Source organism: Nocardia lijiangensis NBRC 108240, from assembly GCF_001613045.1.
GTDB lineage: Bacteria > Actinomycetota > Actinomycetes > Mycobacteriales > Mycobacteriaceae > Nocardia > Nocardia lijiangensis.
Genome location: NZ_BDBP01000091.1, coordinates 1 through 42,176, shown reverse-complemented (window position 1 = coordinate 42,176; position 42,176 = coordinate 1). Strand labels below are relative to the sequence as shown.

The window sequence follows — 42,176 nt, the reverse complement described above, 5'->3', positions numbered from 1 at the left end:
CCCCACGGTCCGCGCGGCTCGCGGCGGCCGGTGAGCACCGCGCCGACGTGCACCGGCTGGGCGGGCAGCGAGTCGATCAGCTCGGCGATCTGCTCGTCGGTCGGGCGGCGATCCACCGCAAGCGCCTCGACGGCCCTGGTGTTCGTGCCCGGGAGCACCACCTGGGCGATGCCGTAGACGGTCAGGTCGCGTGCACCGCGGGAGATGTTGCGCGCGGCCACCTCGAACAGGCCGGGCAGCAGCGTGGTGGCCAGCTCGGCGCGCTCCACGTCGAGCGGGTTCAGCACCCGGGTGGTGGTGCGGCGCGGGTCGTCGGCGTCCAGGCCCCAGGTGTCGAAGACGCCCGAGGGCAGGAACATCGGCGGCGGCACCTCGATGCCACCGGCGAAGGCCAGCGCCCGGCTGACCGCGCGGCGGCGGCGCTGTGCGGCGGTGAGCCCACGCCCGGCGGGCGCGGTCGGCAGCACCGACGGGATCTGCTCCAAGCCCTCGAGCCGGAGCACCTCCTCCACCAGGTCGGCGGGCTGAGTCAGGTCGGGCCGCCAGCTCGGCGGGGTGACCACCAGCTGACCGTGCCCGGTCTCCTCGTTCACCGCCACCTCGACGGTGCAGCCGATCTGGGCGAGGCGACGAGCGGACGTGCCGGTCGGGTAGGTGACGCCCGCGACGCGGTCGGCCAGGTCGATGTCGATGCGGATCGGCTCGGCGGGCGCCGTCGGCACCCGCACGTCGGTGAGGGCGGGCTCGATGGCGCCGCCCGCGATCTCGGCGAGCAGGGTGGCGGCCCGGTCCAGCGCGATGACGTTGATCTCGGGATCGACCACGCGCTCGTAGCGCTTGCCCGCCTCGGACACCAGCTTGTGCCTGCGCGCGGTGCGGTAGACCAGCAGCGGGTTCCAGGTGGCCGCTTCGAGCACCACATCGGTGGTCTGCGGGCCGACCTCGGTGCTCCCGCCGCCCATCACGCCCGCCAGCGAGACCACGCCGGAATCGTCGGCGATCACCACGTCCTCGGCGTCGAGCACGCGCTCCACCTCGTCGAGGGTGCGCAGCGTCTCGCCCTTGTGCGCGGTGCGGACCACCAGACCGCCGCTGAGCTTGTCGGCGTCGAACGCGTGCAGCGGCTGGCCCAGCTCGAGCATCACGTAGTTGGTGACGTCGACCGCCGGGGAGATCGGGCGCACGCCCGACAGCAGCAGCCGACGCTGCAGCCACCACGGGCTGACCGCGTTCGGGTCGATGCCGGTGACCCGGCGCACCGCGAACCGCGTGCACTGCGACGACGGCTCGAGCTGCACCGGCCAGGAGTCGGCCTCGTCGTCGAGCAGCGTGCGCACCGCCGGGTCGGCGTATTCCAGATCGAAACCGCAGGCCAGCTCGCGGGCCAGGCCGCGCGCCGAGAAGCAGTAACCGCGGTCGGGGGTGATGTTCAGCTCGATGACCGTGTCGTTCAGCCCGAGCAGCTCGTTGGCGTCCGTGCCGGGCTCGGCGGTGCCCGGCTCCAGCACCAGGATGCCGGAGTGGTCCTTGCCGATGCCGAGTTCGGCGACCGAGCAGATCATGCCGTGGGAGACGTGACCGTAGGTCTTGCGCGAGGAGATCTTGAAACCGCCCGGTAGCTCGCCACCGGGCAACACCACGACGACCAGGTCGCCGACGGCGAAATTCCTTGCGCCGCAGACGATCTCCTGCAATTCGGGGTTACCGACGTCGACCTTGCAGAAACGGATCGGCTTCTTGAATTCGGTCAGCTCGGTGATCTCGGCGACGCGGCCGACGACCAGCGGCTTGTCGATGTCACCGGCCACCCGGTGGAGCTTGTCGACCTCTTCGACTTCCAGCCCCACACGGACGAATCCTGCATCCAGTTCCTCCGGCGTCACCGACCACTCGGGCGTGGTGCGCTGGATGATCTCGGTCAGCCAGGACTGCGCTACTCGCACTTGAGGTTTCGCTCTCTCGATCGAAGGGAGTTCGGGAATCGGGCCGGTTCAGGACCGGATGCCGAAGGGCAGGGTGAACCGCGCGTCGCCCTCGACGATGTCGCGCATGTCCGGGATGCCGTTGCGGAACTGCAGGGTGCGCTCCAGGCCCATACCGAACGCGAACCCGCTGTACACCTCGGGGTCGATGCCGCTGGCGATCAACACCTTGGGGTTCACCATGCCGCAGCCGCCCCACTCGACCCAGCCCGCGCCGCCCTTCTTGTCCGGGAACCAGACGTCCACCTCGGCGGAGGGTTCGGTGAACGGGAAGTAGTTCGGGCGCATGCGGGTGCGCGTCTCCGGGCCGAACAGGGCGCGCGCGAACGCGTCCAAGGTACCGCGCAGATGCGCCATGGTCAGGCCCTTGTCCACCGCGAGGCCCTCCACCTGGGAGAACACGGGCGTGTGGGTGGCGTCCAGCTCGTCGGTGCGGAAGGTGCGGCCCGGGCACACCACGTAGATCGGCAGGTCGCGCTCGAGCATGGAGCGCACCTGCACCGGCGAGGTGTGTGTGCGCAGCACCTGGCGCGAGCCCTCCGGCGCGATGTGGAAGGTGTCCTGCATGGTGCGGGCCGGGTGGTCGGGCAGGAAGTTGAGCGCGTCGAAGTTGAAGTGCTCGGTCTCCACCTCGGGACCCTCGGCCACCTCCCAGCCCATCGCGACGAACACGTCGGCGATCTGCTCGGAGATGACCGTGATCGGATGCCTGGCGCCGATCGGCTCGCGGCGGGCGGGCAGCGTGACGTCGATGGCCTCTGCCACCAGCACGGCCGCGTCGCGCTCGGCGAGCAGCACCGCACGGCGGGACTCGAACGCCTCGGAGACCCGCCCCCGCGCCACGTTCACGCGCTTGCCCGCGTCGGCCTTCTCCGACTTGGGCAGCCCGCCCAGCGCCCGCTGCGCGAGAGCCAGCGGGGCCTTGCCGCCGAGATGCTCGGTCTTGGCCACCGCGAGAGCATCGAGATCGGCGGCCGCCGCAAACGCCTTCTCGGCCTCGGCCGCGGCCGCGGCCAGCGCCTCCTCGGACAGCGCGGCGGCCCGCTCCTCGGCGTTCTGCTCGACTCCGGTGTTGTCGTCGGCCACGATGGTTCGTCTCTCCCCTGGGGATCGGTTCGCGAGTCCGGCTTATTGCCTACCCACATTGCTGCTGGTGGAATCCTATTGGATCGGCCACGGCAGATTCACGCGGATTACCCGCCGGCGGGCCGCACGGCCGTGTCCGCGACGCGCGCGGGCCGCCGCTCGGCGCACGGAAACAGGCATCCGTGCAGGTATCCCCCCTCGCTCGGGCGATCACCAGAGCGGTACGTACACCGCCTCGCCCTCCAGGTCGGGCGCGACCGGCAGGAAATCCGGGACCGTCCGCGCGGCGCTGGCCCGCATCTTCGCCACCGCCTCGCCCACGCCGGGCGCGGCGATGCCGAGCCGGTCGAGCAGCTCGGCGCGCACCTCGAGGAATTCCGGCCGGTCGACGGCGAACTCCTCCTCCAGCTCGGCGACGGGACGGCCGGTGCCGAGATCGCGCCAGTACGGGTAGGTCGCGATCAGAGTGACGGCCTCGACCAGATCGGCGGCCAGCAGGACCGCACCGCCGTCGGAATCGGCGTACAACACCGGCCGCTCGGTCCCGGCCGCCCCGCACAGGAAGAACGTGCCGCCCGCTCTGTCACCCGCGATCGGCGTGAGCGGCGTGCCGTTCGGCAGCCGCAGGTCCTCGACGGGCTCCCGTCGGGTGATGTCGAAATCCCCCGGCCAGGCAAGCAGCCCGGCCAGTTCGGGATCGCCCTCGATCCGGCGCAGCAGTTCGTCCCCGGCGCTCATGATCGAACCCTAGAACGCCCCCGCGTGTCGCACACGAGAACTGGCATACAGACAGATGGCCGCGGCGGCGGCGAGGTTGAGGCTTTCGGCGCGGCCGTGGATGGGGATGCGGACGCGGTGGTCGGCGCGGGCGGCGACGGCGGGGTCGAGGCCGTGCGCCTCGTTGCCGAACAGCCAGGCGATCGGGCGCTGGAAGAGCTCGTCGGCCTCGTCCAAGCCGACCTCGCCCGCGGCGGTGGTGGCCAGCAGCGTGACGCCCGCGGCGGACAAGGAATCCAGCGTTTCGGCGACGTCGTGGTGGCGGGCCACGGGCACGTGGAAGAGGCTGCCCGCGGTGGCGCGCACGCACTTGCCGTTGTGCGGGTCCACGGTGTCGCCTGCCAGCACCACGCCGTCGGCGCCCACCGCGTCGGCGACCCGGATGAGGGTGCCCGCGTTGCCGGGCTCGGCGATCTCGACGGGGACCGCGAGCATCCGCGGCCCGGCGCCGAGAATGTCGCTCAGCGGCACGTCGATCAGCTCGCAGACCGCGACAAGGCCCGGCGCGGTGACGGTCTCGCCGAGATGCTGGGCGGCCCGGTCGCTCACCAGCGTGGTGCGCACCCCGGCGGCGTCCGCACCGGCGATCAGCTCGTGCTCACGGGTGGCCGCGCCGGCGGAGTAGAACAGCTCCCGCACCCGCCCGGTCTCCAGAGCCGCGGTGACCGAATTCGCGCCCTCGGCGAGGAAGAGCCCGGCCTTGCGGCGCTGCGGCGCGCGATGCAGCTTGACAGCGGAAACGACCCGCGGATTGCGCTCGGAGAGCGCGTCCGCGGGTCGTTCCGAAAGGTTTCCCTCGGTCAACAGGGTCGGCCGAATCAGGCGGCCGGCGCGTTGACGTCCTGCGGGAGGGCGGCCTTGGCGACGGCGACCAGACCGGCGAAGGCCTCGGCGTCGGAGACGGCGAGCTCGGCCAGGATCTTGCGGTCCACCTCGACACCCGCGGCCTTCAGGCCCTGGATGAAGCGGTTGTAGGTGATGTCGTTGAGGCGCGCCGCGGCGTTGATGCGGGCGATCCACAGCTTGCGGAAGTCGCCCTTGCGCGCCCGGCGGTCCCGGTAGGCGTAGGTGAGCGAGTGCAGCTGCTGTTCCTTGGCCTTGCGGTACAGCCGCGAGCGCTGGCCCCGGTAGCCCTTGGAGGCCTCGAGGATGGAACGGCGCTTCTTCTGAGCGTTGACGGCCCTCTTGACGCGTGCCACTTGGTCAGTCCTTGATCGAATAGGGGGCGCGTGCGGCGCCCGGGAGGTTGGTCGGGGGTGGCGTCCGGAAATTCCGGTCGCGGTGCTGCCCGAGGGGGATCAGATACCCAGCAGCTTCTTCACGCGACGGACGTCGGCAGCCGCGACGACCTCCGTGCCGTCCAGACGACGAGTCCGGCGGGTGGGCTTGTGCTCGAACAGGTGGCGACGGTTCGCCTGCTGGCGCAGCAGCTTGCCTTTACCGGACACCTTGAATCGCTTCGAGGCGCCGCTGTGGCTCTTCATCTTCGGCATGGATTCCTCTATCTGGTCGTCCCGGCGGCCGTCACCGACCGCCGGTGTCTGTTCGTATAACTGCGGGCGTGGCCTACTCGGCCTGCTCCGCGGCCGGGGTCTCACCGGCGGGTGCGGCGCTCGCGGCAGGCCGTCCGGCCGAATCCTGCTGCGCCTTCACGCGGGTCTTCGCGCCCTTGTGGGGTGCGAGGACCATGGTCATGTTCCGGCCGTCCTGCTTGGCCGAGGTCTCCACGAAACCCAGGTCCGCGACGTCGGAGGCCAAACGCTGCAGCAACCGGAACCCGAGCTCGGGCCGGGACTGCTCGCGACCCCGGAACATGATCGTCACCTTGACCTTCGACCCGGCTTCGAGGAAGCGGACGACATTCCGCTTCTTGGTCTCGTAGTCGTGGTCGTCGATCTTGGGCCGGAGCTTCTGCTCCTTGATCACGGTCTGCTGCTGGTTCTTCCGAGACTCACGCGCCTTCTGCGCCGTCTCGTACTTGAACTTGCCGTAGTCCATGATCTTGCAAACCGGCGGACGGGCATCCGGAGCCACCTCGACCAGGTCGAGATCGGCCTCGAGGGCGACGCGTAGCGCATCTTCAACACGCACGATCCCAACCTGTTCGCCGCCAGGTCCGATGAGTCGAACCTCGGGAACTCGGATGCGATCGTTGATGCGGGTCTCAGTGCTGATGGGGCCTCCTAGGTCAAGCGGTGTCGTCTGACGACCGCAGGCAATAACTGCAACCCCTTGTTCAACACAAAAGCCCCGGTGCGGTATTTCACCGCAACGGGGCCCGAGTCGACCGATCACCGATGCCAGGCATCGACTCTTGCGCGCGAGAAAACTCTCCGCGCAAAAACCCACCGCGAGGGCGGGCGACCGGACCGTTTGACCTTTACGATTGCTCGCAGGCAACGGTGGGAGTCGGGCTCCACTTATTCAGCCCCGGGTCGTGCTGCACTACGGCGACACATTTCGGGGCGGTCGTCAGCGGAAAGTCTAGCATTGCCGTCCGCTATCGCCGAATCGGTCCGAGAACGTGTTGCACGCCATACCGCACGGTGCCGCTCTCCCCGGTGCAGCCGAGGAAGAACGCCGCGGAGATCGGCCAGCTCCGACCGCTCCGGGCGGCCTCGCTAGCCTGATGGGCATGACTGACGAGCTCGACTCCACTGTGCGTGACCTGGCCGACATCCCCGCCATCGAGGTGATCAGCCGTGCCGCCGTGATGCTGATGAGTTCGGCCGCGGAAAAGCTCGGACTCGGCGACTCGGACCCGGACCTCAGCCCGAGCCGCGATCTGGACGAGGCCCGCCGCGTCATCACCGCGCTGGCGGGACTGGTCACGGCCTCGGTCGAATACCTGGGGCCGCACGCCGGGCCGATCCGCGAGGGTCTGCAGTCCCTGCAGCGAGCGTTCCGCGAGGCCTCCGCCCACCCGGACGAGCCGGGCAAGGGGCCGGGCGAGAAGTACACCGGACCCGTCTACTGAGCCGGGTCCGCCACCCGGTGCGGCGCGGCGTTCACCGATCATTCGCTCACCTGACCTGACATGCCGAGCGGCCGATCACGCTCTCGCATACGTGAATCGGCCGCGGCGGGCGCTCGATGCGGCATGCTGGCAAGCATGGCGACACCGATCTTGCTTGTTCCCGGATTCTGGCTCGGCGCGTGGGCGTGGGACGAGGTGGCCGACGAGCTGCGCGGACACGGCTTCGAGGTGCGGGCGCTGACGCTGCCCGGGCTGGACCCCGACGACGAGGAACGCCTCGCGGCCACCATCGAAGAGCAGGCGGGTGCGATCCTCGCGGCCATCGACCCCGCGGAATCCGCTGTGCTGGTGGCCCATTCGGGCGCCGCCGCGCCAGGCTACCTGGCCACCGACGTCGCGCCGGAGCGCTTCCGGCACGCGGTGTACGTCGACTGCGCTCCGGTGCCGGACGGATTCGTGCTCAACGATTCGCTCGGTGCGGCGCGCGAGTACCCGCTGCCGAGCTGGGAGCAGCTGGCGGAAGAGGGCGACAGCCTTGTCGGGCTGGATCCGGCGCAGCTGGCCCGGTTCCGGGAGCGCGCGGTGTCGGAGCCCGCGAGCGTCGCGGGTGCGCCGCTGCGGCTGAGTGATTCGCCCGCGCGCCTCGCGGTGCCGACCACGGTGGTGTGCACCAGCATCACCGCGGAGCTGGTGCGGCAGCTGAGCATGAGCGGCGAGGCGCCGGTGTTCAGCGAGATCGCCCGCTTCGACGCGACGCTGATCGACCTGCCGACCGGCCACTGGCCGATGTGGTCGAAACCCGCGGAGCTGGCGGGAATCATCGCGACCGCCGCGGCGGGCTGAGCGCGGCGGGGCCGAGACGGGGCGGGCCTACTGCGACCGGCCCCGCCCGGCGCGATCACTGCCCGGGGGTGACCGAGATCGACGAGCCGGTGGCGATCATGGTGGCAATGGCCTGGAAGAGGCTGGTCAGCCCGGCGCTTCCGCTGTCCATGGGGTTTCCTTTCGCTGTCGGGCCCGCTCAGGCGCCCGGGTTGTAGTTGATGGACGATCCACCGCTCAGAAACGTGAGGATCTGCGCGACCAGCGCCGCGATGTCCACGCCCTCCATGGGTGTGTTCCTTTCTCTCCCACCGGGTTTCGGGCGCATGTGCGCCACCGTCCGGTGCACTCACCGCTACTGTCCGGGACGCGTCCGGACACGGTGAGCCGATCTTACACACGCGTGTTTCACTTTTGTCCCCGTTTCCGGGACCCCAATGCGTGGGGCACTCCCCCGCGCCCACCGAAACGACGAGTGGCCGCGCCCTGGGGACGCGGCCACTCGATCGATCACTGGGTCGGCGCAGCTCAGCGCAGCGCGGCGGCCTTCCTGGCGAGACGCTTGGCCGCGGCCGTCTCCGACGGCGCCTTCTTCGCCGCGGGCTTCTCGGCCGGAGCCTTCGCCGCCTTGGTCGCCTTCTGAGCCGCAGGCTCCGACGGCGCCGGCTTGGCCGACGCCTTCTTGGCCGCGGCCTTCTTCGCAGGGGCCCGCTTCGCCGGAGCCGAGGCGGCAGGCTGGGCGAGCACCTCCGCGAGGAACTGGCCCGTGTAGCTGTTCGACACGGCCGCAACGTCTTCCGGTGCGCCCTCGGCCACGATGGTGCCGCCGCCGGAGCCGCCCTCGGGACCCATGTCGACGACCCAGTCGGAGGTCTTGATGACGTCCAGGTTGTGCTCGATGACGATGACGGTGTTGCCCTTGTCGACCAGACCGTTGATGACACCGAGCAGCTTGCGGATGTCCTCGAAGTGCAGGCCGGTGGTCGGCTCGTCCAGGATGTAGACGGTGCGGCCGGTGGAGCGCTTCTGCAATTCCGCCGCCAGCTTCACGCGCTGGGCCTCGCCGCCGGACAGCGTCGGCGCGCTCTGGCCGAGGCGCACGTAGCCGAGGCCGACGTCGACCAGGGTCTTGAGGTAGCGGTGGATCGAGGTGACCGGCTCGAAGAACTCCGCGGCCTCCTCGATGGACATGTCGAGCACCTCGGCGATGGTCTTGCCCTTGTAGTGCACCTCGAGGGTTTCCCGGTTGTAGCGCGCGCCATGGCAGACCTCGCACGGCACGTACACATCGGGCAGGAAGTTCATCTCGATCTTCAGCGTGCCGTCGCCGGAGCACGCCTCGCAGCGACCGCCCTTGACGTTGAACGAGAACCGGCCGGGCTGGTAGCCGCGCACCTTCGCCTCGGTGGTCGCCGCGAACAGCGTCCTGATCTTGTCGAACACGCCGGTGTAGGTGGCCGGGTTGGAACGCGGGGTCCGCCCGATCGGGGACTGGTCGACCTGCACCAGCTTGTCCAGGTGGTCGAGGCCGTTGACCCTGGTGTGCCTGCCCGGCACCTGGCGGGCGCCGTTGAGCTTGTTCGCCAGCACGGTGGCCAGGATGTCGTTGACCAGCGTCGACTTGCCCGAACCCGAGACGCCGGTCACCGAGGTGAGCACGCCGAGCGGGAAGGCGACATCGATGCCCTTGAGGTTGTGCTCGGTCGCGCCGACGACGGTGAGCTTGCGCTTCTTGTCCACCGGGCGGCGCACCATCGGCACCTCGATCCGCTCACGACCCGACAGGTACGCGCCGGTCAGCGAATCGGGATCGGTGAGCAGCTCCTGGTACGGGCCGCTGTGCACCACCCGGCCGCCGTGCTCGCCCGCCAGCGGGCCGATGTCGACCACCCAGTCCGAGGCACGGATGGTGTCCTCGTCGTGCTCGACGACGATCAGCGTGTTGCCGAGATTCTTCAGCCGCGTGAGGGTTTCGATGAGCCGCCGGTTGTCGCGCTGGTGCAGGCCGATGGACGGCTCGTCCAGCACGTACAGCACGCCGACCAGCCCGGAGCCGATCTGGGTGGCCAGCCGGATGCGCTGTGCCTCACCGCCGGACAGGGTCGCGGCCGCACGGGACAGCGACAGGTACTCCAACCCGACGTCGAGCAGGAACCCGAGCCGGGCCTGAACCTCTTTGAGCACCTGCCCGGCGATCGCGGCCTCGCGCTCCCCCAGCGTCAGCGAGTTCAGGAACTTCGAGCAGTCGCCGATCGACAGATCGCTGACGTCGGCGATGGACTTCTTCTCCTCGCCCGCCGAGATGGTGACGGCCAGGATCTCCGGCCGCAGCCGCGCACCGGAGCAGACCGGGCACGGAATGTCGCGCATGTACCCGTCGTAGTGCTCCTTCATCTGCTCGGACTCGGTGTTCTCCATGCGCCGCTGCAGGAAGGGCATCACGCCCTCGAAGTCGGCGTAGTAGGAGCGCTTGCGTCCGTAGCGGTTGGTGTAGGAGACGTGTACCTGGTCGGCGCTGCCCTCGAGCACGGCCTTGCGCGCCTTGAGCGGCAGGTCTTGCCACGGGGTGTCCATGGAGAAGCCCATGGTCTCGGCGAGGCCCGAGAGCAGCCTGGTGAAGTACTCCGCGGTCTGCCCGCGCGACCACGGCGCGATGGCGCCCTGGGCGAGGCTGAGCTCGGGATCGGGGACCACCAGGTCCGGGTCGACCTCCTTGCGGATGCCGAGGCCGGTGCAGTCCGGGCAGGCGCCGTACGGCGAGTTGAACGAGAACGACCTGGGCTCGAGGTCCTCGATGTCGAGCGGGTGCCCGTTGGGGCAGGCCAGGCGCTCGGAGAAGCGGCGCTCCCGGTCGTGGGCGTGCTCGTCGCGATCGACGAAGTCCAGCACCACGATGCCGTCGGCCAGGCGCAGCGCGGTCTCGATCGAATCGGTCAGGCGCTGCTTGGAGGTCGGCTTGACGGCGAGCCGGTCGACGACGACCTCGACGTCGTGCTTCTCCTGCTTCTTCAGCTTCGGCGGATCGGTCAGCGGATACACCACGCCGTCGACCCGCACCCGGGAGTAGCCCTGGGTGTTGAGCTGGTCGAACAGGTCGACGAACTCGCCCTTGCGGGTCCGCACCACCGGCGCGAGCACCTGGAACTTGGTGCCCTCCTCCATGGCAAGCACCTGGTCGACGATCTGCTGCGGGGTCTGCTTGGCGATCAGCTCGCCGCAGACGGGGCAGTGCGGTGTGCCCGCGCGCGCGTAGAGCAGACGCAGGTAGTCGTAGACCTCGGTGATGGTGCCCACGGTGGAGCGCGGGTTGCGGTTGGTGGACTTCTGGTCGATCGACACCGCGGGCGAGAGGCCTTCGATGAAATCGACGTCGGGCTTGTCCATCTGCCCGAGGAACTGCCTGGCGTAGGCCGACAGCGATTCCACGTACCGGCGCTGGCCCTCGGCGAAGATGGTGTCGAAGGCGAGGCTGGACTTGCCGGAGCCGGACAGTCCGGTGAACACGATCAGGCTGTCGCGGGGCAGATCGAGATCGATCCCCTTCAGGTTGTGCTCCCGCGCTCCGCGCACGGTGAGGCGTTCCGCCACCAGGTGTGTCCCTTCTCGATCATGTTGACATGCAGACAGACCCCCGCTCGCCATGCTAAGCGCGGGCACCGACAAGTTTCGTCCGAGCGGCGGCCCACCCGCGCGGACGAGGCGCGCGACAGCCGTCACCCGGCCCGGCGCGTGCCCTCCGATCGCCCGGTGACCTGCCATCCGTGCGCGTCCACCGTGACGGTCAGCACCTCCGGCCCGACCCGCAGCCCGCTGATCCGCAGCGGCAGGTAGCGCGCGGGCACGGCGGGCGCCACCTCCGCGACGCCCGCGCCCGGCTCCAGCCGGACCAGGCTGCGCAGGAACAGCAGCGGGGCCGCCGCGGCCCAGGCCTGCGGCGAGCAGGACGTCGGGTACGGCACCGGAGCGTCGAACTCGGCGCGATCGAAACCGCAGAACAGCTCCGGCAGCCGGTGGCCGAACCGCACCGAGGCGTCGAGCACCGCGTCGATGACCCGGGTGGCGTGCTCGGTCAGTCCGTAGCGCATCAGTCCGGCCGCGCAGATCGCGTTGTCGTGCGGCCACACCGAACCGTTGTGGTAGCTGACGGGGTTGTAGGCGCCCATGCCGCTGGCCAGGGTTCGGATGCCCCAGCCGGTGAACATGTCGGGAGCGAGCAACCGGTCCGCAACCAGCGCCGCCTTGTCCTCGTCCACGATACCGGTCCACAGGCAGTGGCCGATGTTCGACGTGAGCGCATCGATCGGCCGTTTGTCCCGGTCCAGGCCGACGGCGTACCAGCCGCGTTCGGGCAGCCAGAATTTCGCATTGAACTCGGCCTTCAGCCGGGCGGCGGCGGTGCGCAGCCGGTCCGCGGTGTCCCGGTCGCCGAGGTCGGCGGCCAGCTCGGCCCTGGCCAGGTAGGCCGCGTAAACGTAGCCCTGCACCTCGGCGAGCGCGATGGGCGGGGCAGGGAGGGTGCCGTCGGCGAAGTTCACCCCGTCCCAGGAGTCCTTCCAGCCCTGGTTGTCGAGGCCGTGGTCGGCGCGGCGCCGATACTCGACGAACCCGTCGCCGTCGGCGTCGCCGTAGCGCTGGATCCATTCGATGGCGCGGTCGGCGTGCGGCAGCAGTTCGTCGCGGGTGGCGTCGTCGAGGCCCCAGCGGTGCAGCTCGCCGAGCACCATGACGAACAACGGGGTGGCGTCGACCGTGCCGTAGTACACGCTGTCGCCGCCGAACAAACGCGTGGCGGCGCGGCCGAACCGGATCTCGTGCGGTATCCGGCCCGGCTGTTCCTCGGTCGGGGTGTGTTCGCGGACGCCTTGGAGGTCGGCCAGGCTCTGCAGCGTGCCGATGGCGAGCCTGCGGTCCACCGGCAGCACCATCCACGAGGTGAGCAGCGAGTCCCGGCCGAACAGCGCCATGAACCACGGCGCGCCCGCGGCGACCACCGCGCGGCCGGGACTGGCCGGGTCGAAGATGCGCAGCGCGCCGAGGTCGGCGACGGCACGCCGCAGCACCGCGGCCAGCGTCGGATCGCCGGTGCGCACCCTCGGCGAGTTCTCGTACCAGGCACGCAGCCTGCGGGCGGGGGCGCTGTGCGCGATCGAGCTGCCGCAGGCGTGCCGCGGTGTGACCTCGGCCGAGCCGAGCAGCGGAAGGTACTGAACGCAGGTCGACCAGGAGCCGCGGGCGGGCAGCCGGACGCGCCAGCGCAGGCAGCGGCCGTCGACGGTCGCCGCCGTGGCGCGCACCGCAAGCGCGACGCCGAGTGCGGGCGCGGCGATTTCGAGGCCGCCGTCCTCCGCCCGGTGCTCGGTGACCGGGCCTTCGCCGAGCCTGCCGTCCTTGACCTCGAACAGGTCCGCGAAATCGGCGTCGACCGCGAGCGCGATCGTGCACTCGATGGGCTCTCCCGAGAGATTGCGCACGGTCAGGTCCTCGCGCATGCCGTCGCCGACGTGCCGTCCGACGATCACCAGCGCGGTGCTGTCGGCGCGGCCGGGCGGCGGTGCGGTGCGCGCGAGCAGCGTGACGCTGTAGGGGTCGGCGTACTGCACGCTCAGCGGTTGCGGCGCTCGGTCGTCGACGGTCAGCCGCCAGCGGGAGAGCACCCGGGTGTCGCGGACGAACAGGCCCTGCGCCCGGCGCGGCTCGATCGCGCCACCCGAGTCGCTGAGGCAGAAGGTGGTTCCTTCGATTAGCGTCACCGCGCCCGTCGTCCCGTGTTGCGCAGGTCCGCTGCCCCACGGGTCCATTACGTCACACGCCCTTGCGCTGCGGATCGTGCTGGGATCTCCTTGGCCGCGTGCGCTGTTCGCGGACGGTACGCACCACGAGGTCCGCGGGCCGGATGCCGCGCGCCCGCCCCGACGCCCGCGGCTGCGCACCCGCGGTCCGCGCGGTGCGAAATCCCGAGGTCGCCGCGTGTATCCGGTGTCGCTGAATCGGTCATCGTTCGACAACTTCCACGCGTTCGGTTCAGAAATCCAGCATACTCGGAACATCAATACGCCCAGCGTTTTTCGGTCCGGCCTGTTCGCTGCACATTCGCTGCGGCGGGTTCGGGCGGCCGGATCGGCGATGGGATCGGTGCGCGAGGAGGGGCCGCGATGATCAAGGTGTTTCTGGTCGACGACCACGAGATCGTCCGGCGGGGCCTGACCGACCTGCTGGAGAGCGATCCCGAACTCACGGTGATCGGCGAAGCGGGCGATGTCACGCAGGCCATGACGGGCATTCGCGCGGCCCGGCCCGATGTCGCGGTGCTGGATGTGCGACTACCCGACGGCAACGGCATCGAGCTGTGCCGCGACCTGCTCGCCGAATTCGACGGGCTGCGTTGCCTGATCCTGACTTCCTACACCGATGAGCACGCCATGCTGGACGCGATCCTGGCGGGGGCCTCGGGATACGTGGTGAAGAACATCAAGGGCATGGAGCTGGCCGAGGCCATCAAGGCGGTCGGGGCGGGCCGCTCGCTGCTGGACAACCGGGCGGCGACCGCATTGAAGGCGCGCCTGCGCAACAGCGTCGAGGCCGACGGACCGCTGGCCGGGCTGACCGAACAGGAGCGCAAGCTGCTCGCACTGCTCGGTGAGGGCCTGACGAACCGCCAGATCGCGGCGCGGATGTTCCTCGCCGAGAAGACCGTCAAGAACTACGTGTCGCGGCTGCTGGCCAAACTGGGCATGGAGCGTCGCACCCAGGCCGCCGTGCTGGCCACCCGCCTGCGCGAGCCCTGAGCACGCGCACTGTCCGCGATGCCACGCTGCATCCGCGGACCACGCTGCGGTTCAGTCGGTTTCGCCGGGCGCGACGACCGTCAGATCCCCGTCGTAGCGGCGGTACAGCAGGTGACCGCGCAGCGTCTCGCGATCGGTGAAGAACAGGAACGGCAGGCCGTCCCGGCACAGCGTGGTCGCCGCCTCGGATTCGCGCAGCACCGGGCTCGGCTCCGGATGCACGGTCAGGGGTAGTGAATTCGCACTGAGCGGCCGCGACATCCGCTCGTCGAGCGCGCTCGTGGTCCGCTGGCGGACGAGTCGCACACCGAACGGGTCCGACCAGTGCACGATGGCGTCCTCACCGGTATCCGCGTCGGTGAACAGGTACGCGTCGTAGTCCATCGCATCCATCACCGCGGTGGCCTCGGCGGGCGTTCCGGTCATCAGCTCGCAGTACTTGCGGCGAATGATGGGCCGCTGCTCGGTGACCCTGGCCAGCGGCGGCCGCGCCGGATCCGGCCAAGCCCGAGACTGATTGGCGACCAGCCTGCTGAGCTGGCGGTCCAGCCGCTCGACGGCGAAGGTCACCGCGAACCCGCGCGGCCCGGTGACCTGCACCCGGGTCGGGGTGTCGTGCAGCCGCACATTGGCCTGCACCACCGTGGGTTCCTCCCTGTTCCGCGGGGCCGTGACGCGCACTCGCGCGGGCACGTCCAAGTGGTGGCGGCGCAGCACCCGGCCGATCGCGCGGACGGCCCGCGTCACGTCGGCGGGCGGAACGGCCCCCCGGGTGGTCACAGCGAGCTCCGGATCCGCGGCGCTCGACCAATGTTCCGAGGAGTACAACGATTGCGACGAATTCATAGGACACCTCTACTCTCAATTCACCCAATGTCGCTATCCCACCGTCGCAACGTCACCGCGAACAGGGCCGAAAGTCCCCGATCCGCGAATTAGACTGGCCGAGGCGCTGTTCACGCGCCCACCTGAACAGGAACCGACATGACCGAAGACAGCGGTAACGGCCTGTACTCGGTACGCGACACGCTCTCGCAACTACGCCTGCGCGAATTGCTCAGCGAAGTCAAGGAGCGCGTCGAGCTGATCATCGACTCGCGCGACCGGATGGACGGTCTGGTCGAGGCGATGCTCACCGTCACCTCGGGCCTCGATCTGGACGACACGCTGCGTGCGATCGTCCGCACCGCGACCAACCTGGTCGACGCCGGATACGGCGCGCTCGCGGTGCGCGGACACGACCAGCAGGTGGTCCAGTTCATCGACGAGGGCATGGACGAGGTGGTCCGGGAGCGCATCGGCCAGCTGCCCGCCGGGCACGGCGTGCTCGGCGTGGTGTTCAATCGCGCGAAACCGCTGCGGCTGGACGACCTCACCGAACATCCTGAGTCCGTGGGGTTTCCGGCGGGGCATCCGCCCATGCACACCTTCCTCGGCGTGCCGGTGCGCATTCGCAACGAGGTGTTCGGCAGCCTCTACCTCACCGAAAAGGCGGGCGGACATCCGTTCACCGAGGACGACGACGTGCTGGTGCAGGCGCTGGCCGCGGCGGCGGGCATCGCGGTCGACAACGCGCGCCTCTACGAGTCGGCCCGGACCAGGCAGGCCTGGATCGAGGCCACCCGCGACATCGCCACCGAATTCCTGGCGGGCACCGAATCCGAGAGCGTGCTCGCGCACGTGGTGGATCACGCCCGCACCCTGACCGGCTCGCACCGCTGCTTCCTCGCCGGACTCGACGAGCACGTATCGCCCGGCGAGATCGGCGAACTCGTGCTCACCCAGTGGTCGGGTCCCGGCGCCGGGCACGAGGGCTGGCTGGCCTCGACCGAGGGCACCGCGCTCGGCGAGGCGTTCACCCGGCGCACGCCGCTGCGTTTCGACGACGCGTCGCGCATCGATCTCGGTGTGCCGCTCGCCGATGTGGGGCCCGCCCTGATCCTGCCGTTGTGCACCCCCGACGCCACGCTCGGGGTGCTCGTCGCGGTGCGGCCGAGCGGATCCGCGCCCTATCCCGACGAACTCGTCGAACTCACCGCCGCGTTCACCGACCAGGCGGCGCTGGCCATGCAGCTGGCCGACACCCAAAGGCGGATGCGCGAGCTGGATATCCTCGCCGACCGCGACCGCATCGCCCGCGACCTGCACGATCATGTGATCCAGCGGCTGTTCGCCATCGGCCTCACCCTGCAGGGGTCGCTGCCGAAGGCGGTGGTTCCCGAAGTGCGCCAACGATTGTCGACCTCGATCAACGAGCTGCAGGAAGTCGTCCAGGAGATCCGCACCTCCATCTTCGACCTGCACGGCGGCGACGGGCACAGCGCGGGATTGCAGCAGCGCCTCGAGCGCGCGGTGCGCCAGCAGACCGCCGAGACCACGCTCAAGGCCACCGTCCAGGTGACCGGACCGCTCTCCGTGCTGGAAGCCGAACTCGCCGACCACGCCGAGGCGGTGGTGCGCGAGGCGGTGAGCAACGCGGTGCGGCACTCGGGCGCCGACACGATCGCGGTGGAGATCAGCGTGGCCGACGATCTGACGATCGTGGTCACCGACAACGGATGGGGCGTGCCGCATCACGTGATCCGCAGCGGGCTGCGGAATCTGGAGCAGCGGGCCGAGAAATCCGACGGCAGTTTCACGGTCGGTCCCGCGGGCAGGTCCGCCGACAGCGCGGGACTGCCCGGCACGCGGCTGCACTGGTCGGTGCCGCTGCCCGCAGACTGAACGCGTACCGAGCCGACACCCCGGTCCCGGCGACCTCACCTACTGGACGCCGGGCCCAGCACCACCATCGAGTTGTGCCCGCCCATGCCCAGCGAGGACTTCAGGGTCAGGCCGCCCCCGAATGGCGTCGGGCCGTCCAGCAGCCGCGGGTGCGCCGGTGCCACGATCGGCGGGACGGGCAGCACACCGCGTTGGTAGGCCATGGCCGCGACCGCCACCTCCACGCCCGCGGCCGCGCCCTGGCTGTGCCCGGTGAGCGGTTTGAGCCCGTACACGTGCGGGCGATCGTCGAGCACCTGTGACACCAGATCGCGCTCGGCCAGCTCGCACTGCCGGGTTCCGGTGCCGTGCGCGTTGAAGTAGGCGATCTCGTCCGCGGTCACCCCGGCCTGGGCCAGGGCGCGGCGCGCGCAATCGATGATCTGCGCGTGCTCCGGCTCCACCGACACCACGTGGTACCCGTCGTTGGTCATGCCGCCGCCGAGCACCGCCGCGTAGGGCCGATCGGCGTTGCGGCTCAGCACGAAGGCCACGGACGCCTCGCCGAAGCCGAAGCCGCGGCTGCCCTCCTGGAAGGGACGGCACGCGTCGAGCGGGTCGACGTCGGTGATCGCGGCGCCGAGGCGGACGAAGTGCTCCACCATGTCCGGCGTCGCGGACATATCGGTGGCCACACAGATCACGTCGTCGGCGATGCCGCTGTCGAGCCAGAGTTTTGCGGTGATCAGCGCGACGTTGGCCGAACTGCACGCCGCCGACACGTTCATCGACGGACCGTGGAAGCCGAACTCCTGCATCAGCACCGAGATCGGCGTGGACGGCAGCAGCCGCAGATAGTCGCGGGAGCGGCGATGTCCCTCGTCGATCTGGTAGAAATCGCGCCAGTTCACCACGTCGCCGAGCACGATCGCGTGCAGCAGGCCCACGGTGCGGCCCGGCCGCCAGCCGCGCGCGCAGGCGTCGGCGATCGCCTCGCGCGCCGATTCGTGCATGGCGCGGCCGTAGCGGCTGGTGCTGACGGCCTGGTCACCGCCGTCGGGCACCAGCGTCACCCAGGCCTGCTCGTTGCGGCCCGGCCCGTACCCGGGTTGCAGCTGCGCGGCGGACTTGCCGCTGAGCAGGCCCTGCCACAGGGACTCGCGCCCCCACCCGTATCCGGTCACCGCACCGATCCCGGCGATGGACATATGATCTTGGTACCGAACTCTGTGCTCCGGATTACCGCCCGGCATGGCATCGCCCCTTCACCGGATCCCCGGGCCGAACACTCTCGGTCCGGCCTGTTCCCGGAGGAACCGGAGTCTGTAATGATCACCGGAGAGAGCCCGATGAAGTGCCCGAACCGTGATCGAAGCAAGTGCGTCGACGCTGTCATCCCGCGCGCGTCGACACCAGAATAATCCCATGTTCCAATGGCCATAGGTCGGTCGACGATCGGGGGTTTGCGAGTGGGTGAGGAGACGACCGGCGGCGCCGTCGACGCCGAACAGCTGGCGCAGCGCTACCGGTCACTGGTCGAGCACACGCCGGACGGTATCTGCGTGCACGAAGACGGGGTCATCGTCTACGTCAACCACGCCACCGTCCGGCTGCTCGCCGCCGACAGCGCCGACGAGGTCGTCGGCCAGCCGCTCACCCGTTTCGTCCATCCCGACTCGATCCCGGCGATGCGCGAACGCATCGAACTGCTGACCAGCAAGGGCACCGCCTCGGTGCCGACCGAGATGCTGCTGCTGCGCGCGAACGGCGAGACGGTGCCGGTCGAGACGGTCTCGGTGCTCACCCCCTGGCACGACCACTTCGCGTATCAGGTGGTCATCCACGATCTCACCGCGCAGCGGGCCGCCGAGGACGCCCAGCGCCGCGCCGAACAGCACTTCACCACCGTGGTCTCCCAGCTGGAGGAGGGCGTGGTCGTCATCGATCGCACCGGGCGCATCGAGTCGGCGAACCCGGCCGCCCGGCGCATCTTCGGCACCGACGAGCGCCATGGCGACATCATCGGCCGGACCATCGACGAGCTGCCGATGGTGCTGCTCGACGCGAACGCCCAGCCGCTGCCGCCGAGCAGGCATCCGATGGCGCGCACCCTGGCCACCGGCGAGACGGTCACCGGCTACATCTTCGGCGTCGACCGCAGGGACGGCCAGCGCCGCTGGCTCTCCGGCAGCAGCAGGCTGCTCAATCCCGGCGACCCCGACTCCCCCGCGGTCTCCTCTTTCGCCGACATCACCGAATTCCGCGCCAGCCGACGCCAATTGGAGTACCAGGCGACGCACGACTCGCTGACCGGACTGGCCAACCGCTCGCTCATCCTGTCCCAGCTGGCGGGCGCGCTGGCCATCAGCGAGGACCTGCCCTACTCGACGGTGCTGTTCATCGACCTCGACGGCTTCAAGTCCATCAACGACAACCTCGGCCACGCCATCGGCGACACCGTCCTGCAGATCGTCGCGCAGCGGTTGCAGCGCGCGCTGCGCGCCGACGACCTGGTCGGGCGGCTGGGCGGCGACGAGTTCCTCGTCCTGCTCTCCGGCCACACCCGCCGCGTCGATCTGGACGGGCTGGTCCGCCGGCTGCGCTCGTCCATGTCCGAGCCGATCATCGCGCGCGGGCACCGGATCGCGGTGGACGCCTCCATCGGGGTCACCGAACTCAGCCCGGGCGATCGCCGCACACCCGAAGCCGTGCTGCACGACGCCGATGTCGCCATGTACCGGGCCAAGCCGACCGGTCGCGACAGCGGCGTCGGCAAGGGCCGCACCAACAACACGCACGCCTCCTGAAAGACACCGCATGATCGTCGAACACGCACTGCTGCCGGTCCGGCCGGAACTGGCCGCCGATTTCGAGGCCGCCTTCGCCGAGGCGAGGCTGCTCATCGCGAGCATGCCCGGTTTCCGCTCGCTGACGCTCTCGCGCTGCGTGGAGACGCCGGGCACCTATCTGCTGCTGGTGGAATGGGAGCGGATCGGCGATCACGTCGAGGGGTTCCGTGGTTCACCGGAGTACCTGCGCTGGAAGGCGCTGCTGCATCACTTCTACGAGCCGTTCCCCGTGGTCCAGCACTTCGAGCCGGTGCTCACCGGCTCGACTTCCGGGGTCCCACCTGCGGTTACGGCGGGTGTGCCGAACTCGCAGTAGACTCGACAACTCTGTTTTCCGACGTGCGCGGGGATCGACGCGCGCGTTCGCCCCCTCGCGGTGACAAGGAGTCCAGTTTGCCCGACCGCCTCGCCCACGACCGTGCCGCCACCGACGGCGCGGTCGCGCGGACCCGCGAAATCGACAAGGAGCAGGCCTACCTCGCGGTGCTCTACGACCGGCTCGACGGAATGCGCACGTACGCCAAGAACCGGCTGCGCACCGTGCTGCTGGAGACCGGCGGCACCCCGCAGGCGCGCAGCGAGCGCGAATCGTTCAGCCAGCTGTACTCCGAGGATCTGGCCAAGTACGACGCCGCCGAACACGGCCTGTGCTTCGGCCGCATCGACCTCGACGGCGACGAACCGCGCTACATCGGCCGCCTCGGCATCCTGGACGAGAAGGACGATTACGCCACCCTGCTGCTGGACTGGCGCGCCCCGCTGGCCCGCCCGTTCTACCTGGCCACCACCGCCACGCCGGACGGCGTGACCCGGCGCCGCCACATTCGCACCCGCAACCGGCGGGTCACCGCGGTCAACGACGAATACCTGAACCTGACGGCCGCCGAACAGGCGGGCACGGTCGAGTCCGACGGCGGCGTCGGTAGCGAGAGCGCCCTGCTCGCGGCGCTCAACGCGGCCCGCACCGGCCACATGAACGACATCGTCGAGACCATCCAGAGCGAGCAGGACGCGATCATCCGCTCCGAGCACAAGAGCGTGCTGGTGGTGCAGGGCGGGCCAGGCACCGGCAAGACCGCCGTCGCGCTGCACCGCGCCGCCTATCTGCTCTACACCTACCGCCAGCAGCTGGCCAAGAGTGGCGTGCTGATCATCGGCCCGAACGCGACCTTCCTCGACTACATCGGCCAGGTGCTGCCCTCGCTCGGCGAGACCGGCGTGCTGCTGTCCACCATCGGAAACCTGTATCCGGGCGTGAAGGCGACCCGCGAGGATTCGCTGCGCGCGGGTGAGATCAAGGGCGCGCTGGGCATTCTCGACGTGCTCAAGCAGGCGGTGCGCGACCGGCAGGAGGTCCCCGCCGAACCGGTCCGGCTGAGTTTCGACGGCTATCCGGTGACGCTGGACAAGAAGATCGCGACCAAGGCCCGCGGCCGGGCCCGCTCCTCGCGCCGCCCGCACAACCTGGCCAGGCCGATCTTCGCCAGTTCGGTGATCGACGCGCTCACCGACCAGCTGGCCCAGACCATGGGCGCCGATCTCTCCGGCGGTCCGAGCCTGCTCAGCCGCACCGATCTCGCCGAGATCCGCGACGAGATGAAGGCCGATCCCGGGGTGCAGGCGGCCATCGGGCGGCTCTGGCCGATCCTGTCGCCGCAGGAGGTGCTGGCCGACCTGCTGGCCGACCCGCAGCGGCTGGACCGCGCGGCGCCGCGCTTGACTCCCGAGGAGCGCGCGGAACTGGTCCGCCCCGACGACGGCGAGTTCAGCGCCGCCGACGCACCCCTGCTCGACGAGCTCGCCGAACTGCTCGGCGTCGACGACACCGAGGAGCGCGAGCGGTCCCGCCGCCGCTGGCGCGCACAGCTGGCCGAGGCACAGGACGCGCTGGACATCCTGACCGGCTCGGCGCCGCAGGATCTGGAGGACGAACTCGACCCCGAGATCCTGATGGCCTACGACCTGATCGACGCGAGCCAGCTGGCCGAGCGCCAGGACGTGCGCGCCAGGCAGACCACCGCCGAACGCGCCGCGGGCGACCGTACCTGGACCTACGGGCACGTCATCGTGGACGAGGCGCAGGAGCTCTCGGAGATGGCGTGGCGCATGGTGATGCGGCGCATCCCGAACCGGTGGATCACCGTGGTCGGCGACGTGGCCCAGACCGGCGATCCGGCGGGCGCGTCGTCCTGGCAGCGGATGCTGGAACCCTATGTGGCGCAACGGTGGAAACGCACCGAGCTGACGGTGAACTACCGCACTCCCGCCGAGATCATGGCGGTCGCCGCCGAGGTGCTCGCCGTCATCGACCCGGAGGCCAAGGCCCCGCGATCGGTCCGCGAGACCGGGCATCCGCCCCGGGCCGAGCGGGTCGGCGCGGCCGAATTGCCCGGCACGGTAGCGCATTTGGTGGCGGCCGAGCAGGGACCGGGCACCACCGCGGTGATCGCCCCGCACCCGCTGGTGGCCGACCTGGCCGAGCTGGCCGGGGAATCGGTGCGGGTGCTGACGGTGCACGACGTGAAGGGCCTGGAGTTCGACGCGGTGATCCTGGTGGAACCCGCGCAGATTCTCGCGGAATCGCCGCGCGGGATGAACGACCTGTACGTGGCGCTGACGCGAGCCACCCAGCGGCTCACGGTGGTGCACAGCGAGGACCTACCCGAGGTGCTTACGACCCTGGAGCGATCGGTCTCGGGCTGATCGGCACGGGATTTCGCGGGTCGCCGCCCGAGCGGAGGGCGGCGACCGGCGGCCGTACCGCCTACGACACGTTCCCGGCCGACCCCGCCGAATGCGCGAAAGCCGAACTCGGCATCGCACCTGGACGGGCGACGCGGAGTTCGGCTTTCGCGGGAATTCCTATCGGACGGTGTGCACGATCAGCACGTCCGAGCGGGACTTGCGCGCCACATCGGAGGGCACCGAGCCGAGCAGGCGGCCCGCCAGGGTGTTCAGGCCGCGGTTACCGACGACCAGCAGGTCCGCCTGGGTCTCCTTGATCAGGCCGAGCAGCGACTCCACCGGCTCACCGACGATGGCCCGCTCGACGATCTCCTCCGCGCCCGCGGCGACCGCCTTGTCCCTGGCGGTGCGCAGGATCTCGTTGGTGGGGGCGGAGCCGCGCACCTGGTAGGCCTCTTCCTTGAGCACATCGGCCGCGGCCGCGACATCGCGATCGTCGGTCGGGTAGTAGGCGCAGGCCACGACGAGGGTGGCGCCGGCATCGGCGGCCAGTGCCGCGGCCTTCTCGACGGCTACGTACGACGACTCCGATCCATCGGTACCGACGACAATGGTCCGGTAGGCGGTCATGCCCGCACCTCGCTAGCGCTCGGCACCGGCATGGCCGCCTGTGGCGCTGCGCCTTTGGTTCGCTCGCTTCGCTCGCTCACAGTCTCTCCTCCAACTATGCGGGTCGGGTGCCTGCGTCCGGCGGCCCGGCATGTCGGGCCTCGGCGCGGCGACTGCGCTCGACCATAGCCGCAATCCGGGCGGAAACAGCAGAAATCGCAACACATCACACTTTCCGATGTCGGCCTTTCCGGTCCGGCGCTCGCGCATCGAATGCCGAAGGGCCTTACCGACCTGCGCAGATTCTATTTCGCGCCGATAATCCTGTGATACATCACAACCGTGGTGAACGTTCTTGCGCGCCTGGGATATTCATCACAAGATACCCGTTCCCGCCGCGCCGCCACTTCGCGGTGTCGCGTGGGCGCGCATGCGACCCGGCTGAGCCCTTGACCAGTTGCGTTGCGGGCTGTCGCGCGAGCCCTCGCCGCGGGCCGGAACCCGTCCCGGGGGCGACGTGCCTTCCGAATAACGGCCGCGTTATCGGCGGGATTCACCCGGCGGGCGGGGTCGCCGCGACCAAATCGGAGGCCGCGCGCAAGGAATGCCGCGCATACTCCAGCGGCGCCATTCCGACCTCCGCGGTGAACTCACGGGAGAAATGCGCCTGATCGAAATAGCCGAGTTCGACGGCCAGGTCGGCCAAATCCGCGTGCCGTCCCTTGGCGAGCAGATCCGCCCCGTCCTGCAACCGATAGCGGCGCAGCACCCACTTCGGCCCCGCCCCGACATAGCGCCGGAACATCCGCTGCAGGGTCCGGATCGGCACACCGAATCGCTCGGTGACCTGATCCACCCTCGTGAGCGACCGGTCGTGTTCCATGTCGTGCACGATGCGCGACACCAGCAGGAAAGTGGGGTCGTGGCCCCCGGCGCGCGGCGCGAGGAACTCCTCGACCAGCGCGCGGCGGTCCTCGTCGGAGGAGGCCGCCAGCACCCGTTCGGCGAGCCCGGCGGCGTCCGGGAAGACCTCGGTCAGCGGCAACGATCGGTCCCGGAGGGACCCGACGTCCAGTCCGGTGAAGGCGCCGAACCCGCCCGCGCGGAACCGCGCGCCGAAGGTCAGCCCGCGGCCCGTCAGCTCGCGGGTGTACTTGGTGGTGCACACCCCGGTCACGAAGCCGCCGACGCGATGCACGGAGTGTTCGAAGGTGACGTTCACGCAGGGGAACGACAGCACCTCCGCGACATACGGCGGGCGATCGCGCAGGTCCCAGTGCACCACCCAGTACCAGTCCACGAACCCGGCGACCCGCGGCCCCGGCGCGAGCCGGGTCAGGCTCCGATGCCGAGACTGTTCCCGCGGGTGCAGGATTCCCTTCTCGCTGTCCATCGGGGCCGGCTCGTCAGCGGCCATCGCGCGCCCTCCCCGAAGGTTGTCGCTTTCTTACAAGAGCGAGCGTCCCCGGCCTGCCAGAGTCGAAGTCATGACGACAACGGTGAATCCCATCCCCTCCGGCTACCACTCGATCACCTGTTTCCTCGCGGTCGCCGACGCGAACAAGGCCATCGAGTTCTACTCCGCGGTCTTCGGCGCGAAGGTGGTCAGCCGCAGTGACCTGCCCGATGGTCAGCCCGCGCACGCCGAACTCGAGATCGGCGATTCGACGCTGCAACTCGGTATGCCCATACCCGCCAACGGGGTTCAGGCCCCGAACGGCGAATGGGTGCACACCTCGATCGTGCACTACTGTCCCGACGTCGACGCCGTCGTCCAGCGGGCGGTCGAGCACGGCGCCCGCAATGTCGAGGAGCCGCAGACCTTCGTCACCGGCGATCGCTTCGGCGTCGTGATCGACCCGTTCGGCCACCGCTGGGCGGTGATGACGCGGGTCGAGGACGTCCCGCGCGAGGAGGCCCAGCGCCGGGTCGACGAGTGGATGGCGACGCAGAGCTGACGACACGGCGGACGCCCTCGCGACTCAGCTGAGTCCGGCGGCGTCCATGCCGCGCAGTTCTTTCTTCAGGTCGGCGATCTCGTCGCGCAGCCGACCCGCCAGCTCGAACTGGAGTTCGCGGGCCGCGTTCATCATCTGCGCGGTGAGTTCCTTGACCAGATCGGCGAGTTCGGCGCGCGGCATCGACTTGATGTCGCGGCCCTCGTAGACTCCCGCGCTCACCGCGCGGCCCGGCTCGCCCTGCGCGCGGCGACCGCGGCTGACGTTGCGACCGGAACCGCCGACCTCGACCTCGCTCTCGTCGGCCTCCCGGTACACCTGGTCCAGGATGTCGGCGATCTTCTTGCGCAACGGCTTCGGGTCGATGCCCATCTGCTCGTTGTAGGCGACCTGCTTGGCCCGGCGCCGCTCGGTCTCCTCGATCGCGTGGCGCATGGAGTCGGTGACTTTGTCGGCGTACATGTGCACCTCACCGGAGACGTTGCGGGCCGCGCGGCCGATGGTCTGGATGAGGCTGGTGCTGCTGCGCAGGAAGCCTTCCTTGTCGGCGTCCAGGATGGCGACCAGGGAGACCTCCGGCAGGTCGAGGCCCTCGCGCAGCAGGTTGATGCCCACCAGCACGTCATAGTCACCGAGGCGCAGCTGGCGCAGCAGCTCGACGCGGCGCAGCGTATCGATCTCCGAGTGCAGGTACCGCACCCGCACGCCGAGGCCGAGCAGGTAATCGGTGAGGTCCTCGGCCATCTTCTTGGTGAGCGTGGTGACCAGCACCCGCTCGTCGCGTTCGGTGCGCTGCCGGATCTCGTGCACCAGGTCGTCGATCTGTCCCTTGGTCGGCTTCACCACCACCTGCGGATCGACGAGGCCGGTCGGGCGGATGACCTGCTCGACCACCTCGCCGCCCGCCTGCCCCAGTTCGTACGGGCCGGGGGTCGCGGACAGGTAGACCGTCTGCCCGATGCGGTCGGCGAACTCCTCCCAGGTCAGCGGGCGGTTGTCGATCGCGGACGGCAGCCGGAAGCCGTACTCGACCAGATTCCGCTTGCGCGACATATCGCCCTCGTACATGCCACCGATCTGCGGCACGGTGACGTGCGACTCGTCGATGACGAGCAGGAAGTCCTCGGGGAAGTAGTCGAGCAGCGTCGCGGGCGCCGATCCGGCCGGGCGGCCGTCGATGTGGCGCGAGTAGTTCTCGATGCCGGAGCAGAACCCGACCTGCCTGATCATCTCCAGGTCGTACTGGGTACGCATGCGCAGGCGCTGCGCCTCCAGCAGCTTGCCCTGACGCTCCAGCTCGGCGAGCCGGTCCTCGAGCTCCTGTTCGATGTCGCGAGTGGCCCGCTCCATGCGGTCTGGGCCCGCGACGTAGTGGGTCGCCGGGAAGATGCGCACGGTGTCCACCTTGCGCACCACGTCACCGGTCAGCGGGTGCAGATAGTAGAGCGCCTCGATCTCGTCGCCGAAGAACTCGATGCGCACCGCCAATTCCTCGTAGGAGGGAATGATCTCGACGGTGTCGCCGCGCACCCGGAACGAGCCGCGGGTGAAAGCCATGTCGTTGCGGGTGTACTGCACGTCGACCAGCAGCCGCAGCAGCGCGTCGCGGTCGATGTCGGTGCCGACCTCGAGCTGGACCGAGCGGTCCAGGTAGGACTGCGGCGTGCCGAGGCCGTAGATGCAGGACACCGAGGCGACCACCACCACGTCGCGCCGGGACAGCAGGCTCGAGGTCGCCGAGTGGCGCAGCCGCTCCACGTCGTCGTTGATCGAGCTGTCCTTCTCGATGTAGGTGTCGGTCTGGGCGATGTACGCCTCGGGTTGGTAGTAGTCGTAGTACGAGACGAAGTACTCGACCGCGTTGTGCGGCAACATCTCACGCAGTTCGTTGGCCAGCTGGGCGGCGAGCGTCTTGTTCGGCGCCATCACCAGCGTCGGGCGCTGCAGCTTCTCGATGAGCCAGGCCGTGGTGGCCGACTTGCCGGTGCCGGTTGCGCCGAGCAGGACGACGTCGCGCTCCCCGGCCGTGATCCGGCGCTCCAGTTCCGTGATGGCCGCGGGCTGATCGCCCGCGGGCCGATGCTCGCTGACCACCTGGAAGCGCCCCTCGGCGCGCTCGATGGCGCCGACGGGACGGAACTCCGAATGCGCGAGAGGAGTCTCGCCCTCGGCGGGGATCTCGGTAGCGAAAGCCATGCCAACCAGCGTAGGCGCAGGCACCGACAGATTTCGCGGCCCGGTGACGCGACCGGTGCGCGGTGGCTCCGAGTGGGGCCGAACTCCCCTCCTGCTCGGCCCCACTCCCGGCGGAGCGGAAACCGAACGGAACACTCGTGCCTGGGCCGCGGTCCAGAATATCGACAGCAGCAATTGATTGGCAAATCTTGTAATTTCAATTTTCAATTACCTCGCCTCGGCCCGCACGCCCGCCTGCGTGCCCTGCACCGTCGAAGCCCTCGAGCATGGCGCCGCGGCCGCACCGAACGATGTCCGAATTGCCCATTCCCGCAGGACGTTTGGGCATCGAACCGCAACTTTTCGGGCCGCGCCGAGCCCGCGGCCCGGGTGTACCCTGATCTGGCGCTGCACTAGGTAAGGACCTTGCCATGAGCACTCTGTTGCCCCTGTTCGTCGCCGCTCCCGCCGTCACGGGAATCGCCGGATACCTTGCGCGCGATCTGCGCGCCGCGGTGCCGAGCGCCACACCCGCCGCGACCGCCGCGCCGCCGCCCGGCACGCCGCCGCACCGGCCCCGGGTGGAGTACTTCAACATCGCCGAGCTCACCGTCACCGACGCCAAGGGCTTCGTCCGGCCGGTCGAGCGCTTCCAGGTCGAGCCGTGGGGCCTGTACATGGCGCGCATGGTCGACGGGTCCCGCTATCTGCAGTCCTGGTTGCTGCCGGACCTGTCGGTCCGCGCGACCGTGATCCACACGCGGGCCGGACAGCACCGCAGCCGCGACTACGTGCTCGACATCGGCGAGTACACCAAGATCGCGCCCCGGCGCTGGAAGGCCGTCGATCAGTATCTGGACGTCGTTGTCCGCCACCGTCGTTCGACGCAGCTGCGCGGCGTCGGCGAGCTGCTCGCCGCGCACGCCGCAGGCCTGGTGGACACCGCGCAGGCGCACCGGGCCGTGGAACGGGCCACCGCCGCCCTGGACGGGCTCGCGGCGCACGATCACGACGTCGAGCTCTGGCTCGCCGCCCGCGACATCACGTTGACCTGGATGTGACCCGCGTTCTGTCGCGTGCGCTCGACGGAACGGCCGCGACGGTAGATGCTGACTGCATGACACAGGCACCAGCAGTGAACGTGCACCGACCCAAGGTCGAGTACTTCGATGTCGCGAGCCTGACCAACACGGATCCCAAGGGATTCGTGCGGCCGGTCGAGCGCTATCGCGTCGAGCCGTGGGGCCTGTACATGGCGCGCACCGCCGACCATACCCAGTTCCACTACGTGGAGTCCTGGCTGCTGCCCGAGTTCGGGCTACGCGCAACGGTTTTCCACTACAACCCGGCCCACCGCCGGGACCAGGACTACTATCTCGACCTCGGCGAGTTCACCAGGATCGAACCGAAGAAGTGGCGGTCGGTCGACCACTACCTCGACATCGTGGTGCGCTCCGAGCGCGAGACCGTGCTCCTGGACGTGGACGAGCTGCTCGCCGCGCACGCCGCGGGCCTGATCGGCTCGGCCGAGGCGCAGGCGGCCATCCAGCACGCGACCGCCGCGATCGACGGCATCGCGGCGCACGGCCACTCCCTCGATGGCTGGCTCGCCTCCCACGACATCGAGCTGACCTGGCTCTGAGCGCACAGGCCCCGACAACGCCGATCGCCCGGCGGGAGCGTGGGTACGCAGCTACGCTGCGCCGTTTGCGGCACGCTTGCCCGTCCGCCGTCCGAGCCGCCGCGCCGAGGTAGCGGGATCGCATCGAGGAGAAATGCCGGAAATTCTGGGACGGCCGTTCGGTCGGCCGGAACGAACTCCGAGTACGGCCGATAAAAATGCCGCCCGCCCTCGGAACCCGATGCCGCGATCCGTCGCCGCGGCATCGATATCGACGGGCCGCCCGATATGACGACCGCCACTCCTTCCCGTTCCGGGATCACACCGTTCGGGATTCCGGAGAATTTCCGGCGAAAGCGTCCGAAATGGGTGGATTGCACCCACATCGGACACTCAGTCGAGCACCCGTCGATAGACCGCGTCGAACCACGGTTCCTTCACCGCGTAATACGCCTCCGACGCGGCTTCGCCCGTCAGCCCGGCCGCCTTGGCCTCCGCCTCGCGCTTCACCGCGAGGTACTCCTCGCGCGCCGCCGCGTCGCCGCGCAACCAGTCGCGGAAGGCCAGCGCGAACCGCTGCCCCGGCGACCCGTCGACGCGGAGGTGCACATGGGCGGGACGGCCGGGATCGGCGTTGCCGTGCAGCCGCTTGGCCCAGCGATCGGTGTCGGTCCCATCCGGGTCGCCTTCGGTCGGCTTCGGATTGTCATGTGTGACATGGACTTTCACCGGGAACCCGGCGGCGCCCAGCGCGTCGCGCAGGCCGTCGGCCGCCGCGAGATCGGCCACGGTGATCTGCAGATCCAGCACGTCCTTGGCGGGCAGACCCGGCACCGCCGTGGAACCGATGTGGTCGATGCGGGAGGCCGCGGAACCGCAGGCCACCCACAGTCGCGCGATGAGTCGCTGCGCCTGCGCGGCCCATTCCGGATCGTGCGGCACCAGTCGTAGCTCCCGCCGGCCCGCGGGTGTCCCGGTGCGCAGGTTGCGCTCGAACGGCGTCAGCCGCTCCTCCCACAGCCGGTGCACCGCGGCGTCGATCGCGCCCGCCGGGCCGCTGTTGTCCAGCAAGACATCCGCCACCGCGCGCCGCTGCTCGTCCGTCGCCTGCGCCGAAATTCGGGCCCGCGCATCGGATTCCGGGATGCCCCGGAATTCCGCCAGACGGTGAATTCGAGTTTCCGCGTCGACGTCGACGATCACCACCAGATTCATCAATGGCGCCAATCCATTTTCCACCAGCAGCGGAATATCCTGCACCACAATGGCGTCCGCCGGCGCCGCCGAAATCAATTCCGCGGTGCGCTTTCCGACGAGCGGATGGGTAATGGAATTCAGGGTTGCGCGTGCCGCGTCGTCGGCGAACGCGACGGCCGCAAGCGCGGGACGATCCAGGCTGCCGTCCGCGGCGAGGATGCCGGGCCCGAACGCCTCGACCAAGGCCGCGAGCCCCTCGGTGCCCGGCGCCACCACTTCCCTGGCGATCAGGTCGGAATCGATGATTACCCCGCCGCACTCGGCGAGGATCCGCGCCACCGTCGACTTGCCAGCTCCCATGCCTCCGGTGAGGCCGATCCGCAACATTCGTTCAGTTTCGCATCCGCCGCCCCCGGCCGCCCGGGCCGCCCGGTTCGGCTCCGCCGGCGGGTCCTCGCCCCAATCGGACGGATTACCCATCCGCGCCTCGTATTCCACGCCCGACGGTCCCATTTGCCCGTTCCGTGACGCGGCCGAGACCAATTCGCAACATTTACACCCGGACCCGGCCGTTGCCCGACGACTTTTCGACACGCCGAGGCAATTACTTCCGCAAAATACTGTGTTCGGCAGTTTCGTTCCGCTAATCTTCGCCGTGGCGATCCAGGCCAGTACCAGCAAGCAAAGGAAGACCAATTGGGCACCAGAATCAACCAGACGGGTCGCCACCGTCTGGGCATGGCGGGCGGAGTGCACTGCATTCTGATCCCCGCCGTCGCGGCCGCGCTCGCCGAGCACCGCCGTTCATGGTTCACCGCATTGATCAGTCCGGCCCGGCACAGCTTCGCCGCGATGCGAAAACGCTCCACCGTGGCTACGGCCTACTGGGTACCGGCGACCGCCAGCTGAGTTTGCCTCACGACAGTGGCCCAGCCTCTCGGCTGGGCCACTGTCGTGTGCAGGACGCGGCTCAGAGCTCGGCGCTCTCGACGACCGCGGTGAATTCGCGTACCTCGGCCCGGAAGCGGGCGAGGCCCTCCCGGTCGAGGCCGGTGGCGTCGGCGACCCGCCGCGGCACATCCCGCGCGCGTTCGCGCAGCGCCGCACCGGCTTCGGTCGGCCGCACCAGCACCGACCGCTCGTCCTCCGCGGAGCGCACCCGCGTGATCAGCCCCGTCGTCTCCAGCCGTTTCAGCAACGGCGACAACGTCCCCGAGTCGAGGTCGAGCGCCTCGCCCAGCTCTTTCACCGTCACGGTTTCGCGCTCCCACAGCACCAGCATCACGAGGTACTGCGGATAGGTCAGCCCGAGGTCGTCCAGCATCGGCCGATACAGCCGCGTGAGCGCCCGCGAGGCGGCGTACAGCGCGAAGCACACCTGGTTGTCGAGCTGAAGCTCGGTCGTCTGTGTCATGGTCACCACCTCTTTTTCGAAGGTAGTAGCCGATTCAGTCGCCTGCAATTCACCTGGTGCGATCGGGGGCGGGCGACAAGGCGATCTTGGCCTTGCGACCCGGGCGTTCGGTGGCGGCCGCGGCCTCGGCCGCGTCGTCGAGCGGGTGGACCGCCTCGATCGCCAGCCGTAGCTCCCCGCTCGCCGCCAGCTCCACGAGCTCGCGCAGCACCCGCGTGCGCTCGGCGGCGCCGATCTCCTGGGCCCGCTTCGCGCCCCAAAAGCCCTTCACAACCGCCTGTTTGAAGATGAGCGTGCCCGGCGAGAGGGTCCACGGCTTACCGGAGAGCGCGCCGAAGGAGACCAGCTCGCCGTTCGGCGCGAGCAGCTCGAGCAGGTCCGCACCCGCGGGACCGCCGACCTGATCCACGGCGCGCACGATCGGCGCACCCGACGTGGCCGCGGCTGCCTGGGCGAGCCAGTCGTCGGCCTCGGTGTCGACGACCGGTTCGTAGCCGAGTTCACGCAGCGCCCGCACCGACGCCTGGCCGCGCACCAGGTTCAGCACGTGCACGCCGCGCCGCCGGGCCAGCAGATTCACCAGCCTGCCCACCGCGCCGTTCGCGGCGTTGATCACCAGCCAGTCCCCGGCCGTCACGCGCAGATCGTCCAGCAGTACGGCGGCGCTGAACGGCATCGCGAGCAACTGGGCGGCGGTCTCGTCGTCGACCGAGTCGGGTACCGGCAGCGCCTGCGCCGCCTGCGCCACGAAATATTCGGCCCAGACCGCCGTCGCGCCGGAGACCGCCACCCGCTGACCCACCGTCCGGTCGGTCACGCCTGCGCCGACTGCGTCGATCCGCCCGACGCCTTCGGTGCCCGGGATCGCGGGCAGCGGCGGCCGGTAGCCGTAGACGCCGCGGATGATCGCGAGATCGTGATTGTGGATCGGCGCGAGATCCAAGGCGATCCGCACCTCGCCCGGTCCCGGCTCGGGCAGCGGCCGATCCGCCGCGGTCAGCACGTCCTTCGGCTCTCCGAATTGCTCGATGACAACGGCTCGCACCATGCCTCCTCTAGTCGTTCGACGGCGATACCGGCTCCAGAGTAGAGAACAATTAAATTGTGTCCAACCAAATTGGGCGTGTGTCGCGTCACCCGGACGACGCGACGGAAGACCGACCGATCCGCCCTGTCGCCCGGAGCCGATCCCCCGGCGACAGGACGGAAGCCCGATCAGTCGGCGACCGACTCCCCCGCGGCGCGACGCGCGGACCACGCCTCGACGACCCCGTTCAGCTGGGCCACCACGGATGCCAGCCCCGACAGGTCGCCGCCGATCTGGTACGACCGCAGCTCCGCGGGCGCGGGCAGTTTCGCGACGATCTCGGGCAGGTTGGTCACCAGGTTCGCCTGGATGCTTGCGTCGTTCTGCGCGTTGGCATTGGCGACCCGCTCCCGCTCCCGCTGCACGACCAGCAGCTCGCCCTCGTGTTCGGCGCGCTGCCGCGCCGTCGTCAGCGCCAGTTCGCCGTCCACCTCCTGGCGGCGCAGCTCTTGGCGCAAGCGCAGGTTCTCGAGCTGTTCGGCGTGCTGCTCGCGCTCCAAGCGCACGGCGTGCAGCGCGGTCTCCTTGGCCAGCTCCGCGACCGCACGACGGTCGTCGTGCTCGCGGGTGGTGCGCCGCATCTTCTCCGCGGTCTCGCGGTCGAAGCGCGCCGCCTCGTTCCGGTCGCGCAGCTGCGTGAGTTCGCGCTCGTTCTCGATGCGGCGTTCCTCCGCCGACCGCTGCGCGGCCGCCTCCCTGGCCGAAATCGCCTCCTGCGCGGTGAGTTCCGCCAGCCGGGCAACCTGATTCTGCTCGGTGCGGTAGGGCTTCTGCAGGTTCTCCCACAGCGTCGAGGAACTGACCACCGCCTCCTTGATCTGCACCGTGACGATGCGCAGGCCCAGACCGCGATCACCGCCGCCGGTCTGCGCGTCGCCGCTGCCCTCGGCCACCGCGCGCAACCGGGCGGTGAGCTCCTCGATGATCGGCTGCTTGTCGCTGAGCACATCGCGCACGCCCATCGTGGACACCTTGTCCTTGATGGCCGCCTCGGCCTGTTCGCGCAGCTGAATGTTGACCAGCCGCATGGGATCTTCGGCGTCGGAGAAGTCGAGCTTGCGATAGGCGGTGCCGAAATCCTCGATGATCCACTGCACGTAGCCCTGCACCAGCACGCCCTGGAGTTCCCGGCAGATGCAGTACGCGTTGATCAGGATGGTCTGCATCGCGCCGGGCACCACGAGGTAGGAGTCGATGGCCGGGTTGTACCGGAACGACACGCCGAGCCCGATGTGCAGCGGTTCCCCGCGTCCGCGCCTGGTGTGCACCACGAAAGCGTTGGGCGGCACCAGAACCGTGCGCCACCGCCAGAGGCCGGTGACCCGGACCTCCACCGGCCCCGGCCCCTGCCCCTGCGCGCTCTGGCCGACCCGTTCGGCCCGCTTCGCCAGCGCGCCCCGCGGCTGCAGCGGAGCGCCGGGAGCCTGCGGTGCGGGCGCGGCGGGCGCCTTGCGGGTGCGCAGATCGTCTTCCAACGCCGCCTGCTGCGCGACGACCTGATCGAGATAAGTGTTCTTGCCCGGATCACTCCCCATGGCCGGGCACACTACCGGCGAATACCGCCGCCCCCAACGGCTTTCGCCCGAGCAGAGTATTCCGCTGTGATCGAACTCGTAGGGCACGAGAAGCCGACATCGGTTAGCGATGTGACCCTCGCCATACCTGACAGTCACTTGCAGAGAGTGTCGCGGGCCGCCTAGGCTTGCGTAACAAATCTGATAGTGACTATCAGATACTTCCAACACGGAGGGGACATGTCGCTACCGACCCTGACCAAGGAGCGCGACCACCGCCCTGTCCCGCCGTCTCGCCTGCGCACGCTCGGTCGCTGGGGCGCGATCATGGCCCGGTACCGCAGGATCGTCCTCGGCGTCTGGCTGCTGCTCGTGATCCTCGGCGCCGCCGCCTACCCCCTGCTGCACGACCGGCTCGGCGCGCCCGACTACACGGTGCCGGGCTCGGCGTCCAGCGAGGTCGATCGCCTTGCGGCACAACACTTCACGCAATTCGGCGCGGAACAGGACCTGCTGGTCGTCCACTCCCCGCGGTTCACCGCCGACGCCCCCGAGTTCCGTGCCGCTCTCGATCGGGCGCTGGTCGCCGCGCGCGAGACCGAGGGCGTCACCGGTGCGCTCGGACCGTTCCAGGGCAATGCCGCGACGCAGATCTCCCCCGACCGGCACACCGCGCTCGGCATCGTCGGCCTCGACGGCGGAATGTCCGAGCGGGTGGCCGTCGCCACCCGGTTGCAGTCGGCCGTCACCGCGATCTCCGACGACGACATCCGGGTCACGGTCACCGGATACAGCGCGGTGCAAGCCGATCTCATGATCATCGAAACCGCCGACATGCAGCGCGCGGAAGCGATCGGTCTGCCCGTGGCGGCCGCCGTGCTGATTCTCGCACTGGGCGCGCTGACCGCGGCGACCCTGCCGATCACGGTGACCGCCGCGGGCATCGCCGCCGCCGTCGGCGGACTGTTCGGCCTGACGGCCTTCCTGACCTTCGACTCGCTGGTGCTCTCCGTCGCCACCATGATCGCCACCGGCACCGCGATCGACTACGCCATGTTCATCGTCAGCCGATTCAACGAGGAGCTGACCCGGCACGGGGTGCGCAACCGTTCGGCGCGCGCGGAGATCGACCGCGCGGTCGCCGTCGCACTGGACACCACCGGACGCACCGTACTCGCCTCCGGCCTCATCGTGCTGATCTCGCTGTGTTCACTGGCCGTGGTCGGCCTGCCGATGCTCGACGGCGTCGCCATCGGCGTGGTGACGGCGGTGCTCGCCACGCTCGGCGCGGCCGTCACGCTGCTGCCCGCGCTGCTGGCGACCCTCGGACCCGCCGTGAACCGCGGGGCATTGCCCGCGCGGTTACGTCCCGCGGAGACCCGCTCGACCGCGCCGTCGAATGCGTGGGCGCGCTGGGCCCATCTCGTCATGCGCAGGCCGGTGGTGTTCGGCTTGATCGGCGTCGCCGTGCTCGCCGTGGCCGCCGCACCGATCACCGGCATCCGGTACGGCATCGACATGGGTCTCGATTCGCTCGGCGACCGGCCGAGCGGCGAGGCGACCCGCCTGGTGCGGGACAACTTCGGCCCCGGCCTCCTCGCCCCGATCTCGGTGCTCGCCACCGGGCCCGGCGACGAACCCCTGCTGAGCGCGGCGCAGTCGGAGGTGCACGCGTTCGCCGGCGAACTCTCCCGCGACCCGCGCGTCGCGACGGTGCTGCCCCAGCAGTCCGCGGGGCGCATCATGATCGCGGTCGTGCCGAAGGAGGCATTCGACTCCACCGCTGTCGCCGAGCTCACCGACGAGATCCAGTCCCGCGCAACAGAAGTCGAGGGCGCCGAGGTGCGCGTCGGCGGCACACCCGCGACCTTCGCCGAGGTCTCCGAACGGATCACCGACCGCTTCCCCTGGGTGATCGCCCTGGTGCTCACGGTCTCGCTGGCCTTCCTGATCCTGGCGTTTCGCAGCATCGTGCTCGCGGTCAAGGCGATTCTGCTCAATCTGCTGGCCACCGGCGCGGCGCTGGGCATCACCGTGGCCGTATTCCAGGACGGCATCGGCGAATCCGTGCTCGGCTTCCAGAGCACCGGGTTCCTGCAGGTGTATCTGCCGATGCTGGTGTTCGCGGTGCTCTTCGGCCTCTCGATGGACTACGAGGTGTTCCTCATCCGGCGCATGAAGGAGGCGTGGGACCGCGACCGGGACAACGCCGCCGCGGTCGCCGAGGGCTTGCAGCGCACCGCTCGCCCGATCACCGCCGCCGCGGCCATCATGGTCGCCGTGTTCGCCAGCTTCGTGACCGCGGAAGTGTTGGAGCTGAAGCAGATCGGGTTCGCGCTCGCGGTTGCCATCACCATCGACGCACTCGTCGTGCGACTGATCCTGGTGCCCGCCTTCATGCGGTTGTTCGGCCGGTGGAACTGGTGGCTGCCGCGGTGGCCGGGCAGGACCGCGGACGCCCGCGTCAGCGAACGATCGCTGCCAGCGCGTCGATGATCGCTTCCACCGTCGCGGTGTAGATCTCGCTCAGCCGTCCGGCGAAACCCCTTCCCGCCCAGTGGTCCAGGGCCGCCACCCCGCCCCAGATCGCGGTGGACGCGGCCATCCGGACCTGGAGGTCGTTGGGATCGCGCCCGCAGCGCTCGGCGAACAGCAGGCCGAACTGTTCCTCCAGCTCGCGCATCTGCCGGGTCTGACCGTCGCGCACCTCGGGGAACGCGTGCACGTACCGCAGCCGCCGCGCGATGCGGCGCTCGGAATCCTCGGTGAGCAGGGCGGCGACCATCACCGGAACCAGGGGGCGCGCCACCGCGAGAAGCGCTGCGGGATCGAGGGTTTCGCCGTCGCCCGCGGTGCGCAGCACGTCGAGCAGCTGCGGGTCCGCCTCGTCGTAGAGGACGAGCATCTCCTTGGTGCCGAAGTAGCGGTAGACGGAACTCGGCGACACCCCGGCCGCGGCGGCCACCCGTTCGACGGTCACCTCGCGATATCCGTACTCGTCGAACAGATCCAGCGCCACCCGCTGGATCCGGCTCATGGCCTCGATCTTCCTGCGCTCCCACACGGTGGCGGGAATCCGGCGATGGGCAGCGGCCGTCACAGGCCCACCGCCCGCACCAGATCGAGCATCTCGATGCGGAAAAGCTTTGCCGGATCCTGCGATTGGGGGCGCAGGTGGCCGTACACCTCGAGCGCGATCGGACCGTGCATGCGCCCCCACATGCGCAACGCCAGGGCCAGCGCGGCGGGCGGCAAGCCGGGGAAGTCGGCGCGCACGTGCTCGACCAGGCCGGGGTCGAAGTCCGACCATGTCGAATCCCCGAGGGATTGCGTCGCGGCGGCGCGCGGCCACGCGGCGGCGGCGAGGCCGACGAGTCCGTCGCAGGCGCGCATCTCCGCCTCGCGCGCCGGACCTTCCGGCGGCGGCTGGTAGCCGGGCACCGGGTCGCCGTAGATCAACCGGAACCCTTCGGGATTCGCGACGGCCCATTCCCGGACGGCCTCGCCCCACGCGACTATGCGCCCGCCGGGGTCGTTCTCGGGCACCGCGTCCCGCGCGGCCTCCACCCGGTCGATCAGTCCGGTGTAGACGTCGGAGATGAGAGTGGTGATCAGCTCGTCGCGGGTGGCGAAATAGCCGTACAGCGCGCCCGCGGTCATGCCCATCTCGCGCGCGATGGCACGCAGCGCGATCGCGTCCGGACCGCCCTCGGCGAGCAGCCGCAGCGCGATCGTTTTGATCTCCTCCGTCGCCTCCGCGCGCAATCGTTCCCGTCGGCTCTGCACCTCGACCACGGTTGACACTCTACAGCGTTTGACTACTATCAGCCGTGTCGTCACTGAACGGTGTGTAGTAAATGAACTGCGTATAGAGGAGCGATTGTCGTGCGGATCGGAGTTTTCGGCGCGAGCGGCGTCATCGGCGGCCGGGTGGTGCAGGAGGCGCGGGGGCGCGGACACGAGGTGACCGCCTTCGCGCGGGACTCCGCCCGCTTCCCCGCCGACAGGGGCGAGGTGCGCTGGGCGGTGGCGGACTGGCTCGACACCGTGAGCATCGCCGAGGCAATCGCGGATCTGGACGTGGTGATCAGCGCGGTGAACGCCGGGCACGGCATCGCCGACACCATCGCCAACGCCGGCGCCTTCGTCACGGGCGCGCACGCCATGGTGGGCGCGCTGGAACGGCACCCCGATGTCCGGCTCCTCGCGGTCGGCGGCGGAGGCAGCCTCGAGGTCGCACCGGGCCGCCAACTCGTCGACACCGGAACGGAATTCACGCGCATCCTCACCGAGGACCTCGGCGTACCCGCGGAATACCGCGACGTGGTGCTCGCGCTGCGGGACGCGCTGAACGTCTACCGCCTGTCCAACCGCAATTGGACCTACCTGAGCCCGTCGTCGGGCCTGATCCAGCCCGGCGCCCGCACGGGCCACTACCGCCTCGGCGGCGACCAGCTCTTGACCGCCGACGCCGACATCTCCGCCGAGGACCTGGCTGTCGCGCTGCTCGACGAAGCCGAGAACCCCCGATTCCCGCAGCGCCGATTCACCGTCGCCGCGGCGTGAGCCACACGCGGCCGTCAGCCGCCGAGGAAAGGGCGAAGGCCCCGGTCCATGAGGACCGGGGCCTTCGCTTGTGCTCTACCCGAATCAGGCGTTGCCGGAGAGCTTCTCCCGCAGAGCCGCCAGCTGGGCGTCGCTGGCCAGCGAACCGCCGGCGGACTCGGCCTGGCTGGAGGAGGACTGCGAACCGCTCTCGGAGGAGTAGTTCGACGCGCCGCCGCCGTTCGCGGCCTCGGCCGCGGCGTCGGCCGCCATCTTCTCCATCTGCGCGGTGTGCATCTTGTGGCGACGCTCCGCCTCGGCGTAGCGGCCTTCCCACTCCTCGCGCTGCTTGTCGAAGCCCTCGAGCCATTCGTTGGTCTCGGGGTCGAAGCCCTCGGGGAAGATGTAGTTGCCCTGCTCGTCGTAGCTGTCGGCCATGCCGTACTTCGACGGGTCGAACTCGGCGTGGTAGTCCTCGTTCGCCTGCTTCAGCGACAGCGAGATCCGGCGACGCTCCAGGTCGATGTCGATGACCTTGACCATCGCGTCGTCGCCGACGGCAACGACCTGGTCCGGGACCTCGACGTGGCGCTCGGCCAGCTCGGAGATGTGCACCAGGCCCTCGATGCCCTCTTCGACGCGCACGAACGCACCGAACGGAACCAGCTTGGTGACCTTGCCCGGCACGATCTGGCCGATCGCGTGGGTGCGGGCGAACTGACGCCACGGGTCTTCCTGGGTCGCCTTGAGCGACAGCGAGACACGCTCGCGGTCCAGGTCGACGTCGAGAACCTCGACGGTGACCTCGTTGCCGACCTCGACGACCTCGGACGGGTGGTCGATGTGCTTCCAGGACAGCTCGGAGACGTGCACCAGACCGTCCACGCCGCCCAGATCGACGAAGGCGCCGAAGTTGACGATCGAGGAGACCACACCCTTGCGGACCTGGCCCTTCTGCAGCTGGTGCAGGAACTCGGAGCGCACCTCGGACTGGGTCTGCTCCAGCCAGGCGCGGCGGGACAGGACCACATTGTTGCGGTTCTTGTCCAGCTCGATGATCTTGGCCTCGATCTCCTTGCCGACGTACGGCTGGAGGTCGCGGACGCGACGCATCTCGACGAGCGAGGCGGGCAGGAAGCCGCGCAGGCCGATGTCGAGGATCAGGCCGCCCTTGACGACCTCGATGACGGTGCCCTTGACGGCCTCGTCCTTCTCCTTGAGCTCCTCGATGGTGCCCCACGCACGCTCGTACTGCGCCCGCTTCTTCGACAGGATCAGGCGGCCTTCCTTGTCCTCCTTGGTGAGAACGAGGGCCTCGACCTCATCGCCCACGGAAACGACCTCGTTCGGGTCGACATCGTGCTTGATGGAGAGCTCGCGGGAGGGGATGACGCCTTCGGTCTTGTAACCGATGTCGAGCAGGACCTCGTCGCGGTCGACCTTGACGATGGTTCCTTCGACGATATCGCCGTCGTTGAAGTACTTGATCGTGGCGTCGATGGCGGCGAGGAAGTCCTCGGCGGAGCCGATGTCGTTGACGGCTACCTGCGGCGAGGTGACGGTGGTGGGCATGTGTCGGTTTGCTCCGGACGGATTGTGGTCGGTTGCGGACATTGGAACTTTCGGTACGCTGCGAAATCACCGCGACGATGCGACGACGGACACAGAGGAACGTACCGCACTCATCCACTTGTGAAACTCAGCACGGGCGCTCTGTTATTTCAGTACGCAGATACGTCGGTAGATCGTTACTTCGGTACACCGGTACGTCGGTACAGCAGACACTCGCGCGGTTCAGCGTACGCGACCTTGGTCCGCACGGGCAAACCGGTCTGCACGCCACGCCGGAGCGGTTCCGGCGTGCCGCGATCGCTAAGCTCACGCGCGTGTCGGAAGATCGCCATGCCCATGCAAACGCCCTGCTCGGAACCTCCGGAACCGCTCGAACCCGGCTGGATTCGGCAGACAGTCAACGTGCGAGCAGGCGCTGGTGGGATGCCGACGCCGACCAGTATCACCAGACACACGCCGACTTCCTCGGTGTCGACTCCCCCGGCGGCGAGTTCGTCTGGTGCCCGGAGGGCCTGCACGAGGGCGATATGCACTTCCTCGGCGAGGACCTGACGGGCAAGCGTGTCCTGGAGATCGGCTGCGGCTCGGCACCCTGCGCGCGCTGGCTGGCCGGGCAGGGCGCGCTGCCGGTCGGCCTCGACCTATCGATGGGGATGCTGGAGCGCGGGCTGGCCGCGATGGCGCGCGGCGGGCCGCGGGTGCCGCTGGTGCAAGCGGGAGCCGAGGCGCTGCCGTTCGCGGACGCCTCCTTCGACCTGGCCTGCTCGGCGTTCGGCGCGGTGCCGTTCGTCGCCGATTCCGCGCTGCTGATGCGTGAGGTGGCCAGGGTGCTGCGGCCCGGTGGACGCTGGGTCTTCTCGGTGAATCATCCGATGCGCTGGATCTTCCCCGACGACCCCGGCCCGGCGGGCCTCACCGCGTCCATCCCCTACTTCGATCGCACCCCTTATGTAGAGGTGGATGCCGACGGCGCGGCGACCTACGTCGAGCACCACCGCACCATCGGCGATCGGGTCCGCGAGATCGTCGCCGCGGGATTGGTGCTGCGCGACATTGTCGAACCCGACTGGCCGGAGTGGCTGGACCGGGAATGGGGCCAGTGGAGCCCGCTGCGCGGCGAGCTCTTCCCCGGCACGGCCATCTTCGTGACGGAGAAGCCGGGCTCCTGACCCCGGCCGGGTCGTCGGCGTAGCGCCCGAAAGGGCTCTGCCAGGAAGTTTTCGCCGATCCGGTACGCGGACACATCCCAGACCCCGGGGTTTTCGCCCTACACTTGGCCGGTGCCCAGTGCGCGAGAGCTCCTCGATCGCGTCGAGCGCCACTGCCGAGCCGAACAGACGGCGAAGCGGCTGCGCGAAGTGGTTGTCGCCGATCTCCGCGCAGCCCTCCCCTTCGACGGGCACGTCTTCATGCTCACCGACCCGGTCACCAGGATCGCGACATCGCCCGTGGCCGACCTGCCCGGCCTGCGCTGGTCACGGCTGCCGGAGCTGATCCGGTTGCGCTACCTGACCGAGGTCACCCGCTGGAGCGATCTGCTCGAACGCGGCTCGGCGGCGACCTCCTTGCGCACCGCCACCGGCGGCGATCCCGCACGCTCGCGGGTGTGGCGCGACGTGCAACGCGACCTCGGCGTCTTCGATACCGCCACCGTGGTATTCGGCGACCGTTACGGATGCTGGGGCGTGCTGGAGCTCTGGCGCAAGTCCCCGCGCGCCTTCGACCCCACCCAGCTCACCACCCTGGCGGCGCTGGCTGCGCCGATCACGCGGGGGCTGCGGGCCGCGCTCGGGCGCACCTTCGTCGCGGAGGCCGGCG

34 protein-coding genes and 1 pseudogene are annotated in these 42,176 nt (G+C 69.6%); 14 read left to right on the top strand and 21 right to left on the bottom strand.

The window, feature by feature from the left end; all coding sequences use genetic code 11:
• The 7 genes from pheT to infC form a co-directional block, all read right to left on the bottom strand.
• Positions 1–1,943, bottom strand: a 1,943-nt coding sequence (gene pheT, locus NL1_RS28785) for a phenylalanine--tRNA ligase subunit beta (protein WP_067845684.1), incomplete at its 3' end; no start/stop codon positions are given.
• Between the two features lie 48 nt (positions 1,944–1,991).
• Complete coding sequence (gene pheS, locus NL1_RS28780) at positions 1,992–3,068, bottom strand: phenylalanine--tRNA ligase subunit alpha (RefSeq protein WP_067845681.1); 1,077 nt, start codon at positions 3,066–3,068, stop codon at positions 1,992–1,994.
• A 210-nt stretch (positions 3,069–3,278) separates the two neighbouring features.
• Positions 3,279–3,806, bottom strand: a complete 528-nt coding sequence (locus NL1_RS28775; RefSeq protein ID WP_067845678.1) for a hypothetical protein — start codon at positions 3,804–3,806, stop codon at positions 3,279–3,281.
• Between the two features lie 9 nt (positions 3,807–3,815).
• Positions 3,816–4,649 (bottom strand): TrmH family RNA methyltransferase, encoded by an 834-nt coding sequence (locus NL1_RS28770; protein WP_067845675.1) that lies wholly within the window; start codon positions 4,647–4,649, stop codon positions 3,816–3,818.
• Between the two features lie 14 nt (positions 4,650–4,663).
• Positions 4,664–5,044 carry a 50S ribosomal protein L20 gene (gene rplT, locus NL1_RS28765; protein ID WP_014983432.1) on the bottom strand — a complete coding sequence of 127 codons (381 nt, stop codon included), beginning with the start codon at positions 5,042–5,044 and terminating at the stop codon, positions 4,664–4,666.
• A 99-nt stretch (positions 5,045–5,143) separates the two neighbouring features.
• Positions 5,144–5,338 (bottom strand): 50S ribosomal protein L35, encoded by a 195-nt coding sequence (gene rpmI / locus NL1_RS28760; protein WP_040706116.1) that lies wholly within the window; start codon positions 5,336–5,338, stop codon positions 5,144–5,146.
• A 73-nt stretch (positions 5,339–5,411) separates the two neighbouring features.
• On the bottom strand, positions 5,412–6,065 hold the full coding sequence (infC, locus tag NL1_RS28755) for a translation initiation factor IF-3 (protein WP_084511060.1): 654 nt from the start codon (positions 6,063–6,065) through the stop codon (positions 5,412–5,414).
• 415 nt (positions 6,066–6,480) lie between these two features.
• Here infC and NL1_RS28750 point away from each other — a divergent pair, with 415 nt between their 5' ends.
• Positions 6,481–6,822 (top strand): DUF1844 domain-containing protein, encoded by a 342-nt coding sequence (locus tag NL1_RS28750; RefSeq protein WP_067845699.1) that lies wholly within the window; start codon positions 6,481–6,483, stop codon positions 6,820–6,822.
• A 135-nt stretch (positions 6,823–6,957) separates the two neighbouring features.
• On the top strand, positions 6,958–7,665 hold the full coding sequence (locus NL1_RS28745) for an alpha/beta fold hydrolase (RefSeq protein ID WP_067845669.1): 708 nt from the start codon (positions 6,958–6,960) through the stop codon (positions 7,663–7,665).
• A gap of 507 nt (positions 7,666–8,172) precedes the next feature.
• Here NL1_RS28745 and uvrA read toward each other — a convergent pair.
• A complete protein-coding gene (gene uvrA / locus NL1_RS28740) occupies positions 8,173–11,232 on the bottom strand; it encodes an excinuclease ABC subunit UvrA (RefSeq protein ID WP_067845666.1) in 3,060 nt (1,019 codons plus the stop codon).
• A gap of 125 nt (positions 11,233–11,357) precedes the next feature.
• Entirely contained in the window at positions 11,358–13,442 is a 2,085-nt protein-coding gene (locus tag NL1_RS28735; protein WP_067845663.1) for an amylo-alpha-1,6-glucosidase, read from the bottom strand.
• A 354-nt stretch (positions 13,443–13,796) separates the two neighbouring features.
• Here NL1_RS28735 and NL1_RS28730 point away from each other — a divergent pair, with 354 nt between their 5' ends.
• Positions 13,797–14,429, top strand: coding sequence for a response regulator (locus NL1_RS28730; protein WP_067845660.1), 633 nt, complete (start codon positions 13,797–13,799; stop codon positions 14,427–14,429).
• Between the two features lie 51 nt (positions 14,430–14,480).
• Here the strand turns inward: NL1_RS28730 and NL1_RS28725 are convergent, their stop codons facing one another.
• Positions 14,481–15,209, bottom strand: a complete 729-nt coding sequence (locus NL1_RS28725) for a sigma 54 modulation/S30EA ribosomal C-terminal domain-containing protein (protein ID WP_067845696.1) — start codon at positions 15,207–15,209, stop codon at positions 14,481–14,483.
• A 204-nt stretch (positions 15,210–15,413) separates the two neighbouring features.
• On the opposite strand from NL1_RS28725, the gene NL1_RS28720 reads away from it, so the two are divergent.
• Positions 15,414–17,153: a sensor histidine kinase gene (locus tag NL1_RS28720; protein WP_067845657.1), complete on the top strand. Its 1,740-nt coding sequence runs from the start codon at positions 15,414–15,416 to the stop codon at positions 17,151–17,153.
• A 35-nt stretch (positions 17,154–17,188) separates the two neighbouring features.
• Here NL1_RS28720 and NL1_RS28715 read toward each other — a convergent pair whose 3' ends face one another.
• Positions 17,189–18,340 (bottom strand): beta-ketoacyl synthase N-terminal-like domain-containing protein, encoded by a 1,152-nt coding sequence (locus NL1_RS28715; RefSeq protein ID WP_067845654.1) that lies wholly within the window; start codon positions 18,338–18,340, stop codon positions 17,189–17,191.
• 261 nt (positions 18,341–18,601) lie between these two features.
• On the opposite strand from NL1_RS28715, the gene NL1_RS28710 reads away from it, so the two are divergent.
• The 3 genes from NL1_RS28710 (at position 18,602) to NL1_RS28700 (ending at position 22,684) form a co-directional block, all read left to right on the top strand.
• Positions 18,602–19,939: a diguanylate cyclase domain-containing protein gene (locus NL1_RS28710; protein ID WP_067845651.1), complete on the top strand. Its 1,338-nt coding sequence runs from the start codon at positions 18,602–18,604 to the stop codon at positions 19,937–19,939.
• Positions 19,940–19,949: 10 nt separating this feature from the next.
• On the top strand, positions 19,950–20,297 hold the full coding sequence (locus NL1_RS28705; protein WP_067845648.1) for an antibiotic biosynthesis monooxygenase family protein: 348 nt from the start codon (positions 19,950–19,952) through the stop codon (positions 20,295–20,297).
• Positions 20,298–20,374: 77 nt separating this feature from the next.
• On the top strand, positions 20,375–22,684 hold the full coding sequence (locus NL1_RS28700; protein ID WP_067845645.1) for a HelD family protein: 2,310 nt from the start codon (positions 20,375–20,377) through the stop codon (positions 22,682–22,684).
• A gap of 159 nt (positions 22,685–22,843) precedes the next feature.
• Here NL1_RS28700 and NL1_RS28695 read toward each other — a convergent pair whose 3' ends face one another.
• Positions 22,844–23,296: a universal stress protein gene (locus NL1_RS28695; protein WP_067845641.1), complete on the bottom strand. Its 453-nt coding sequence runs from the start codon at positions 23,294–23,296 to the stop codon at positions 22,844–22,846.
• A gap of 532 nt (positions 23,297–23,828) precedes the next feature.
• The gene (locus tag NL1_RS28690) at positions 23,829–24,692 is read right to left on the bottom strand and encodes an AraC family transcriptional regulator (protein ID WP_067845638.1); all 864 of its coding nucleotides are present in this window, start codon (positions 24,690–24,692) and stop codon (positions 23,829–23,831) included.
• 70 nt (positions 24,693–24,762) lie between these two features.
• Between NL1_RS28690 and NL1_RS28685 the strand changes: the two genes are divergently transcribed.
• Positions 24,763–25,233 (top strand): VOC family protein, encoded by a 471-nt coding sequence (locus tag NL1_RS28685; RefSeq protein WP_067845635.1) that lies wholly within the window; start codon positions 24,763–24,765, stop codon positions 25,231–25,233.
• Between the two features lie 24 nt (positions 25,234–25,257).
• Here NL1_RS28685 and uvrB read toward each other — a convergent pair whose 3' ends face one another.
• Positions 25,258–27,429: an excinuclease ABC subunit UvrB gene (uvrB, locus tag NL1_RS28680; protein ID WP_067845628.1), complete on the bottom strand. Its 2,172-nt coding sequence runs from the start codon at positions 27,427–27,429 to the stop codon at positions 25,258–25,260.
• Positions 27,430–27,839: 410 nt separating this feature from the next.
• On the opposite strand from uvrB, the gene NL1_RS28675 reads away from it, so the two are divergent.
• Together NL1_RS28675 and NL1_RS28670 are read left to right on the top strand one after the other, a co-directional pair.
• Positions 27,840–28,469 (top strand): ribonuclease FAU-1 family protein, encoded by a 630-nt coding sequence (locus NL1_RS28675; RefSeq protein ID WP_084511054.1) that lies wholly within the window; start codon positions 27,840–27,842, stop codon positions 28,467–28,469.
• 56 nt (positions 28,470–28,525) lie between these two features.
• A complete protein-coding gene (locus NL1_RS28670; RefSeq protein ID WP_067845623.1) occupies positions 28,526–29,050 on the top strand; it encodes a ribonuclease FAU-1 family protein in 525 nt (174 codons plus the stop codon).
• Positions 29,051–29,422: 372 nt separating this feature from the next.
• Here the strand turns inward: NL1_RS28670 and coaE are convergent, their stop codons facing one another.
• The 4 genes from coaE to NL1_RS28650 form a co-directional block, all read right to left on the bottom strand.
• The gene (gene coaE, locus NL1_RS28665; protein ID WP_067845690.1) at positions 29,423–30,613 is read right to left on the bottom strand and encodes a dephospho-CoA kinase; all 1,191 of its coding nucleotides are present in this window, start codon (positions 30,611–30,613) and stop codon (positions 29,423–29,425) included.
• Positions 30,614–31,196: 583 nt separating this feature from the next.
• A complete protein-coding gene (locus NL1_RS28660; RefSeq protein ID WP_067845687.1) occupies positions 31,197–31,640 on the bottom strand; it encodes a MarR family winged helix-turn-helix transcriptional regulator in 444 nt (147 codons plus the stop codon).
• 49 nt (positions 31,641–31,689) lie between these two features.
• A complete protein-coding gene (locus NL1_RS28655) occupies positions 31,690–32,688 on the bottom strand; it encodes a zinc-binding dehydrogenase (protein ID WP_067845620.1) in 999 nt (332 codons plus the stop codon).
• A gap of 167 nt (positions 32,689–32,855) precedes the next feature.
• Positions 32,856–34,262, bottom strand: coding sequence for an SPFH domain-containing protein (locus NL1_RS28650; protein WP_067845619.1), 1,407 nt, complete (start codon positions 34,260–34,262; stop codon positions 32,856–32,858).
• 219 nt (positions 34,263–34,481) lie between these two features.
• Here NL1_RS28650 and NL1_RS28645 point away from each other — a divergent pair, with 219 nt between their 5' ends.
• A complete protein-coding gene (locus NL1_RS28645) occupies positions 34,482–36,737 on the top strand; it encodes an MMPL family transporter (RefSeq protein ID WP_067845615.1) in 2,256 nt (751 codons plus the stop codon).
• Here the strand turns inward: NL1_RS28645 and NL1_RS28640 are convergent.
• Both NL1_RS28640 and NL1_RS28635 read right to left on the bottom strand, forming a co-directional pair.
• The gene (locus NL1_RS28640) at positions 36,706–37,341 is read right to left on the bottom strand and encodes a TetR/AcrR family transcriptional regulator (RefSeq protein ID WP_067845612.1); all 636 of its coding nucleotides are present in this window, start codon (positions 37,339–37,341) and stop codon (positions 36,706–36,708) included. The two genes, NL1_RS28645 and NL1_RS28640, sit on opposite strands and share 32 nt — an antisense overlap.
• Positions 37,338–38,036, bottom strand: a complete 699-nt coding sequence (locus NL1_RS28635) for a TetR/AcrR family transcriptional regulator (RefSeq protein ID WP_067845610.1) — start codon at positions 38,034–38,036, stop codon at positions 37,338–37,340. The genes NL1_RS28640 and NL1_RS28635 overlap by 4 nt, the downstream gene beginning before the upstream one ends.
• Positions 38,037–38,126: 90 nt before the next feature.
• Here NL1_RS28635 and NL1_RS28630 point away from each other — a divergent pair, with 90 nt between their 5' ends.
• The gene (locus NL1_RS28630) at positions 38,127–38,807 is read left to right on the top strand and encodes an NAD(P)-dependent oxidoreductase (RefSeq protein WP_067845608.1); all 681 of its coding nucleotides are present in this window, start codon (positions 38,127–38,129) and stop codon (positions 38,805–38,807) included.
• A gap of 84 nt (positions 38,808–38,891) precedes the next feature.
• Here the strand turns inward: NL1_RS28630 and rpsA are convergent, their stop codons facing one another.
• On the bottom strand, positions 38,892–40,358 hold the full coding sequence (gene rpsA / locus NL1_RS28625) for a 30S ribosomal protein S1 (RefSeq protein WP_067845606.1): 1,467 nt from the start codon (positions 40,356–40,358) through the stop codon (positions 38,892–38,894).
• Positions 40,359–40,672: 314 nt separating this feature from the next.
• On the opposite strand from rpsA, the gene NL1_RS28620 reads away from it, so the two are divergent.
• The gene (locus NL1_RS28620; protein WP_067845604.1) at positions 40,673–41,527 is read left to right on the top strand and encodes a class I SAM-dependent methyltransferase; all 855 of its coding nucleotides are present in this window, start codon (positions 40,673–40,675) and stop codon (positions 41,525–41,527) included.
• 111 nt (positions 41,528–41,638) lie between these two features.
• Positions 41,639–42,176: pseudogene (locus tag NL1_RS28615) on the top strand (LuxR family transcriptional regulator); the annotation flags it as partial.

Coding starts and splice junctions, on each gene's coding strand:
- NL1_RS28775 (WP_067845678.1), bottom strand. CDS start 3,806: ATGAGCGCCGGGGACGAACTGCTGCGCCGGATCGAGGGCGATCCCGAA.
- rpmI (WP_040706116.1), bottom strand. CDS start 5,338: ATGCCGAAGATGAAGAGCCACAGCGGCGCCTCGAAGCGATTCAAGGTG.
- NL1_RS28750 (WP_067845699.1), top strand. CDS start 6,481: ATGACTGACGAGCTCGACTCCACTGTGCGTGACCTGGCCGACATCCCC.
- NL1_RS28745 (WP_067845669.1), top strand. CDS start 6,958: ATGGCGACACCGATCTTGCTTGTTCCCGGATTCTGGCTCGGCGCGTGG.
- NL1_RS28735 (WP_067845663.1), bottom strand. CDS start 13,442: ATGGACCCGTGGGGCAGCGGACCTGCGCAACACGGGACGACGGGCGCG.
- NL1_RS28730 (WP_067845660.1), top strand. CDS start 13,797: ATGATCAAGGTGTTTCTGGTCGACGACCACGAGATCGTCCGGCGGGGC.
- NL1_RS28720 (WP_067845657.1), top strand. CDS start 15,414: ATGACCGAAGACAGCGGTAACGGCCTGTACTCGGTACGCGACACGCTC.
- NL1_RS28715 (WP_067845654.1), bottom strand. CDS start 18,340: ATGTCCATCGCCGGGATCGGTGCGGTGACCGGATACGGGTGGGGGCGC.
- NL1_RS28705 (WP_067845648.1), top strand. CDS start 19,950: ATGATCGTCGAACACGCACTGCTGCCGGTCCGGCCGGAACTGGCCGCC.
- NL1_RS28695 (WP_067845641.1), bottom strand. CDS start 23,296: ATGACCGCCTACCGGACCATTGTCGTCGGTACCGATGGATCGGAGTCG.
- NL1_RS28690 (WP_067845638.1), bottom strand. CDS start 24,692: ATGGCCGCTGACGAGCCGGCCCCGATGGACAGCGAGAAGGGAATCCTG.
- NL1_RS28685 (WP_067845635.1), top strand. CDS start 24,763: ATGACGACAACGGTGAATCCCATCCCCTCCGGCTACCACTCGATCACC.
- uvrB (WP_067845628.1), bottom strand. CDS start 27,429: ATGGCTTTCGCTACCGAGATCCCCGCCGAGGGCGAGACTCCTCTCGCG.
- NL1_RS28675 (WP_084511054.1), top strand. CDS start 27,840: ATGAGCACTCTGTTGCCCCTGTTCGTCGCCGCTCCCGCCGTCACGGGA.
- NL1_RS28670 (WP_067845623.1), top strand. CDS start 28,526: ATGACACAGGCACCAGCAGTGAACGTGCACCGACCCAAGGTCGAGTAC.
- coaE (WP_067845690.1), bottom strand. CDS start 30,613: ATGTTGCGGATCGGCCTCACCGGAGGCATGGGAGCTGGCAAGTCGACG.
- NL1_RS28660 (WP_067845687.1), bottom strand. CDS start 31,640: ATGACACAGACGACCGAGCTTCAGCTCGACAACCAGGTGTGCTTCGCG.
- NL1_RS28655 (WP_067845620.1), bottom strand. CDS start 32,688: ATGGTGCGAGCCGTTGTCATCGAGCAATTCGGAGAGCCGAAGGACGTG.
- NL1_RS28650 (WP_067845619.1), bottom strand. CDS start 34,262: ATGGGGAGTGATCCGGGCAAGAACACTTATCTCGATCAGGTCGTCGCG.
- NL1_RS28645 (WP_067845615.1), top strand. CDS start 34,482: ATGTCGCTACCGACCCTGACCAAGGAGCGCGACCACCGCCCTGTCCCG.
- rpsA (WP_067845606.1), bottom strand. CDS start 40,358: ATGCCCACCACCGTCACCTCGCCGCAGGTAGCCGTCAACGACATCGGC.